This is a genomic window from Paenibacillus vulneris (genome assembly GCF_039543185.1).
In the GTDB taxonomy this organism is placed as follows: domain Bacteria; phylum Bacillota; class Bacilli; order Paenibacillales; family NBRC-103111; genus Paenibacillus_S; species Paenibacillus_S vulneris.
This window is the reverse complement of sequence record NZ_BAABJG010000045.1, coordinates 1-57,671: the sequence shown is the minus strand read 5'-3', so window position 1 is coordinate 57,671 and position 57,671 is coordinate 1. Positions and strand designations below refer to the sequence as shown.

Genomic DNA, 57,671 nt, shown 5'->3' with positions numbered 1-57,671 from the left:
GATTTGATTGTAAAATTCGTGAAACAGGCGCAAAGCATAGAGACTCCCGCCTATGGCACCGGCCAAGGCATAATATACATACTCCTCGACAAGCTTCCAATCAATTCCAAGCGCATGCTTCAAAAGACCGCTTTGCAGCGCAGCCATCATCCAGAAGCTGCCTACGAACCACACGGTTAAATAAACCGCTATGGCCAGCTTGTACAACAGTTCCTTGTTCAGCATCCCCCTCACCACCAATTCCTCGAGTTATTGTATGGTATGAACGAAGGAAGGGGATGGTGCGGGCGAAATTCATGATTTTGGGCGTTAGGGGCAGGTTCCCGCAGGCTATAAAAAAAGAAGACGGAGCGGATTCGCTCCATCTTGATAAGTTATCCCTGGGCCTTACGTTTGGCAGAGTAGCATTTGCGGCATACCGGCAAGTAGCTTTCGTTTCCCCCGATTTGAATCTGTTCCCCGGTAAATACTGGGCGTCCGTCCTCACACCGCATGTTCATAATGGCTTTTTTATCACAGAACCAGCAGACGGTCTTGATCTCCTCAATCTTATCCGCCAAAGCAAGCAGCTGGTAGCTGCCCTCGAACAATTGGCCCATAAAATCGGCTCTCAGACCGTAGGCGATAACGGGTATGTTCAAATCATCCACGATTTCCGTCAACTGCATAATCTGATCCTTACGCAAAAATTGCGCTTCATCAATAATGATGCAATTCGGCTTTTCCTTTGCCGCCAGACTTACCATATCCATATGATCATCGATAATGATCGCTTTCTTCTGCATCCCGATCCTTGAAGCTACCGTACCTACACCGTAACGGTTATCAACAGCCGGAGTGAATAATAGAACCTTCTTACCTTGCTCTTCATAGTTATGAGCGGTTCGCAGTACCTCAATCGATTTGCCGCTGTTCATGGTGCCGTACCGAAAATATAATTTGGCCACGTTGGTTAGACAGTCCTCTCGGTGAAATATGTCATTTTATCATAGCATAGGTTGGGAAGGTTGAGTATAGGTCTTAAGCGGAATGGCTTGTTTTCCCATCGTTGTCCATAAAAATATTTACTCATTAACTTTTTTTAGAAAAACTATAAACTTTTGCAGGATTGATGCCGAATATCTAGTGGGGAATTATCCAATGTAAGGAAAAGACGGCTTGGCAAGGCCGGAACCGGAAAGACCAAAAAAAGATCATATGGGGGAATAACGTACTGTGAGTTACAGATCAGCCAGACCAGCCAGACCAGCCAGACCAGCCAGACCAGCCAGAACATTAACAGCCTTCCTGCTATCCCTATGCTTGTTCATCTCCTCCTTCGGAGTCGCCTTCGGTGCGGAGAACGCATCCGACGTCAAGGGGCATTGGGCCGAGAAGCAAATCACGCGCTGGGTAGCCCAAAATTGGATTCAAGGGTATGAAGACGGCTCCTTCAAGCCGGATCACTCCATCACTAGAGCCGAGTTCATGGCATTGGTAAACCGATCCTTCGATTTGAAGACAACCGCCAGTGCGAGCTTCAAAGATGTAAAATCGGCAGATTGGAGCTATAACGATGTAATGAAGGCGGTCGGCGCCGGCTACATCGAAGGCTATGAGGATCAAGCGATCCGTCCAGAGAACAAAATTAACCGCGAAGAAGCCGTTGTGATGATTTCCCGTCTGCTCAAGCTGGACTCTTCTGCGAATGCATCTGCAGGCTTCAAGGACGACGCCCAAATCTCCTCCTGGAGCCAAGGGGCTGTAAAGGCAGCCGTTGCAAAACATATTGTGGATGGATATGCCGACCATTCGTTCCAGCCTAAAAAAGAAATTACGCGTGCCGAAGCGGTAGTTATGCTGGACCGGGCGCTGCCTGCTGCGAATAGCCAGGTCGTGTACAACCAGGAAGGCACTTACGGTCCCGAGACAGGCTTGGCGACTCAAGCCGGCAATGTCGTGATCGATGCATCGGGAATCAAATTGCAAAATACGGTCATCGAGGGTGATCTCCTGCTGGCAAGCAGCATCAAGGAAGGAGACGCTTATTTATCGAACGTTACCGTAAAAGGTACTACAACGATTAACGGTGGCGGCTCCAACTCGGTTCATATCGCGAATTCCGTGTTGAATAAAGTCATTATTGACAAGAAAAACGGTACTATCCGTGTCGTGCTGGAAGGTACCACCAAGGTACAGGAGGTAACCGTTCAGAGCAAAACCCTATTGGAAACGGCTCCGGGTACCGTGATCAATCACCTGACGGCCAATGATGTTATTGAAGTCAAAGGGCAGGGTACTCTGGATAGCGTAACGCTGAATGATGCGGCTAAAGGGTCGACCTTTGGGAAACAGCCCGGCAAGGTAGACGGCGGGGGAGCTTCCGCTTCGACCGCAGCCGGCGGCGGAGGAGGCTCCTCCCGGGGCAGCGGCTCCTCGTCGTATTCCCAAAGAGGTACCGTAAGCGGTTATGTATATGACTACACATTAAGTCAATCCAATGCAGCCAATAAAGGCATTGCAGGCGTGACCGTATCCGTCTACAGCGGAGCTGCCGTAACAGGTACCGCCGTGACATCCGTGACAACCGATGGGAATGGACAATTTAGCGTAAGCCTTGTGCCAGGGACGTACAGTCTGTCCTATAAGGCAAACGGCTATGTAGCTGCCGGCAGAGTTAACATCACCGTAGCTGCGGGTCAAACGGTTCAGGCTGATACGGTAGAGCTGGCTCATAATACGCTGTTTGTAAGGGCAAGAGACAACACGTCGGGAACCCAGCAGAGAGTATTTGGAGCGATGGTGACCGTTACCGTTAACGGCCAAACGTTTACCGAGGAAAGCAATGTAGACGGAGCCATGCTGTTCGACTTGCCGGAAGGTACGGGAGTAGCACGCGTCACGGCGGAAGGCTATGAGGAGGCCGTATCGGCACCGTTTGAAATCAGATCCGGCGAGAACACAACGGTAACTGTGTTTATGGTTCCTAAAGCGACTACAATCAGCGGCGTAGTCTATGATTATGCAACAGGCGTGAAACAATCGGGAGTGACCGTTGCTGTTTATCAGATGAGCAGTACGAGCGAGAAGCTGGTTACTACGCTGATTACGGATGACAACGGCAGCTACTCGGCAACCCTGAAGCCTTGGATGCATTACAGGCTTCAATTCACCAAGCCGGGATATGCTACGGGAGATACCCCGATCTATGTAAACATTCGTCCGTCCGCTTATACGTACGACAGGGCTATGGCCCATACGGTGATCTACGGTAACGTGACCGGCTCCTCTTCCTCCTCTTTGGCCGGGGTGCGGGTAACGGCCGTAGGACAGGCTACGTATTCGACGGAAACCGATTCGTACGGCAATTACGCATTTTTCAATCTGCCGACTGACAGCTATGTGTTTACGGCTTCCAAAGACGGCTATCTCAGTATTATGACTTCGGTATATAAGCTGAAGGAGGAAGGGACCGTAAGACCGACGATCCGGTTGACACCGGTTCCTGCCAATTAATCATTATCCACGGCTGCCGTTAGAGGCGGCGTGAAGGAGGGAGTCTGCGACAGCAGGCCCCCTTTTTTTATTAGCCCCGGTCATCAGGAGGAATATCTCAGAGCCGCCTGCCCGCAGATGCGAAGGGATCTGGCGGATGCCGGGAACGGATGCGGGATGAGGTACAAGAGCCGACTGTATTTTTTTTCGGGACATCTGCAGCAGGGAACGGCAATGACAAGCTATTTTATGCATAGCATAGAAGTGGAGGGCGGAGGAGTGGATTCGAGCCGTGCGGACCCTCCGTTCGAACGCTGAGGGGTAAGAGGTAGGGAAAGCCCCCTATGAAGCCGGGGTGGCGATGATGCTGGTTCCGTCTGCCTGGTCGTGAAAATATGAACGCGCCTATGGTAGAGCCTTTCATAGATGAAATATAAGGCATCAAGAGCAGCGGATTGGTGTACCTTTCGATGCCGAGGCAAGCATGATTTCGATTTCAAGTCCATGCGGTAGGGAAACACGAACATTCCATGTTAGATATAGGAGCAAAGATTGGATTTTGCAGAAAAAATGCATAGGTTTAAATTGATTAGTCAGTTCTTAGGTGTTAATATAAATCATACCTTTTAAGAGAGGTTCATAGAATTGTCATAGTTTGCAGCGCAAAGAGGCACATCATCTCCATGTTCATCAAGAGAAGCGGGTCCAATAGCAGATCGCAGTTTCCAGAGCAACAGATCGTCGTCGCCTCTTTTTTCCCATTCCTAACTTTATGTATGTAAAGCTTTACTGTACTAAATTATGTTGGTAAGAGCTTGAACAAATAAAGGATAGAAAGGTTGTACAACATGAACAGAAAAGGATTGCCAATGAAGCAAGGCCTGTACGATCCGCAGTTCGAGCATGATGCGTGCGGTATCGGTTTTGTTGCCAACATCAAGGGGAAGCCGAGTCATGAGATTGTCGGTCAAGCGTTGAATGTTCTATGCAATCTGGACCATCGCGGCGGACAGGGCAGTGAGACGAATACGGGAGACGGCGCCGGTATTTTGCTGCAAATTCCGCATCGCTTCTTGAAAGCGGAATGCGGCAAGGAAGGCATAGAGCTGCCGGAGGCCGGACTATACGGCGTCGGTATGCTTTTTTTGCCTCAGGATGCGGCTGAGCGTGCTGCCTGTGAGAAGATTTTGGAGGAGAACGTGGCGGCAGCCGGCCAGCTATTGCTTGGCTGGAGAACAGTTCCTACGGATCATTCCTCCCTGGGCGAGTCCGCCAAATCGGTAGAGCCCTTTATCCGCCAAATTTTTATCGGGGCGAACGGCGTGGAGGAGCTTGCATTCGAACGCAAGCTGTACGTGATCCGCAAAAGGACCGAGAATGCCGTGCGTGCCTTGAACTGTGAACAGCCGCTCTATTTTGCGAGCTTATCAAGCCGAACCATTGTATACAAAGGGATGCTGACGCCCGCTCAGGTTGACCATTTCTATATCGAGCTGAAGGATCCCGCCTTTGAAACTGCGCTGGCGCTCGTTCACTCCCGGTTCAGCACGAATACGTTCCCGAGCTGGGAGCGGGCGCATCCCTACCGCTATATCATTCATAACGGAGAAATTAACACCTTGCGCGGCAATGTCAATTGGATGCATGCGCGTCAGGCCATGTGCGAAACGGAGCTGTTCGGGGAGGATTTCAAGAGCATATTGCCGGTCATCGATACCAGCGGCTCCGATTCGCAAATGTTTGACAATACGCTCGAGTTCCTCATGCTGTCCGGCCGTTCCCTGCCTCACGCGGCGATGATGATGATTCCCGAGCCTTGGTCGAAGCATGAGTCGATGAGCGATGAGAAGAAAGCGTTCTACGAATACCACAGCTGCCTGATGGAGCCGTGGGACGGACCGGCCGCCATCTCGTTTACGGACGGGAAGGTGGTCGGCGCGGTGCTCGACCGCAACGGGCTTCGCCCGGGCCGCTACTATATTACGAAGGACGATCTCATAATCCTGGCTTCCGAAGCCGGCGTGCTGAATATCGCTCCGGAGCGCATTATCCGCAAGGAGCGTCTGCGGCCGGGCCGCATGCTGCTCATAGATACGGCGGAAGGCCGGATCATATCCGATGAGGAGATCAAGCGGAGCATTGTCGCCGAGCATCCGTACCGCGAATGGCTGAATGAGCACCTGGTATCGCTTGAGGAGCTGCCGGAAGCGGCTGAAGTGCCGCAGACCGATCACGATACGGTGCTGCAGCGCCAGCAGGCGTTCGGCTATACCTTCGAGAACCTGCGCAAAATTTTGGAGCCTATGGCTAAAACCGGAGTGGACCCTGTAGGCTCCATGGGCTTCGATGCTCCGCTGGCGGTGCTGTCGGACCGGCCGCAGCTGCTGTACAGCTACTTCAAGCAGCTGTTTGCGCAGGTGACGAACCCGCCGATCGACGCCAACTTCGAGGAGATTATTACGGCGCAGGGCACTACGGTGGGTCCCGAGCGCAGCTTGATCCGGCCGGAGCCGGCAAGCTGCCGTCAAATCCGGCTGGCTACGCCGATCCTGACGAATGCAGAGCTTGCCAAGCTGCGCGGCATTCAGCGTGAAGGCTTCCACACGGTTACACTGCCGATCCTGTTCAATCCGGCTGAGGGCGCGTCCGCGCTGGAACGCGCGATGGATGAGCTGTACGCGGCTGCGGATGAAGCGATTGCCGGCGGCGCAACGCTGATTCTATTATCCGACCGCGGCGTAGATGCCCGCCATGCAGCCATACCTGCGCTGCTTGCGGTCTCGGGCCTGCACCACCACCTGATCCGCGAAGGCACGCGGACGAAGGTAGGCTTGCTGCTGGAGTCGGGCGAGCCGCGTGAGGTGCATCATTTTGCTCTGCTTCTGGGCTACGGGGTCAGCGCGGTCAATCCTTATCTGGCCTTGGAAACGCTGGAGGATATGGTCCGCCATAGCAGGCTGAAGGACATTACGGCGGAAAAGGCGGTTTATAACTACGTGAAAGCCGCTACCAAGGGCGTAGTGAAGGTGCTGGCCAAGATGGGCATCTCCACGATCCAGAGCTACCGCGGAGCGCAGATTTTTGAAGCAATTGGCTTGGACTCCTCCGTTATCGATAAATATTTTACGTGGACTTATACGCCGGTCGGCGGAATGACGATAGAGGGGATTGCCCAGGAAGCGATTCTCCGTCATCAGCGGGCCTTCTCCGAGCAGGAGGGCCGGGATCGTGTGCTGGATACGGGGGGAGAGCTGCAGTGGCGCAAGAACGGCGAGGATCATTTGTATAACCCGGAAACGATCCACGCCCTGCAGACGGCCGTCCGAACAAACAATTACGGCATGTTCAAAAGCTTCGTCAAGCTGATTCATAAAGAAAATGAAAAGTACGCCACGCTGCGTTCCCTGCTCTCCTTTAAGCCGAACCGCAATCCGGTTCCTATTGAAGAAGTCGAGTCTGTAGAATCGATGTTCAAACGGTTCAAGACAGGTGCCATGTCTTACGGCTCCATCTCGAAGGAAGCTCATGAGAGCCTGGCGATCGCTATGAACCGGATCGGCGGTAAATCGAATACAGGCGAGGGAGGGGAGCATCCGGAGCGCTTCGCTCCCGACGCGAACGGAGACCTTCGCCGCAGTGCGATCAAGCAGGTGGCCTCGGGACGCTTCGGCGTAACGAGCCATTATCTCGTTAACGCCGACGAGATACAAATCAAGATGGCGCAGGGCGCCAAACCGGGGGAAGGCGGTCAGCTGCCGGGCACGAAGGTGTACCCCTGGGTCGCCGAGGTCCGCGGCGTAACGCCGGGTGTGGGATTGATCTCGCCTCCGCCGCATCATGATATCTATTCGATCGAGGACTTGGCGGAGCTGATTCACGATCTGAAGAACGCGAACCCGCGGGCTCGAATCAGCGTCAAGCTCGTATCCGAGGTGGGAGTAGGCACAATCGCAGCCGGCGTGGCCAAAGGGAAGGCCGACGTCGTCCTGATCAGCGGCTACGACGGGGGAACCGGAGCCTCGCCGCAAACGAGCATCCGCCATGCCGGCTTGCCGTGGGAGCTGGGGCTTGCCGAAACGCATCAGACGCTGGTGCTGAATAATCTGAGAAGCCGCATCACGGTAGAAACGGACGGCAAGCTGATGACGGGCCGCGATGTCGTTATTGCCGCGCTGCTTGGAGCCGAAGAGTTCGGCTTCGCCACTACACCGCTGATCGCCCTCGGCTGCATTATGATGAGGGTATGTCACTTGGACACCTGTCCGGTTGGCGTGGCTACCCAGAATCCGGATTTGCGCAAAAAATTTTCGGGAGATCCGCAGCACGTGGTCAACTTTATGCATTTCGTCGCGCAGGACGCGCGCGAGCTGATGGCGGAGCTCGGCTTCCGTACGATTGAGGAAATGATCGGACATACCGAGATTCTCGAAACGAAGCAGGCCATCGAGCATTGGAAGGCCAAAGGCATCGACTTGTCCCCTCTTCTACACCAGCCGGAGGTTGGAGAAGAGGTAGGACGATTCTGCTCCGAGACCCAGGACCACGGTCTGGATCGGTCCCTGGACATGACGGAGCTGCTGGAAGCCTGCAAGCCTGCTCTTGAACGGAAAGAGCACGTGCATGTGATTTTGCCGATTCATAACGTCAACCGCGTCGTCGGGACGATCGTCGGCAGCGAGGTCACCCGCCGTTACGGTAGTGAGGGACTGCCTCACGATACGATCCGTCTGCATTTTAACGGCTCCGCAGGGCAGAGCTTCGGCGCCTTCGTGCCGAGGGGCATCACGCTTTCCCTGGAAGGGGATGCGAACGACTATGTCGGCAAAGGCTTATCCGGCGGCAAAATCGCCATCTTCCCTTCCGAGCAGTCGACGTTTGCCGCCGAGGACAACATCATCATCGGCAACGTGGCCTTCTATGGAGCTACGGACGGCGAGGCCTATATCCGGGGAATAGCGGGTGAGCGGTTCTGCGTGCGCAACTCCGGCGTTCGCGCCGTTGTCGAAGGCGTGGGCGACCATGGCTGCGAATACATGACCGGCGGACGCGTAGTCGTCCTTGGCTTGACGGGTCGTAACTTTGCAGCCGGGATGTCAGGCGGCATCGCCTATGTGCTGGATGAAGACGGTACATTCAGCGAACGCTGCAATAAAGAGATGGTGCTGCTCGAGCAGGTCGAGGAAACGTATGAAGCCGAGGAGCTGCGCAATATGATCCAGCGCCACGAGACGTTTACGGGCAGCACCGTAGCCGATCGCGTGTTGAAAAACTGGGGAGAGTATCTCTGGAAATTCATTAAGGTCATTCCGAAGGATTACAAGCGGATGTTCGAGGCAATCGAGCGCGTGAAGCGCTCCGGCTTGAGCCAGCAGGAAGCGATGCTGGTCGCATTCGAAGAGAACATGAGGGACGTCTCCCGCGTAGGCGGCAACTAATATTAATCCCGTGCCGGGCTTGAACGATTCCTTTGGCTGCATTCGAAAGAGGATCGGCCGCTGCCCGGCACGAGCAGGAGGTATACGATGGGGAAACCAACCGGATTTATGGAGTATCAGAGGGAAACTCCCGAAGAGACGGCCCCTCTGCTGCGGATCAGCCATTGGAACGAGTTCAGCGTTCCGATGAGCGAGGAGAAGCTGCAGGTGCAGGGCGCGCGCTGCATGGACTGCGGCATCCCTTTTTGCCATACGGGGAAGCTGATCAGCGGGATGGCGGCAGGCTGTCCGGTCAACAATCTGATCCCGGAATGGAATGACCTTGTCTACCGCGGACTATGGCGGGAGGCGCTGGATCGTCTGCATAAGACGAATAATTTCCCGGAATTTACGGGCCGAGTGTGCCCTGCGCCCTGCGAGGGCTCCTGTACGGTGGGCCTGAAGGACACGCCGGTAACCATTAAAAATATCGAGAAATCGATCATCGATAAAGGCTTCGCCGAAGGCTGGGTTGTTCCCGAGCCACCCCAATCGCGCACCGGCAAGAAGGTGGCGGTCGTCGGATCAGGCCCGTCAGGGCTCGCCTGTGCCGCCCAGCTGAATAAAGCGGGCCATTCGGTGACCGTATACGAACGCGCGGACCGCATCGGAGGGCTGCTCATGTACGGCATTCCGAACATGAAGCTGGATAAAGCCTACGTGCAGCGCCGCATCGATCTGTTGGCGGCCGAGGGCGTCCAGTTCGTTACCGGTACGGAGATCGGCAAAGATATTCCGGCTTCCAGGCTGAAGGAAGAGTTCGATGCCGTCGTCTTGTGCGGTGGCGCGACCAAGGGCCGCGATTTGAATATTGAAGGCCGCGAGCTGAAGGGCATCCACCTGGCTATGGAATTTCTGTCGAAGAATACGAAGAGTCTGCTCGATTCCAAGCATGAAGACGGACAGTTCATTTCCGCTGAAGGCAAGGATGTCATCGTTATCGGCGGCGGCGATACGGGGACGGATTGCGTGGGCACCTCCATCCGCCATCAATGCAAAAGCGTGCTGCAATTCGAGCTGATGCCGAAGGCGCCGGAGACCCGCCAAGCGAACAATCCGTGGCCGGAATGGCCGAAGGTGCTGAAGGTGGATTACGGGCAGCAGGAGGCGGCTGCGCTGCAAGGGGATGACCCCCGGACGTATCAGATCAGCACGAAGAAATTCGTCGGGGACGAACATGGGCATGTGAAGGAGCTCCATACGGTGCTTATCGAGTGGAAGAAGGATGAACAAGGCCGGTTTGTGCCGGTGGAGGTTCCGGGCAGCGAGAAGGTATACCCTGCCCAGCTAGTCTTGCTGGCGATGGGCTTCCTCGGTCCGGAGCATACGGTCCTGGATCAATTGGGTGTAGAGAAGGATGAGCGTTCCAACGCCAAGGCGGATTACGGCAAATTTGCTACGAACGTAGAAGGCGTGTTTGCCGCAGGGGATATGCGCCGCGGGCAAAGCCTCGTCGTGTGGGCGATCAACGAAGGACGGGAGGCCGCCCGTGAATGCGACCGCTATTTGATGGGGTCTACCCAATTACCGTAATGAATAATTAACAGCATAAATCTTCTATAGGGGGCCGGCATCCGGCACCTTATTTTTTTTGCCGATTTGGTGCAGATAGCGGAATATTTCGATTCGGCTGCAACTTCAACGCGAATGGCGCATACATATTGCTAGTGACAATCTATGTTTGGCAGTACAAAGTCCAGGGACGGAGGTGCAGTATGGTTTCGAGTGAAGAAAGAAACTTGGCGCTGCTTTCTCATGTATTATGCATTATTCTTGGTGTGCTCGCACCGCTGATTATTTGGTTGATTAAGAAGGATGAATCCGCTTATATCGCGGAGCATGCGAAAGAATCGCTGAATTTTCAAATATCGATGATCATCTATTCTTTTGTTGCGGGAATTCTCTGCTTCGCGGTAATCGGGTTTGTCCTGCTTCCGCTGCTGGGCATATTCGCGCTTATTGTGATTATTATAGCCTCGGTTCGGGCCTCCAAAGGGCAAATGTATGAATATCCTTTAACGATTCGTTTGATAAAATAACGAACAGGATGGAGCGCCGCAGCTCTCTCCATCTCACTTCAACAGCCTTTATCATCCCGGAGCGGGATGTTGAAGGCTTGTTTGGGCTAGGGCAGGACAAGCCGTATTTGGCTTTCATGTACCAGCCGATACAGCATAATCCAAGTATGGATGGTCGCTCATTTCATTTTTTTCTTTTTTACACGTTCACATCGGCACTTTTTTTGATAAAATATGAAGGAAGAGAAAAAGAAAGAACAGTAGGGGTGCTACCATGATAGGCAGACGAGTGAAACAATTACGGATGGAAAAGGGGCTCACCCTCACGGAACTCGCCGAAAAGGCCGGGGTAGCGAAATCCTATTTAAGTTCCATCGAGAGGGATATCCAATCCAATCCCTCCATTCAATTTCTGGAGAAAATATGCGCGGTTCTCGACGTACCTATAGAATCGTTCCTGCACAATAAAACGACCGAGCATCAGGATCTGGATGAGGAGTGGGTGGGACTCGTTCGGGAGGCCATGTCTTCGGGAGTCAGTAAGGATCAGTTTATGGAGTTTTTGCAGTTCAACAAGTGGCGAAACAACAACAGTCACAAAGAATAAGCTTTCACTCAAAAGCCCACAGCCGCCGATGCGGTCTATGGGCTTTTTTGACATTGCGCAGCTGTATTCAGAGGGGCCTGCTTCTTGCCGCGCGAAGCTTGGGCAGTCCCCCGAACGTGAAGTACCCCCACCAGACCTCCGCCGACGCCGGCAGCGAAGATAACGCCGCCAAATACGGGCTTGTCTTTCACCGGGAGAGTGGTTGCTCCAACGCCTGCTCCTGCGGGCAATCCCCATCCCTCATCCATCTATCTTCCTTAGCTGATAACAACCTTTCAACTATAAGCCTTCCGATAATGTCCCGGAGGGACGCCGACCGCCTTCTTGAACGTCCGGGAGAAGTTCTGCGCATTGCTGTACTGCAAGCGGGAGGCGATTTCCTCGACGCTCATTTCCGTCTCCAGGAGCCATCTTTGCGCCTTTCCAATCCGGCTTTGCAGCAAGAATTCGGAGAAGGTTGTGTCGTGAACCTCCTTTAGCGCCTGCTTGCCGATGGAAGCAGGGAGGTTCAGTGCCTTGCAGCAGCTCTCCAGACGCAGATCCTCTTCATTGTGCTCCTCAATGTAAGCGGCGAGCTGCCGGGCGACGTTCTGCATGTGCTCCATATGCTCATCCGACAACCCGGCAATGAGCCGGTCGATTGCTTGTATTTTCAGCCAGCTGCTCCATTCCTCCAATGTAGCAAGCTCCATAAGCTCGGCCATGACAGGCTCCGCCATAGGCTTGCGGAGGGAGCTTCCGACGGTGCGATGGATAGAGAACACCATTTCGGCCAGCTGGCTTTGAAGCCACTGATAGCTGATGGTGCGAATACCCTGCAGAGAACCGAGTGAGTCCACATACCGGTAAGCCAGCTCGCGGTCCATGGAACGGATGGCATAGATCAAATCGTTCTCCAGTTCACGGAACGAGATCGGGAGAGGCTGCTGCTGTCCATCGGTTCCATCCGGTTGGAATTCGGCAATAGGAATGACCTCGTTCGTACCTGCCACGAGCTTATGCTTCAATGCCTCCTCGGCTTCCTGTGCGGATACGCTCAGGTAGGCAAACTCTTTGCGGACGCGGCTGACGCCGATCGATACGGTAAACGGAAAGTACTGCTTAATAAAATCGCGAACCGTCGATGCCGATCTCAGGATCATGGAATAGGCTTCCTCGGATGCCGGTTCCTCCAGAGTAATCAGAGTGAGAAAGCGCCCGTCGCCATGGGCGGACACGACCCCTTGTCCCTGGGAATCGATTGCCTCCTGAATCACCATGGACAGCCCGTAGCGGAAGTAATATAGATCGGCTTCCGAATAAATCTCCGCCATGCTTTTATATTGGTCGATTTCAACGCAATAGCAGCCATAGTTTCCGGTTAACAGCGGAATGTGATACCGCCGGCACTTCTCCAGATCTTCCTCCGACCGGAGTCCTTTTTGCAGCATATTGCGGATATAAGCTTCCCGGATTTCCGGCGTCAGCTCCCTGACCTGCTCTTTGAGCTCATCGCGGGTTTCCTTGATGCGCTGCATTTTATCATAGATTTGGCGAAATTCGTCCAACGGCGCCGAGGCTTCGGCAGAGAAAGCCTGTTTTCCGGGAAGCGTCTTGTCCGTCAGCCCTTTATCCCCTTTTCCCGGAGTGGAATCCTCCAGCAAGGACACGATGTCGCTCCATCCCCGCCACAGCCGGTTCGTAGAGAAAATAATAACGAAGATGGCCAACCCCAGCAGGATACCCGCCAGTATGAAAATGCCGTTTCGAATACCGTTCATTTTCATAAACAGCTCGGATGCAGGAATGGCGAACCCGAATACCCATCCCTTGTAGGAAGGAGGCAGGTAAGAGATAAAGACCTCCTCGGACCCCGGCATGCCTTTCATAATAATAGGAACGATCTCCCTCTCGAGCCGTTCAGAGCTTAGATCACCACGGTACTGCAATAAGCTCCCATGCTCATCAAGAATGAAGTAAGTGCCCTTGGATTCATTATGAGCTCCAAGGATATGATCGAAAAATTTCTGATTCAAATGAACAATAATGTAAAAAGCTTTGGAGCTTTGAAATATCGGCAGCTTCCGGACATATACGGTTGTCGGTGTCTGTTTGACCGTCATGCTGAAAAAGGCTTGGCTGCTTTCAAGACGCTCGAACCTGTCTATGACCTGAGCATAATCATCCTGAAAGGTGGAAACTTGATGATTGGTGCTGTATAGTCTGTGCGTGCCAAGCCGGTACAGGGCAATATTATCTACATCCTCCAGAGAGGTTTGCATGCGAAGCATCGTTTCAAGCAAGGACAATAGTTCCAGGTTATTTTCTTCCGTCTTGGGGGAAGCGAGTGACTCGAGTGCCGGGAGCTTTTCGAATTGCAGGACGGCTTGGTCAATTTGCTTGAAGTAGCCTTCGACCTGATCCTGCATGCGCAGCAAAGAAACCCGGTAGGCGCTCTGGACCTCCTGAGTCAAAGTATTCGTAGCGATGCGGTATACGGTGAATCCCATGACCGCAATGCTGAGGGAGGTCAACAGCAGCATGAGAATGAGAGTCTGAGCTTTCTTGGAGCGCTGCAGCCGCATGATGTCTCCCCTTTCTATTGCCAGTAAAAGCTGGGCGTCTCAGGATCGGTTCTCATAAAATATACCCGTTTGATTATAGCATGGAAAGTGTCAATTCAGGCAAAAGGCGAATTTGCTCATAATGATAAGTCGCCGCAAAAACCCGCATTCCTGCTGGGTTTTGAAGACGAGACGTTTGGTCAATGTGCGAGAATAGGGCATTTTGCAGCAAATGATCGTTGCTGTGAATCCGTGAAGAAGGATAAAGTAATGACGAGGCAGGCCGGCCGAAAAATGCAAGGTCAAGCATCAATACCATGGGACATCAACGGGAATTGATAAAGAGGAAAAGGGGTACTTCATACATGACGTTAACCAACAGCATTTGGAAAAAGACGGCAAGCATAGTACTGGTAACCGCACTCGCGGCTGTTACGGCAGCTTGCGGCAATAGCGGTGCGAACGGGATGCAAGGCGCTCAGGACGGCTCCAAGGCACCAAGCGGATCTGTAAAATTGAAAGTGGCTTACGATTACGGAAACACGATTCCGAGCACGTCGGCGGAAAGCAATGAAGCTTTGAAATATTTGCAGGATAAGCTCGGCGTTCAATTCGAGTTCAATATCAACGCTTATGAAATATATAAAGAGAAAATCCGCGTGCAAATTGCCTCGGGAGACATTCCGGACGCATTCGCCTGGCGGACGATGGATGATTTTATCGTTGGTATGATTAAGGCTGGAGAAATCGTTCCGCTGGACGAATATATCGACAAGTATCCGAACCTGAAGAAGCAGAAGGACCTTTATATTACGAAGTATCAAAATAAAACATGGGCCATCACGAATGTGCGTAACCCTGTAGCGACTGGTGATGCACCGATGATTCGTCAAGACTGGCTGGATCATTTGGGCTTGCAGGCTCCCAAAACGATGGACGAGCTCTATAACGTAGCCAAAGCGTTCACATTCAATGATCCGGACAATAACGGCAAAAAGGACACCTACGGGATTCAAATCGGCTACGCTAACAATGCCTTCGTCGGGGCAAGCGGTCTGCAGGAGCCGTTCGGCATTCAGGATAAATGGGTGAAGCAGGACGGCAAGTACGTGCCGAATTTCGCGACCCCGGCTTTCAAGGAATACCTTGCCTGGATGAGCAAAGCATTCAAAGACGGCTTGATCGATCCGGATTTTGCGGTAACGGACGGCAGAATGGCGGAATCCAAGCTGGTCAGCAAAGGACAGGCCGGGATCTTCTTCCATTTCCTTTCCCGTATCAACGACTTTGAGGACAATGTCAAGAAAACGAATCCGTCCGCCAAGCTCGTTCCTTTCGAGCCGGTCAAAGGTCCGTCAGGCCAACAAGGCGCTACAGGTCGCGTAAATTACGGCGGGTTGTTCGTATCCAAAAATGCGGCTAAAGATCCTGCCAAAATGCAAAAGCTGATGGAATGGCTGGACTTTGGGGCCAGTCCGGAAGGTCAAAGCTTCAACGTATACGGCGCGGAAGGCATCCACTATACGAAGAAGGACGGCAAGAACGAAGTGAAAAGCGATCTGATCGCGCGCGATATGCCGGGAGCATTCCTGTGGACGCTGCCGCTGCAGCCAACCGAAGAAGTATTTATCAGCAAGAAGAACTCGGAAGAAGCGCAGAAAGCGATAGTCGGCGGCAACAAAATGCTGGAGAAATATTTGAAAATACCTACGCCCCTGGATTTCGCGTTTTCTCCGACCGGAGCGAAATACAGAGCGGAAGCCGACGCGTTTATCAATACCAACACGGTAAAAGTCATCATGGGCAATATCGACGTGAAGGATTGGGACGGTATCGTGAAGCAGTGGTATGACCGTTTTGAAGGAAACAAATGGGTTGAGGAAATTTCCGCAAGCGACAAATAAGTTCAAAATAAAGGAAAGCCAAGCGGGTACGTTTCTGCTCATCGGAACGTACCCGAGCTTTTCATAAGGAGCGTGAACTTCCATTATGGCAATGGGAACGGAAGCCGCGGCGATTCGCGGCAGTAAGCCGGCCGCCGCATCAGGCTCAAAGCGCGGCAAGCTGTGGAGAAAGCTGTGGACGGACCGGTACATGTATTTGCTTGCTCTGCCAGGCATGGCGTTTATTTTGCTTTTCGATTATGTGCCGATGTATGGCATCGTGCTGGCATTTCAGGACTATAACCCGTTTGCGGGAATTTTTCATAGCGATTGGGTGGGGTTTGCTCATTTTGAGAGATTGTTCAAGCATCCGGATTTCTGGATGGTATTGCGCAACACCTTGGTGATCAGCTTGCTGAACCTGGTATTGTTTTTCCCGACACCGATCGTGCTCGCGCTGCTGCTCAATGAAGTGCGGTCCGTCGTATTTCAGAAGGCGGTACAGACGATCATTTATTTGCCCCATTTCGTATCATGGGTCGTTATTTGTTCATTGACGATTACGTTGATGAATTCGGAGGGGATCGTTACCCAAATTGTTCATGCGCTGGGGTTTCCGAAGGTGCAGCTGCTGCTGGATACCCGCTTGTTCTGGGGCATGATTACCCTGCAAAGCATCTGGAAGGAAGCGGGGTGGGGGACGATTATTTTCCTGGCGGCCTTGGCCGGGATTAACCCGGAATTGTATGAAGCTGCGCGTGTAGACGGAGCGAACCGGTGGCATCAGATGAAGGCCATTACGATTCCGGCTCTAATGAACACCGTTGTTGTGCTGCTGCTGCTGCGGATCGGGCACATTATGAGCCTTTCCTTCGACCAGCTGTTTATTATGGGCAACCCGATGGTGAGCAGCGTATCCGAGGTGTTTGATACGTACGTGTTCAAAGCGGGCGTGCTGCAGGGCAATTTCAGCTTCGCGTCGGCGGTAGGGCTTTTTAAATCCGTGGTAGGACTTGTCCTTATTCTCGGTTCCAACTACGTAGCCAAGAAGACGAGCGATAACTATTTATTTTAACCAAAGCGTTCGGAAAGGAGAATCATTCACATGAAAATACAAAAAGGCATTTGGTTCGAGGCGGTCAATTACACGCTGCTCGGCCTGATGGCGCTGTTGATGGTATTTCCGTTCTGGAATGTGTTCGTGCTGTCCTTCTCCACGGCGCATTTGGTATACGAGGGCCAATTGCTGTTCTGGCCGAAGCAGTGGACGAGTATCGCCTACGATACGGTATTTCATAACCGGCAGTTCATCCAGACGTTCTATAATACGGTGTTTGTGACGGTTGCAGGAACCATTCTCAGCATGCTGTTAACCATCTCGCTTGCGTATCCGCTGTCCAAGAAACATGTGAAGGGCACTAGCGTGATGCTGTTCCTCGCTTTTTTTACGATGCTGTTTAACGGAGGCATTATCCCTTCGTACTTGCTGGTGAAAGAGCTGGGGATGCTGAATTCGCTGTGGTCGCTTATTATTCCCAGTGCCCTTAGCGTATTTAATCTGATGATTATGGTCAGCTTCTTCCGCTCCGTTCCGCAAGAGCTGGAGGAATCGGCCAAAATCGACGGAAGCAATGATATGGGAGTGCTGGCGAGAATCGTCATGCCGATTTCTTTGCCGGTTATCGCTACGCTGACTCTGTTCTATGCGGTATCCAAATGGAATATCTTCTTCCAGGCGGTCATGTACAACAGTGATGTCAGCAAAATGACGCTGCAGGTGCTGCTGCGCCAAATTCTCGTGCAAATGACAAGTGAAGCGGTCGATGCCGCCATGTCCGGAGATGCACCGAAAATCGGTGTCACCGTGAAGATGGCGATGATTATTATCGCTACGGTGCCGATTCTGCTTATTTATCCGTTCCTGCAAAAGTATTTCGCCAAGGGAGCGATGATCGGCTCGGTGAAGGGCTAGGCGCGTGGGTCTGCAAGATACACATCAAATATCGTCTGTGTAATGCAGCGAGGAGGAATATAGATGAACAGAGAGAAGCTCCTAGGCAAGGCGGAGCAGGTATACGAGTACATGGTGACCGCGCCCGAGAGCGACTGGCAGCGCAGCATGTACAATTGGGATTGGAAGCCGGGCGTAGGCCTGATCGCGGCGGTCAAATATTATGAGACAACCGGTCTTGAAACGGTGCGGGAATATTTGTGGCGCTGGATGCGGGAGAACCGCCACAAAGCTGCACAGCAGCGCGTGATCAACTCCACCGCGCCGTTCGCGGCGTTAACGGAGCTGCTGCGACAGGAACCGGAAGCGGCGGCGGAGTGGATGCCGCTTGTGCAGGAGCACGGCGACTGGATGATGAATGAGGCGCCCCGCACGAAGGAGGGCGGCTTCGAGCATACGGTGACCGAGGGCGTCGACTTCCCTGAGCAGCTGTGGGCGGATACGCTTGTCGTCGGCGCATTGTTCCTTGCCCGCCTCGCTTCTTTGACAGGAGACGCTGTCATGGCGAAGGAAGCCGTGAAGCAGGTGCTCGTCCATCTCCAACTGTTACAGGATGAGACGATGGGCGTGCTGTTCCATGGCTTTGACGGGGTCAATCGCAACCACATGTCGGCAGCCCGATGGGGCCGTGCTAATGCTTGGGTCGCTTTCGGCGTCCCCGAGATTGTTGCTCATGTCAAGCATTTAGCTGAGATTCCGGCCGAGGTGTACGAGCGTTATACGGCTCTGCTGCGGGGTTTAGTCCGATACCAGACAGCCAACGGCATGTGGCATACCGTCCTTGACCGGCCGGACTTCTATTTGGAAACCTCGGCCGCCGCCGGCATTGCTTATGGCTTCCAGCTGGTAGAAGATTCCGCCCTGCAAGCGGAGCTTCGTCAAGCGGTCGAGAAGGCAGCTGAAGCGGTTATGATCCATGTCGACGTATACGGGGCCGTACATGGCGTCTCCGGCGGAACGCCGGTCATGCCGACGGTGGAGGCGTATAACGAAGTGAAAATAACACCGACGCCTTACGGCCAAGCGCTGGCGCTTATGCTGATCTGTGAGCTGCTGGAAGGAAGGGATCGTGGGTTGGGCTTGAAGCACAGCTCTTCCTCTATTAATGGAATCACCGGAAGGAGTCGATAGAATGATCTCAACGGAATTAACCAGGCAGAAGCTGCTGCAGTGGCTGGAGCACAACGAGGCCAATTATAATCCGGAGCTGCAGCTGCTGAGGCAGCCCTTCAGCAGTCCGGGTTATCATACGACCCTTCGGGATGTGCCGTATGTGCACCCTACGCGCGAATCGCTCTCTTATGCGGTGACGCTGCTAGGCAGCGGCATTCCCCGCTATCAGGAGCGGGGATGCGCCATTGTGGAGAAGGTCCTATCGCTGCAGGATACGGATCCCAGCCGCCCGACCCATGGCATTTGGTCGTGGTTTTACGAGGAGCCCTTGGACCGGATGGCGCCCCCTGATTGGAACTGGGCCGATTTCTGCGGGAAGCAGCTCGTTCTTGCCGCCATGCACTACCAAGATATCATGTCGTCCGGCTTAAAGTCCCGTCTGCGTGATGCGATCTTCCGGGCATGCCAGGCGATCATCGCAAGGAATGTAAGGCCGGGCTACACGAACATTTCCATTATGGGGTCGTTCGTAACGCTGCTAGCCGGCGAGGTATACGATTATCCTCCCTACCGCGACTATGGTCTTCAGCGTCTCACGGAGTTTCATGCCCATACTAAGCGTCTCGGCACCTTCGAGGAGTATAACAGTCCCACCTATACAACGGTTGCGATTGCCGAGCTGTCGAGCCTCTACACACGAACGAAGAATGAAGCCGCCCGGCAGTTGACGGAGGAGCTGCTTGAGGTGGGATGGCGCATGGTAGCGGAGCATTTCCACGTGCCCACGAAGCAGTGGGCGGGTCCGCATAGCCGCAGCTACGATAAGCTGCTGGCGCCGAAGTTTCTAACCTTTTTGCAGCTGGGCTTGGAGGGGGAAGTACGCTTTCTTCCCGATGAGGACTTGATCTTCGAGCCGAACTGGTATGACAGCGGATTGTGCTGTCCCGATAAGCTACGTCGTTACTTTATCGAGCCGCATCATGAGCATTTACGCCAGCGTATTTATGAGAACACGGGTAAGAGAATTCAGAAGCATGCTACGCTGTTCATGAATGAAGCCTATGCATTAGGCACGATAGATAAAGAAATTATGTGGAATCAGCGGCGCAATTTATTAGCTTATATGAAGCATGGCGGGGAAACCGCCTATATGCAGCTGCAATGTCTTCATGATGGCTATGACTATGCGGCGGCAATCATCACCTCCCGGCAAAATGAGGGAGATGTCCTGTATGGAATCGGCTTCAGCACCAATGGAGGGGATACTCACAGCAGCCTGGACCGAATCAAGGGATGGGTCAAAGCGCAGGACCTGCGGATTCGCCTGGAATTCGGGGGATGCCTGGATACGATAGAAGTCAAGGTACAGGAGGAGAGAAGGGTACGGGTTGTGCTTGGGGAGCATACGATTTGCGTGCAGAACCTATTGGCCGAATTTCAGTCAGACTCATCCAAGACGGGCTGGGAATGGCAGATTCAGGACGGACGTCTGCATCTTGATTACATCCTTTACAGCGGACCGGAGCATGTATTCAACTTTACCGACATGGAGCAGGCGGGCCTGCTGTTCGCATTGAGTTTAGGCGACCGTGAGAAATGGCTTCAGGTGGAAGTGACCGAGCAAGAACAGTACTGGACAGCCCGGTGCACCGATGGAAGCCCATCATTGAAACTAGCTATGCGCCGCAAGCCGGCCACCGTCGATGAGCTGCTGTCCCAATAATCGATTGCACAAGCATCCGCCGAAGGGCGGGTGTTTTTTTGCGTCCGAGCCGATCCAGTCGCCTGGGATAAGATCCCTTCTTTCCCGAACTTTATTTTCCGAGTTACAATGGAGGGAACGAAGGTAAGGAGGGAACTGACATTGAACATCCAAATTATCGGCGGTTCGGGTGGTAAAATGAGGAACAGTAACTTTTAATCACGACCTGCGTTTAAATCAACAGAGAGGAGATGACGTTGTGATGAGGCCAAAATGGGTGGGCTATACGATCCTATTTACATTGTGCATGAGCTTGTTGGCGCCTGCGGGGCATAGTCGGGCGGCTGATGCGAGCGTGAGGGTCACGCTGCCGGATTTTACAGTGAATTTGAACGGTCATACGGTGGAAAATCAGTACCGTGAATACCCGCTGCTGGTTTATCGCGATATCACGTATGTGCCGATGACGTGGTATGATTCAAGATTGCTCGGTTTGGAGGCGACTTGGTCGCCGAACGACGGCTTGAACATTAAGCAGAGCCGTGTGGCCTCTTCGTACGCGCCTTATCAGTCCGATCGCCGCAACGCGGCCGCGTATACGGCAGAGGTTCCCGCATCGGCCGTCACGATCAACGGCAAGACGATCGACAATTCCAAAGAGGAATATCCCTTGTTAAGCTTCCGGGATGTGACGTATTTTCCATTGACCTGGCGCTTTGCGCATGACGAATTCGGATGGGATTACCGTTGGGACAACAGAAGCGGCCTTAGCATCTTATCCCATAATCCGCAGCTGCAAACGATCGGCCTTCCTGCCGATGCCGGGGAGAACGATGTTGCCCTTTACAAAGGCTATATTTATTTTGTCGAGACGACAGGCACGACGAATCACATATACCGGGCTCCCTTGCAGCAGCCGTCAGCCAAGGAAGAGCTCTATTCCTATAGCATCCAAACCTCACAAGGACTGCAAAAGCAAGTGTCCTTTCAAATCCGTGACAATGCCCTTTGGCTTACCTACCACCTCGGGGGAGGAATAATGGGTCACGATGAGTTCGTGAAAATCAGTGACGACGGGAAAGCGGAGCTGGTACACCAAGGCTACCTCGATTTCCGCGAGACGCCGTTGGGAACATTAGTCATGAATTTGGGCGCTTCAGCGTTTGAGGGCGGCAATCTCTATTTGTCGCAGCCGGGCGAGGAAAAGACGAGCGGTAAACGTGTAGGTGACGCGGATCTGATGTATGCGGTTATGTCAGACGGTACCTCGTTAGGAGCTCCGCGTGACGCAGCTTCCCTCCTTGCTGTCCATGGAGAGGATGTGTTCGTGCTTGCTTCCCGCAGCAGCTCTGACACCAATAAACTCTATAAAATCAACTTGAAGACGAATAAGACTGAGAAGATCATCGACTTCGGTGTCAGCCGATTCTGGATCATCGATAACAAGCTGTACTATGTAAAAGACGAGGACGGCAGGCTATACTCATCGGCGCTGGATGGTACGGGCGAGACGAGCCTGTCAGACCATGCGGTGTCGTGGTTTGACAGCATCGGCGGCAACGTCTTCTATACAATCAAGAAGGACGCGAACCGCTTCGAGCTGTACCAGGCTGATCCGAACGGGGAAGACCCGCGCGTATGGACGACGCCAGTTGCTGGTGTTCAAGTGCTGAATGATCGACTCGTTTGCAGGTTTGGCGAACAGGAGGACTACGGCATCGTACTGCTGGACAGCTCAGGCCGTTTGCTGCTGAGCGTGGCAGATCCGATCTCTCGTGTACTCACGTCCGACGAGGGGATTTTGCTCCAGGATTCAAGGGATTCCTCGATAGAACTCATTCGTTGAAAGGGAAACGGATGTCTCAGCAAAAGGGCTGCCGAATGGCAGCCCTAGTTTGCTAGGACTGCCTCTCTAGCGCAAAGGACCAAAGATCGCTATTTAAGCGTTCCATATGGGTGATGTAGAGTCCATGAGGACCGTTCTCATATACGATAAAGCGATTATGGGGCAGAAGCTGCGCAGCTATCATCCCGGATATCTCTACGGGAAAAGAGCGGTCGCTATCCCCGTGAATGATGAGGGAGGGCAGCGATATTTCCCGTAACTCAGCGCGAAAATCCGTCTCGATGAGCGCTTGATTGCAATCGAGAATCGCTTTGTGCGATGTTCGGAACATATCCGATTTCGTCCAATCAGTCAATTCGGGAGAAACCGAGCAGCCCGGCAGCCCTTCGCCGAAGTAGGGAGCTGCATTCTCTTGCACCCACCGGGGGAAGTCCCTTCTCCATTCGGATCGAGTCATCTCCACCGTGGTTCTATCGAATCCCATTGGGTTATCCTCTGTCTTCAACGGGCAGGGCAATGCGGTTCCTATAAATACGCAGCGGCTAACACGTTCGCTTCCGTAGCGTGTCAAATACCGAACCAGCTCTCCACCGCCCATAGAGTGGGCAACAAGCATCACATCGTGAAGATCCAAGTGTTCTAGGAGTGAAGATAGATCATCAGCGAGGGTATCGTAGATATAGCCCTGCCCCGGATCGTCCGATCGCCCATGCCCCCGTCTGTCATACGCAATGCATCGAAGGCCCTGAGTGCTTAAATCTATCATCTGATAGTTCCACATTTCGGAGCTGAGCCCCATCCGCTAATAAACACGACAGGCTTGCCGGAACCCCAATCCTTGTAATAAAGCCGCGTCGAATCTTTAGTTTCCACATATGGCATAACGAAAACCTCCCAAGCATTAATGGGTGAAATGATGAACTTGCAAGTTTCCAACGGACAACGGTTGAAACCATGTAAGCTGGCTCGATGGTGTTGTTTGTTATATCCAAAGTGTACCTTTCCCGCCATGAAGCAACAATCACGAGATTCCGATGCAATCGATCGGTTTGAGTAATGATCTTAATAGGCTGCAATCAAGGTAGAACAAAAGCGGCCGAAAGATCGACTGCTTGTACATGAAAAATGATAAGTTTTGATGTAAGAATGGAGCAGCTAACGGTTTGATGAAGCTCCCCTGTTAAAAGTCAAGATAAGCATCATAGCCATGATCCATTGAAACCAGCCAAAGGAATCTTTCAACCAAAAGACGGTTGTTACTACAGCTGCTAGTGGCTCTAAGCTTCCCAAAAGAGCGGATTCATCTGCATTTTGCCGAGAGGATAAGTTTAGAGGAGATGGCGAGGGCCGAACAATTGAGCAGGTCCGAATGCTGCCGGTATTTCAAACGGTTTCTAAAGACGGCGCTTTTGAATTATGTGATGGAATACTGCATTCAAAAAAGCCTGATTTTACTGCAGCAGCCCGAGAACAATATCACGGATGCTGCTTACCAGGTAGGATTCAATAGTACAAGCTACTTCATCCATCAATTCAGAAAATCAATGCACATGACACCGTTAGCATATAAAAAGCAGAAAAGTACAAATTGATTTCAGAAATCGATAAGTGGGGGGCGCAGCACGAATCAGCAAAGTGAAACCAGACCGGTTTTTAGGCCGGTTTCACTGTGTGATGTGTGATCTCACCAGATCCTTTAATGCCGTCTCGTCCATTCTATTCACTGACAGCCTCTAGCTCGAGCATACGCAGCAGCTCTCGAATAGCAGGAGCAAGCTGATCATTACTGTTCATTATGGCGATGAAAACGGGGGCTGCCTCTTTCAGCAATACATAACTGAAATAATAATAGCTGAAAAAGGGCTTTTTCTCATATCCCGGCGGCTCCTCTTCCTCCCAACTTAATTCGTCTTCTTCATCATTCTCCGGCCATAAGTATTTTTCGTCCAGCAGTTCGTTCATCGTCTCAACCGTATCTTGTGAGCTCATGTGATCCACGGTAATAGCTGAAGCAACAGCCAAGTAGAGCTCTATTTCCTCCGGTGAGACCTTCTCCGGATCCTGTTTTACCAGCTCCTGTAGAAGCATAAGCAATACCCAGGGCGTCGTCTGCCATAAGGTGCTTTGATGCTCGATCAAATTGGCCAGTTCCTCATATTGCCTGGTTTCCAGGAGCTGTGGTATGTCCGTTCCTCTTCCATAGGCGGTCGTCAGGCGATGCCATGGAATGCTGCTAACCGTTCGAACTAAAGAATTCATCTCCGTTTCCTCCTTCTGCCTAATGTATGTGCGCCTATATCATTCGTGCTCTATGCGGCAGCTTCCTACTTGACAAGGAGAGCTTCCAGTCTACTGTGATCTTGTCCTTTGAAGGAAACGGCGGCACACCCAAAAACGCACTGCTGCTCTTGCTGACAATGCGTTTTGGTGTACTCTTGATTGAATCATACCTTCGTTCCGATTCACATTACCCGATCTGCCTCTTGATCCCTCTCGTTCGTCTTGTTCCGTAGAGATGCGCCATGCTCTTGGGTCCACGTCCACATCGCTTCAAAAATCGGCTGCAGCGCCTTACCGCTCTCGGTAAGGTCATATTCGACGTGCAGCGGGACGCCTGGATAAAGGGTGCGCGTGACGATTCCTTTTTCCTCCAGCAGCCGCAAGCGATCGGTCAAGGTTTTAGGACTAATCGGCTGCAGTTTACGGCGCAGCTCACCAAATCGCTGATTCCCGTTGAACAGCTCAAATAGGAGAAGAAGCATCCATTTGCTATCCAAGATTTCCAGGATAGGTTCTACCGTACCAGGACAGGATCGATCCATCATTATGATCACTCCGTAGTTTATTTTTTGAAACTATTGCACTTAAATGTAACTACTTTTCAAATGTAGCATAGATCCATTAAGATGTGAAGGAAGGACGGAACAACATGAAGTTCATCAAAAACGTTTGGAACGGGTGGCAGCAGCTATCCTAGCAATATCGCAACGCGAATATGAGGAGGAATAAAAATATGAAAAACATTGTATGGGCAACGTTAACCGCCAATGGCAATTATGCTCAATCCGGTCCCGAAAATCCGCCGAAAAAAGAATCGCTGGACGACTTCTTTGCACATGCCAAAGCTGCAGGGAATTTCATTGTCGGTCGCCGAACCTTCGAAGGAATGCGCGGTAACGGCGGACCGGGGCCCTTTGCCGATATCGATATCGTGGTAGTTTCTAAAAGCGCCGCGGAAATTCCGGGGGTAAAGGTTGTAAGATCGCCGGAGGAAGCCTTGGACTACCTGGGGGAGAGAGGCCATCAGACCGCTCTTATTAGCGGAGGCGCAGATATTCACAATTCATTCCTGGGTCTGGGACTTGTAGACGAAGTGATTTTCAACGTGGCACCTGTATTGGAAGGTAGAGGACTAAATCTCTTGATTGACAAAGATAACTATTGTTTTAAGCCTGTGCAGCTGCTGGACTGCAAGCCCCTAGGCAGCGGCGTCGTTCAACTGCGCTATGCGATCGATAGAACTGTGTCCTAGAAGTTTATGCCGATTCTCTTTCCCTTTCGCCATGACCCCTTTTTGAGGGGTCATTATTTCTCAAAAGAGTGGAATTCCGAAGGAAGTAGATGCTTCTTTCAGCCTTTTTTTCAGTCTTTTCCTCAAATTCATCATCCAGTCAGGCTCATGATCCCACTTCTCTTCAGCAGCTCTTAAAATCCTTGCATAGCCGTATAAATTAGCAAATCGTCTGCATGCTGGTAAAAGCTCATCTAAATGATATGGGATAGCATATTCTGTCAAGTAACCGTCTATAAAGCATTGTTTCTTCTGTTCCATTAGTTCATAGGAGATGTGCTCCTGCAAATGATTGAGCGCCTGCTCAATATCCATCGCATACCAGTGGTACATAGCATCATCAAAATCTATTGCATTACATGAATCGGTTTCTTCATCGTAAAATATATTATCACATTCAAAATCATAATGAATGAGCCCAAAATTGCTGCTGGATTTCGGGATCGTATCAAAAAAATCTCGAAGTAACTTCACCTCATGTAAGGCTTCCGTCTCTTCCGGAAATTCCATGAGCACATTCTGAATCCAGCTCAGAACATCCATATAGGACCATCTTTCGTATCGGCCGGGTACATATTGACTTGAAAGGCGGTGGAGCCTTCCTAGAGCTTTTCCATAGCTGAATAGGATCCCGTCACTCATATCGGTATTACTAAGCTGAACACCGGAAACACGCTTAAATACGGAGGAATAGTATTCCCCCCAAGGAGTTCGTACCTCCACAAGCTTTTCGCCATGCTTTGATGCAACCGATTCTAAAACTCCATACTGCTTGCTACGCAAATACGAAATAAAATCAAGTTCCGCCTGTATGTTCGATTTTACCTTTTCCGATTTGGGTGCAAAACGTAATAGATGGGTCTTACCCTCCGATTTAAACGGATAAATGGCGTTTGACGATATGCGATAATGCTTAAACATCCCTATCGAATCCTCATCGTAGTGCCAATTTTTTAAAACCATTTCCGCCAAGTCTGCATTATTGAAAAGATACCTCAATTTCAGCATTAGCTGCATCGCCCCTTATGAAAAATAGTTTATTTAACAATTCCTCCATTTCATTACAGCTTATCATAAGCATGCAGAACCTTTCTGGGAGAAAAAAGCTAAAATCAAACTTCCCTGACCGTTAGCGCATCCATCGATCCTCGATAATGCTTTTTATCCTAAGTCGCGAAAAATAAAAGAATCTACATATTAGGCGTGCTTAATATGTAAATCCCGTATTTAAAAGAGCCGACTTGTACTTTCATGTTCTTTATTTACTCCCTGGAATTCGAACCCTGCTTTTACCGGCACATACTTCAATGCAATACGATTTTGTACTTGATTAATTGATCATTAAATAAAAGCTCCAAATGCGGCTGCCGGGAGAACAATTCCAACCGGACACCAAACCAGCGGATCAGCTGACAAGTAATGCACCTCGAAATAGCAGCTCTTCAAATCAAACAGACTTAAAACTCCACCAACTAGCGGCGAAAAGCCAGACCATTGATAGCCGAAGTTTACTTCCCAGCCCGCTGAAGTAACCACAGACTTTGTCCATTTTGAAACAGACACAGCGGCAGTCTAAGGCTGAAAAATAAAGTCCTAGACTGCCGCTGTTTGATTGAACTAACATACCCGTTTAGCTGAAACGTAATGGTTCAAAGTGATTAAAGTTATTTTTGGTCGATTAACTTTTTTATCGCTTTTCTACTTTAGGGAGACAAGATAATCAGCAAGTTGATCGAAAGTGCCCTCAAGACCTTGTTGAAGCATTGGTGCCATACCGTTGTAGGCTTCTTGTTCCTCAGCGGATGCGTTCACAGGGCCACCTTTCAGTTTTAATACAGTTTTACCTTCGTCATCTTCTAGCGTGATGATATTCATAACTTCAAGAGGCCAGTTCGCACTAAAAGGCGCTCGGATCGTATTGCCTTGCTCATCGGAAAAGGATTGGATAAAAGCCACTTTCTCAGGTTCGACTACCTCTTGGTATGCAAATTTTCCCCACATGACGTGATTTCCGTCGGGAGACGTCTGAAAGCCTAAAAACTCGCCACCTGATCGGGCGTCCATTTTAACGACTTCGAGGGTGAAACCCTTTGGTCCCCACCATTTCGCGAAATGCCCGATCTCTGTCCATGCTTTAAATACAAGTTCGCGAGGGGTATCGAATACACGCGTAATAACAATTTCAAACGATTGTTTCAGATCGTTATCCATGACAATCCTCCTTTAATTTTGAAGGGAAACTATGCCCAATGATAAATGTGAAAGCTTGCTACAGAGTGCTTGAAGCCTGAACCAGCAGATTGGCCAGGAGACCGTAATCGGGTGTATCTTCTTTACGGATTTTTAGCCATTTCCTCTCGTCGGGCCCTTCAAATCCTTTCGGAAACGTAAGGCCGGAAGCATTCATGATCATAAATGCAATGGCATCTTTCGATGGTGATATAACCGCTGCATAATGTCCGTGTTTCAGGAAATGGGGCTTTTTGTATTGAATGCGTTCTTCGGCTTCCGGTATAACCTGGTGTACCATCTGGCGTAGTTGGTTGCTGACCTCGATTTTCCATGGTTGATCAAGGTTCTCGATAAATGCGGAAACTTCCTGATTCATCATTTCTTTTACAGCTCCTTTTCATAGTTTGTTTTGGAAAGAGTTAGAGAACTGACGAAGATTTTCACGTTCTCTTGTATGAACTGATCGAGACTGATACCAGGATAATTGTTACCAGCTTCCAAATCGTTAATGAACGCGCCATATTGAGCCATCATGAATGTAAACGCCTGCATAGTGGGGTTCGAACAAGTTATTTTTCCTTTCTCGCTCATCGTAATGAAGTAATCTGTCAGAAACGTCAACAGTTGGCGGGGATGCTGCAGTCGGCGTTCTTTAAAGCCGGGGATATGGACCTCATCTTTTAAGGCGATCAGAATCAGCTTTCGGTCTCGGTTCATGATGTCATGATATTTTTTGCTGATGCTTAGAAGGTCGGCTTCTAACTCCCATACAATCTGCTCATTGAAGAGTGCTCGCATCTCTTCGGCATAATGAAATCGTTCAAGGGCGGCTTCCAGCAAATTTTGCTTGCTACCGAAATGTCGAAAAAGCGTCTTTTCGCTTAAATCGGCAGATGAGGCGATTTCCTCTGTCGTGACGCTGTGGTAGCCTTTCTCTGAAATTAGGTCGATCGCAGCCCGTAACAATTTCTCCGCGCTCTCTTGCTTAGTTTGACGCATGATCATCTCCCTTTCTGCAGATTACAAAATGTCTGTCAGTGGTGACTGACATTATTTTATTCCAAATTTAACCTATCGTCAAGAGGCCTGCACCTCGTTTGTAATGAAAAAACCTCCCGTAAGTCGTAAAACTGTATAGTAATGGCCCATGTATGCAAGATTTATCGAAGCACTTGCTGAGCAGGCTTCCTGTTGATGACTTTTTTCGCCGCCTTATTGTTTCCCGTTAGACTATTCCGCGTTGTAGCTATCCTGCCCGTTGTTTTGAGAAAAGTAAAGTATTAGACTGTGCCCGAAAATAGAAACAGCGACAGCCACCGTATTTCCATCCTCTGTTCGGATGTTGATCTTATATTACACTAGTGATATATTACATATGTGGAATAAAATGATCTGAGGAGTCCCGCATGCATTTATCGAACGTAGAATTTATACTGCTGCAATTGGTCGCTGAGTGCCGTCATGTTTCGGGGTACGATATTATGAAGATGGTCAATCATCGAGGTTATCGGGAATGGGCAAATATCGGCACGACATCAATTTATACAGGACTGAAGAAATTGAGCACCAAAGGATGGATCGTTTCCGATGGACCCGACAGTAAGTTCGGCAAAGGACCCGTTCCGACCCAGTTTGCTCTAACCGAAAGCGGTATGAACAGATTAAAAAACGAAATTGTTGACAGTCTATCGTCATCACGGGAGCGCGACATCCGCTTCGATCTCGGACTGGCTGCTTTGCCTCTAATCGGAAAAGACGAGGCCATCGCCGCTCTTCGGGCTAGGTTGGATTTTCTCAGAGCTGCTGAAACCAAAATACGGCAGAAGTACGAAGCGCAAGGCTGCGACCATTTGCCGCTGAACGTAAGGGCGCTGTTCCTGCATCCGATCATCTTGATCGACAGTGAACGCAAATTCGTTTCCAATCTAATTAACGAATTAATGGGGGAGTCAGGGGAATATGGGAAGCATTGTTGAAGGATTCGTCCCTTATCAAGGAGATCATTGTGAGACAACTGCCTTAGGCAATTTACTGCAATTTGCGGAAGTCCGGCTATCGGAACCGATGCTTTTTGGACTAGGGCAGGGGCTAGGATTCATTTATTGGGATTCGAAAGGAATGGATGTTCCTTTCATCGGAGGAAGGGTAAAACCAGATATATTGACGGCCAACCTTGCTATTAGGCTGGGTTTGACCGTCAACAATCAAGAAACGTCATCCGTCGACAAAGCCTGGAATAACGTACGGCATTGCATCGATCGCGGAATACCAGTCGGGCTGAAATTGGATTCCTATTACTTGGACTATTTCACGAACAAGGTCCACTTTGCCGGTCACTATGCGGTCCTATACGGCTACAATGATGAATATGCCTACATGGCCGACACCAGACAGCAAGGCGGTCTGGTAGAGACGCGTTTGACAAGCCTGGGTTCGGCCAGAAATGCTAAGGGGCCCATGAGTTCGCGGAATCGTTCTTTTACGATCGAGCCCATCGGCGCTTTGCCCCCGCTTATTCCAGCTATACGTGCTGCCTTAGCCAACAATGCGTCTGACTACTTAAATCCGCCTATTCGCAATATCGGAAATAAAGGCATCGTCAGGATGAGCAGCGAAATTCTGAAATGGCCTTCTCGTGTCAAAAATCCCGAACAGGATCTATCCCTGATCGCAATGCTGATGGAACGAGCGGGAACAGGTGGAGCTTTGTTTCGGAATTTGTACCGGGATTTCTTGAAAGAATGCGCCGATCGGCTGGAGGACCCGAAGATCGAACAAGCCTGCCGTTTGTTTACGGAAATCGCCCCATTATGGGTCGATGTCTCTGCTTCGATCGACCATGCGGGAAGAAAAGGGAGCCTTCAGGATCTGCAGCATGCATCAAAGCTGTTGCTCGAGATAGCGGAAAAAGAACGCACAGCCATGGAGTTATTGTTATAACCGATTGGAATTACCGTCACTAAAGGCGAAACTACGACAGATTCTTGGCGAAGCTTGTTTTGAACATTCGGTTCACATTCAAAAACGGCACAGAGATTCAGGCATGAATCCTATAAACAACAGGCACCGGGCCACTGATCAACTCAGTGGCTCGGTGCCTTGCTGCTACAAATTAATTATGAAAGAACTGCGTTGTAATCCCAACAACCTTGTTCATATTTTCAATCCTTCATTTCGCAATATTAAACAACTTTATTCCCAGACAGCATCATTCATCATCACCGGGACTGCTCTTTATATCTATTCAACCGTCACGCTTTTAGCCAAATTCCTCGGCTTGTCTACATCATTGCCCCGGGTCAAGGCAGCGTAATACGCAAGCAGCTGCAGCGGGATGACCGACAATGCCGGTGTCAGCAGGGCATGGGTACGCGGAATATAGAGGACCTCATCGGCAGCCTTGACGATCTCCGTGTTTCCTTCCATCGCGACAGCGATGACATAGGCTCCGCGGGCTTTGACTTCCTTCATGTTGCTGATCGTTTTTTCCAGCAGCGCTTCCTGGGTAGCGATCGCAATCACCGGCGTGCCTTCTTCGATTAAGGCAAGCGATCCGTGCTTGAGCTCGCCGGCGGGATAGGCCTCTGAATGGATGTAGGAAATCTCCTTCAGCTTAAGCGACGCTTCCTGTGCCACCATGGCGTCGAGGCCGCGCCCGATAAAATAAAGGTCGTCATAGGCCGCGATTTGCTTGGCCGTTTGAACGATAGGCTCGATTTGCTTCAGCATGGACTCGACTTGTCCAGGCAGCTGCTTCAGCCCCTCCAGAAGCTCAATACGCTCATGAGCATTAGAAGTATCCAGGCTCTGCGAAATATAGAGCGTCAGCAGATAGAAGGCAATGAGCTGCGAAGTATAGGCTTTCGTCGAAGCTACGGCGATTTCCGGGCCTGCCCAGGTGAAGATCACATGATCGGCTTCTCTCGCGACGGAGCTGCCGACGACGTTGGTTATAGCCAGTACCTGGGCTCCGCACTGCTTCGCTTCGCGCATGGCGGCCAGGGTATCCGCGGTTTCGCCCGATTGGCTGACGACGATCACCAGCGTATTATCGCGAATGACCGGCTGACGGTAACGATATTCGGATGCGACATCGACCTCCACAGGAATGCGGGTTAGCCGTTCAATGACGGCCTTGCCGACAAGGCCTGCATGGTAGGCGGTTCCGCAAGCTACGATATGGATGTGACTGACCTCCCGCAGCGATTCCGGAGCGATCTTCACTTCAGGAAGAACGACTTGTTGGTTGTCTTCTTCTACCCGGCTTCTCATCGTATCCAGATAAGCGCGAGGCTGCTCGTAAATTTCCTTGAGCATGAAATGATCGTAGCCGCCTTTTTCCGCCATCATAATGTCCCAGTCGATACGGAACAGCTGCTTGGCGATAAAATTCCCTTCAAGCGTCATCAGCTCCACCGTATCACGGGAGATGACCGCCATCTCTCCATCGCCCAGAATGTAGACGTCCCGCGTATATTCGAGAATGGCGGGAATATCCGACCCGATGAAATTCTCACCGTTGCCGACGCCGATAATTAACGGGCTCGCCCAGCGAACCGCGATCAGCTTATCCGGCTCATGCTCGGACAGAACGACGATGGCATAGGCTCCGCGAATGCGGCTGACCGCCTGTTGAACGGCTTGAACCAGGTTCCCGTTATAATAATGGGCGATGAGATGGCTGATCACCTCGGTGTCCGTTTCCGACAAGAACTGATGCCCTAGCTGCTCCAGCTCTTCTTTCAACTGCTGATGATTTTCAATGATTCCGTTATGTACAACCGATATTTTCATGCTGTTATCGGCATGGGGGTGCGAATTCTCATCCGACGGCTTGCCGTGCGTAGCCCAACGGGTATGCCCGATGCCTGCAAAGCCGACAAGCGGCTGGTGCTCGAGTCTCGATTCCAGCTCCTGAATTCTTCCTTTCGACTTGGCGATATGAAGCCCCTCGGACGTGTGCACTGCTAATCCGGCAGAGTCATACCCCCGGTACTCCAATTTTTTTAACCCCTCCAGCAAAATGGGCTGCGAATCTCGGCTTCCGATATACCCGACAATACCACACATGGCTTGGCTTCCTCCCTGTTCTTATTTAGGCTGTGCCCATGAAATTGCACATTCGTTCTCTATAACGAATATTTATCTCAAGTATACCTGATTATTCTGCAAAATCAACTACTCACTTAGGACAAACTTCGTTTTAAAGAACAAATGTAACAAAAATTCAACATATTCCTCTACGTCAGCTCAGTTTCATTGTTCTTTGTAGAGGAATTCCGGCGAGGCCCTGTGCGGGAGCAGAGGGAGGATCCCACGTTCTGCCGAGGCGGGCTTGATTACGGCTTATACCATATATTTTTGAACTGCACCCAGTCCAGAGAATCGAGAGATATTCCTTTGACAGAGGAATGGTAGATCGTCTTGAGCCGTTTGAAATACAGCCATTGCAGCACATGATCGTCACGAAGCCGTCTTTCGATGCTTTGCAGCAGTCCGGCCCGTCCTTCCCGATGAGACTCTCGCAGCGCTGCTGCGATGAATTGCTCGACGGCGGCCTTGCATGCCGGCTCCAGGTGATGCTGCATGCTTTTGTACAGATCGATGAGTCTCAGCTCCGTATCGTTATCGAGCATGATCGAGAAGAGCAGCATGTCCGCCTGCAGCCTGCGTTCGCCCTTGAATTCCTCCACGGGCAGCAGAGACAGCTCCACGGCCAGCCCCGCCTCCCGCAGGAGGGTTTGGACTAGCAGAGCATCCCGTTCGTAATGCGTTATCGTGCATAAAGTGATGCGTTCGCCTGCATAGCCCGACTGCTTGATAAGACTGCGCACCTGAGCAAGATCGGATTCGGGCGGGTTGATCGCAGTGTGCCGAATAAAGCTGTCGGCAGCGTAGAGAGCATCGCCGTCCAGCAGCTCCAGCAGCTTGCGCTGGTCTAGGGCGGCGTACACCGCCTCGCGAATCGCCGGGTCCTTGAGCGGCCCCTGCTTGAGCAGGTTGAACGTGACGAACTTGCAGGTCGTGCCCTGCTGCTGAACTTGATGCCAGGGGCTTTCCGCTTCATCCGGCAGCCGGTAGTTATGAATGATCTGAAAGCTTTCCAGCGTCCGGTAGCGGTCCTGCTGCTGCATATCCGGAACATGCCACAGCTCGACGCGGTCCAGATGGGCCCGTCCTTGAAAATAAGTCGGGAACGCATCCAGCACGCACATCGAATCGTCCAGATAGGTGAGCTTGAAGGGACCGGTGCCGATGGGAGCGCGCGCGAACGCTTCTTTCCCTTCCTTTTCGGTGCTGAACCCGGCATAGGCGTCCTTTGGAATGATGGAAGCGCGGTTCGTGCTCATAAATTGCAGGAACAGCTCATTGGGCTCCGTCAAATAGACAGTCAGCGTTAACGGGTCGATGATATCGACACGCTCGATTTGCCGGTACACCCACCGGTATAAGGAACGGGCCTCTGACTGCTTGAGGCGCTCCAGAGTAAAGCGAATGTCCTCGGCCACCAGCTCCTTTCCGTGATGGAACATCACGCCCTTGCGCAGATAGAAGGTCCATGCCGAGCGATCGGCGCTGGATTCCCAGGCATGGGCCAAGTGAGGCTCAATCGTTTGGGTCAGCCGGTTGTAACGGACCAGGCTGTCGAACAGTTGATTGACCAGATGCCCCTCCGTGGAGAAATTCGTAAATGCGGGGTCCAGCGATTGGATAGGCTGGGTCAACGGAAAGCGAAGCGTATCGAACCGCTTGCTGTCGCGAACCTCGCTGCTGTACCCGAAGTGCCCGTTCAGCCAGCTGTGAAAATGGTCCTTCAGAGAGTCCGGAATCGAAGACACGTTCATCTGCTCCAGCGCCCCGTGAAGATCCTTCCGTTCCACAAGCTCCTTGGCAAGCAGCAAAATTATATCTTCCGTCGGCGTCAGGAACAAGAGAGAGGAGCGATTGCCCCTTCCTCGCTTGGGGAGCCACTGGAGCCAGCCCTCGCTGTTCATTTTTTTCAGAATCATAGCCGCATTGCGATGGGTGCAGTCCAGAATAGCCGCAATATCGTCTAATAGAATGTCTTGCTCCTGATGCTCGCCGACATGCGGCAGCTTTTCACGCAATCTTATATAATGGCTGGCTAGTTTCATCGTTTCACCTCAATGATTTCATATATTAAAAGAATAACCGTTTATTGGAATCAAAAATAGGAAATTTCCATTTACAAACTTGCGCTTTTTATTCCTATTTTACAGCCTACAATAAAAAAAGAAAGCCGTAGTCACACCAAACCGCTTTCTTAAGGAGGTTACCAAGTGAATACGTGGAGTGTTTTGGCGGATAGCCGCCTGCTGCAAATGCATTGGACTGAACAGTTTATTAAGGAATCCCAACTGGCTATAGAGCGGGAGACGATAGCGGAGACGGCGCAGACCGTCCTGTTTTATGCAAGCTTATATCTGGAGTTAGAGGAGCAAAAGGAAACTGACTTGCGAGCAAGGGGCCAGTCGTCATGGCTTTCCTCCGAGCAGGAGATTGTGGCCAAAGCGCTGGAGCTCGTACCCGCATCGTACCACGGGCTGCTGCAAATGTGTTCCCTGATCTCTTCCTTAACCGTAGATCTGGAACTGCAGGATAATGAATTGAAGGCTCTTCGGCTAAAGGCTTCTTCCTTTATCGACTATGTCGGGGAGAGAGCGCAGCTGGAGCATTGGTTTCATTAAAATACGAAATCGAATGTTAGGGAGGTTAACCGGAACATGATTACGGAGAACCAATCGGTGCGCAAACAGGAAATGATAGTTTTGGCGGGAGCGCTGGTTTGCGCATGGATTCATTACCTGCTTTTTTCCAACAAGGAATGGGGACTTTCGTATCCGTTGTTTACGCTGGGCTTTTACCTTTATTTTTATTGGTCTATCAAGGCTGTACCGGAGAGGGGAGTCCGCAGCTGGCTGCTTCTGCTGCCAATCGGCCTGCTTTCGTTCACGTATGCGGCATTTACCAATGCTTTGTTCACCGTGCTTAATGCGTTGCTGATCCCCTGCCTTATTGTCTTACATACGACATGGCTAGTGCGCAGGAAGGATTCGCGCCGATTGGACATAAGCCTTATAGTGGCTGCGCTTGACCAGATTTTCGTTCAAAGTATTCGGTATGTTCCAATGCCTGTACGATCGGTCGCCCGCATCCTGTCAGGGACTATGAAATGGAGGGGGTCTCAGCAGCTGTGGAAGGTGATGGCCGGCATAGTCGTATCGCTTCCTATTTTGCTGCTGGTCGGGTCCTTGCTGGCCTCCGCCGATACGATGTTCGACCGCTCGCTGTCCAGGCTGCCTGCGCTGTTAGCCGAGATCCGCATCGGTTATTTACTGCGGAATGCCGGCTGGGTTGTCTTTATGACCGTTGCGTTGTTCGCATATGTATGGGGATTGATGCATCCGAGGCCTAAGCTTACAGACATCCAGCGCATGCCTCCGTTAGCGCAGGAAGGGAGTGGGGAAGGCTGGGATCCGGGCCTTCCGGTACCGTATTCCAGACCTATACGAATCGACGGCACTATTATGGCGACCGTCCTGATCATGCTGAATGCGGTGTACATCCTGTTTGCCGTTGTCCAGTTCTCCTATTTCTTTGCCGGGGGCTCGGCCGTGCTTCCGGATGGGGTCACCTATGCGGAATATGCGCGGCGGGGCTTTGCGGAGCTGGTCATTGTAACCGTGATGAATTTGACGCTGCTGATGATAACCCTTCATGCCGTCGATCGAACCATCCGTGCGCTGGACCGGCTGCTCCGCACGCTTCTGGCCATGCTGGTAGGCTGTACGGCCGTAATGCTGTGCTCCGCCTTCTTCCGGCTATCGATGTACGAGATGGCTTACGGCTATACGGTCACCAGAGTGCTTGTTCATGCCTTTATGCTCTTCCTTGCCGTATTATTCGCTATTGCTCTATACAAGCTGTGGAACGACAGCTTTCGGCTGCTGCAGCCGTATGCCATTGCTGCCATTACAGCTTATACGGTGTTGAATTACATCCAGGTCGATGCGGTTGTAGCTTCGAGCAATCTGCAGCGGTTTGAAGCCACAGGAAAAATCGATGTTTCTTATTTGGGCTCGCTAAGCTATGAGGCGGTTCCTTATTTGCTGGAGTTGCAGCGCAGCTATCCGGATATGGAGCAGACGGCCGATGCGCTGGAGGCCATGAAGGAACGATTGCGAAGAGGGGAGCGGAGCTCCTGGGTGGAATTCAACTTCTCCCAACGAAGGGCTGCCGAAGCATTGGCAAGCTGGGAGAAGCCATCGGAGAGGTGATGTCTGACGATCCCGCACGAAACCGGACGAAGCGGAAGCTGACGTCCGGTCCCGGGGCGAATCAGCCGGTCGCTGCGTTTTCCGTATAGCGGCGGATCGCATCCGGGATTTCCGCGAGGGACGACAAGGTCAGGAACGCTCCCTGCGGTTCTGTATCGACCTGCACGTTATTGTAGGCCCATTCTTGAAGTGCAGGCATAAAGATCGCATGAATGCCGTTTTTGAGCGCAGGGGTAATGTCCGTGCGTAGCGAATTGCCGATCATCCAGGTGGCTTTGCGGTCAAGCCGGTTGTTGCGGATAATCGAATCCAGATACTCGGTCGTTTTATGCCTGGTGATGTGAATGCGGTCGGCAAAAAAACGCTCCAGTCCGGCTTCCGTCACCTTGCGCATCTGTACCTGCGGCACCCCGCCGGTGTACAAGTGAAGCTCATGCCCTTCTTCGGTTAACTGCGTTAATGTTTCATACATGAAAGGATAGGGCTCAATGTCATGCCCATATACGGACCGTCCGAGCTCCAGCAGCTGCCGCTGCTCCTGCTCGCTCTTGAGTCTTCCTGTCATATCGGAGAAAAACTCGTATGCATCCATAAATGATTGGGGGAAATGATCGGGTGCGAAGCCGGATTGCTCTACGCGCTGCAGATCGATTTCCGCCTGCTTTTGTTTGATTTCCGCGATAGGAATTTGGTAGGTGTGGAACCACATCTCCATCAAGTCGGCAAATTGGTCGACCACCATATCGAAAAATTTGTTGCAGTACAGCAGTGTATCGTCCATATCGAAAAGGATCGTTTGTTTGTTCATAGAAGGGTCTCCGTTTTCCGTGTCAGTGAGTAGGTCAATTCAGGCTCAAGCAATGGGGCATTGAGCCGTACAGCGTTTCGGCCGAAAGATGCCTAAGCTGTCACAGTTTGCCCCATTATACCACGGCACAAGGGAAAATCCTATCTTCCGCTCCGTCGCTCATTTGGCTTGTGCCCTGGAAGACAGCCCCTTTTTCAATGATCAGAGAGCCGGCCTGGACCGTGCCGATCAGCTTGCCCGTCGAGGTAATTCGGACGACCCCCTCTGCCTTTACCGTCCCTTCGAGTCTGCCGGCTATCGTGACGTCCTTCGCGGTAATGTCCGAGCGGACGACGCCTTTTTCCCCGATAACGACTTCACCGGAAATGCGCAGATCGCCTATGACTTCGCCTTCAATTCGAATATCGGCTTCCGACGTGCAGCTTCCTTCCCATAACGTTCCTTCCCCGATTAACGTATCGGTTCCCGCAGCACGGCGCTGCGGCTTTGCTTTGTTTAACATGGCCATCAGTAAGACTCCTCCTTAGGATTCATCCTGGATTATAGTCCAGGCAAGTATGGCTTGGGATCGGTGCTTTTCCCGTTATGAAGTATTTCGTAATGCAGATGGGGGCCGGTACTTCGGCCGGTAGAGCCGAGCTTGCCGATCTGCTGCCCGCGCTCTACGGCATCTCCCTGACGCACCAGCGCTTCGTTCAAATGCATGTACCAGGTGCGCAGTCCGCCGCCATGCTCCAGCACGACATGGTGTCCGTGGAACTTGTCATATCCGACGGTTATGGCAGTTCCCTTCGCGGCAGCGAGGACAGGATCGTTCATTTTACCGGCGATATCGATGCCGCGATGAAAGCTCAGCTTGCTTGTAATCGGATCCTTGCGATAGCCGAAAGGAGAGGTGACGGTGCGCGAGACCGTCGGCCATAATCCGGGCGTTCGCAGGGCAAGCTCCCTTTTTTCCAGCAGCGTCTCCTTCGATTGCTTCCAATGCTGCTCCAGCTCGGTCATATCCTGCTGCAGCACGGCGTAGCTCTCGCGGGTTTGCTTTGCGAGTGCCTTCATCTGCTGCGCCGTTACAGGATGGGCCGGCCCGCCCATACCGCCTTGGGCAGCCAAAGCTGCGGCCGCCTTAACAGGGCCTGTGGATACGGGAGCGCCGGAGGGAGCCAGCTTCCTGAGCTCGGTCTCGAGCTGTTTCATTTCCTCCACTTTGGTGCGTACTTCCGATGCCTGTCTGGAAAGCTGAAAAATTTCATTCTGCAGCTGCTCGATCGTTTTGTTCTTATTCGTTAAATCCTGCTCCAACCGGCTGTTATGCGCCTGCTGCCTGGATTCCGTCACTTGGGTTGCAGCCATGGAATGGAAATGAATCACATACACATACGATGCGGTACCCACAAACAGCATGACGGCAAGCAAGACGGAGCATAGGACCGCTCGGGATAGTTTGATTCGCTTGACGCTTTCATTCGCCTCCGGAATGATGACGAAGGTCAGCTTGTTTTGAAACCACTTGAACCTCATGATAACTCCTTTCGGTATGTTGCGAATCCCTATGGCATATATTGGTAGAAACTATGCATCCATGGAGGAGGAATTCGCTTGTCCTGGTTGAAAACGAGCCGCATGAATCTCATGGACCGTCTTACCATGCATTTGAAAGCCGAGGTAGCCCTTCAAGCGGAGGGGTTCTCCGGAGAACCGGCACTTATTCGCACAACCTATGCAGGAAGCTTTCAGGCAAGACTGGTCCGCAACGGAACAGACTTTATCGAGATTATCGTCTTCAGGGATGGGGAAGAGGAGGACCTTACCCTGCTCATTCCCTTGAATAAAATCATTAGCATCGAAGCGACATAATCACTCACTTCCCCCTCAAATTCTTTGCTGTCTCGCCTGCGTAAGCTCCATATAGGAGCTGATGGCGGCCAGAGTCATTGTGAGCCCATAGATGATGCCGCAAACAACCCCGATCGCCGCGAAATATTCGCTTCCCCAAAGCCCGGCGACAACAGAAACAATACTGGTCGTTAGCAGGATGTTGCTCAAGCGGGACCAAAGATGATAGGAAGGGCCATGCGCGCTCAAAGGAGAAGACCCCGGCCGCCTGTTCTGATTCGTCCCCTTCTGGTTGTCGTCCGCACCGGTATGGTTTGCAGAATCCGAGTCTCCATTGTCCTGTCTGGCAGGAGAGGGCTGATTCGAGCCGCTGTTTTGGCTGGTCTTCGGGACCGGGAACCTGCGGGACAATAGCAGCAGGAGAAGCAAAGCCAACGGCTGATAGCTTAGAACGATCACGGTGGAGCTGTAGTTCCCGAAGCTGAACACCTCGGTCGTGTTCTTAAAGGCAAGCAGCGACGTTAACAAGATAAAGTAACCGATCGGTGTATTGATGGTGCTGTAGTCCCTTTGTTTGACGAGACTGGCTAACCCTGTGAGCAAGGCGAGATAAATCAAAATATCCTTGGAGAATAAGATGGGTGCCCAGATGCTCAAAATCAATAGATCCATCCGGTCCAAAAAGTCGGTAATATGAATTTGCTGCACCAGATTATAATTAGGGTAAATCAGATTTCCGCTAATGATTGGACCGAACACCAGCACCTCCATCAGCAGGAAAATGCCGAGAAACAGAGAGGACAAGATGGCGCCGTGCCGAATGGCGGAACGTACCTGCTTGATTTGGCTGATCGCATGAAGGAATGCACCCGCAATGAAAATGTCTCCATACCAGCCAAGAGAGAGCATATTGCCGTAAAAGACATTAAAGAAATCTCCCGCAAGGATCGGCTCGATCAAGGATTTGTCCAATTCATTGGTCAGCATGAGCGGCATCAATAAAATCGTTAAAGCAAATAAAGGGAAGAAAATATCATTGACCCGGCCAATGACTTCAATGCTCGTCCTGCCGAAATACATAATGAGAAGGATCATAATGAACAAGACGACTTCTTCAGGTGTAGTGGGCAGCAGAATCGTGCCCATAAATTTGCTGAACGAACGTACGTCCCGAATCAGCATCAGCCAGAAGTGGACAATGAGAATCAGATTAAAGATTAACCCGACGGCTTTTCCCATCACGATTTTATTGATCTCAAACAGATTTCTGCCCGGAAATCGCTGCGCCAGCTTGCAAAAGGCATAGGCTACCAGCACGATGTAGAGGGTTGGCAGGATATAAGTGAACCAGGCATCCATTCGCGCTACCCTTACGAGATCATGCTGTATGCTGACAAGCCCCCCTCCTGTCAGGAGGGAAGCGATAAGCCAGGACATCTGCCTATAATTGATGATTTGCTTGGAATCCATACCTTCACCTGCTTTGTTATCATAGGTTGCTTCATCGCGGTATTATCGAATATACCCATGGCGATACTTTGTGAATAAAAAAACTGGTCGGCATGGGCAGCGCCACTCCCAGCAGGGTGCATAGGTAGACGGCGGCGGTTACGGCAAAGCTGCAGTGGTAAAACCAGCGAATGGATTTTTTTTGCTTTTTCAACTTGCGAAGATCAAATAAAAAGGTAATCACCATGATCAAGAGAAGGGAACACATAAAAATGTTATTCATTTGGAACGGCTCTCCTTCGTGACGTTTTGGTAGATTAAGCCGGTTTCGATCAGCTTGCTGTTGATGGTAATGTCGAACTCGGCGTCCTTCATAGGCTTTGGCCAGTCCTTTGCATAATGGTTTTTCCATTCGTCAGGGAAGCTCCTCCATACGTAAGTGCCGAATTGAACGGAATCCACACCGTTCTTTATGCATTTTTGGATGACCTTCTCCATCGCCTTTTTCATATAGTCATTCAGCATTCTTTCGACCTTCTCGGCATTGCGCGTCTGACTGAGGTCCATCTGCAATTCGTCCTCCAGCAGAACCGCCTTGGCTTGGGTTTGAATACTGAAGCGAAGCCGCTGACCCTGGGTGGAAGGCCGGATTTTCGTTTTGATTTCATACATACGTAAACCGATCCCCCCTTTTTGTTGGGGCGTCGGCGTTAGCGTTACCGTAGTCTTGATGGATTCATTCCTCAGCCACGAGAAGCCCTGCGATTCTTCGCCCTCGATCGTATCGATCATTTTGTCGTCCTTGAATTGGGCATATCCCTTCACTTCGATCTCTTTGGATTTTTTGTCGCTCTTCTCGGATTCCTTCGTCACCATATAGACCATGACCGGATCGCTTCCGGGAGCATTCAGGGCAACGCCAACATCCTTCATGTTCATATCGATGACATTGCCCGCCTTGGCAAGCTCCCGGATGACTTCGGAAGGAAACCGCTCGAATTTGGGATGGGCCCTTAGCAGATCATAAGCCTTGCCTTTGGTAGCCACGAGGTAGGACGACATCCGGTTCTCCGAATTGCGCGGGGAGGAATCGAACAGGTCTCGGATGCCTTTTCTGGCGACGTCTTCGCCTATGATCAGCGTTCGGCGGTGGCCGAAGAACATGCGGCGGGACATCCGCTCCTGCAGTCTTGCCTGGGCTTCCCGGAACGTATTGCCGGACTCGGAGTCGAGGTAATAGCTCTTTTCTCCGCCTGTTCCGCCGCCTCCCCCTGTAGCTCCACCCATTTGGCCCGTAAGCGGGACCATAACGGTAATTCGAATTTTGCCGTCCGGCTCCAGGTCCACAGCGGAGGATAAGACAAAGGCAACGTCGTTGATCTCCGTTCGGTCCCAGCAGCCGGGCAGGAGGAGAAGGGAGAGGGCTAGAAGAAAGCAGCGGGCATAGCGCCGTCTCATTATTGAACGTCTCCTTTGTTTTTGTCTTTGTGCTCAATGCTCATACCCCGTTGTCCGCCCTGCTCTTTGATCTCATTGGCAGCATCGTCTCCCTGCCTGATGGAATCCTTCACGGATAAAAAGGCCGGCCTGTTTTTCATAGTCCACCAAGGGGCGCGGATCATATTATCCTTCAAGTCGTTAGACGAGAGAGGACCATAGGGGGAAAGGTATGGAATCCCGAAAGTCCGCAAATTAGCCATATGACCCAGAATGAGCATGACGCAGACCAGAATGCCGAACAGACCGAAGGTGGCTGCTGCGAACATGATGGGAAAGCGCAGAATCCGAATCGCTATCGCTGCGTTAAAGCGGGGAATGGTAAAGGACGCAATCCCTGTCAAGGATACGACGATAACCATCGGAGCGGATACGATACCCGCCTGAACCGCAGCTTGCCCGATGACCAGCGCTCCCAGGATACTGACAGCGGAGCCGATCGTTTTGGGCAGGCGAATACCGGCTTCCCTGAGCGCCTCGAACACGGCCTCCATAATGAACGCTTCAACCACGGCCGGAAACGGAATAGCTTCCCTTGACGCAGCGACAGACAGAAGAAGCGACGTCGGCAGCAGATCCTGATGGAAGGTGGTGAAGGCCACATATAAGCCTGGGGTCAGCAGTGACAGAATAAGCAGGGAATACCGCAGCCAGCGGATCAGGGTCATGATCTGGAACCGCTCGTAATAATCCTCCGTCGCATGCAGCGCCTCCGCAAATACGAAAGGGACAAGCAGCACGAAGGGGGTTCCGTCGACGATAATGCCTATCCGTCCTTGAAGCAGAGCCGAGGCGACCATATCCGGACGTTCCGTGTACTGCACTTGGGGAAAAGGGGAATAGGCGGAATCCTGAATGAATTCCTCCAGATATCCCGTTTCCAGTACCGCATCGATATCGATCTTCTCCAGCCGGGCTAAGACCTCATCAACCAAATTCGGATCGGCCAGATCCTCCATGTACGTAATAACAATGCTCGTATTGCTCTCGCGACCCAGTGTCATCGGCTTCATTTTTAGTCTTGGCGTTTTGAGCTTCCTGCGGACCATGGAAGTATTCGTGCGCAAATTTTCAACGAAGCCCTCACGGGGTCCGCGAATGACGGATTCCGTCTCCGGCTCCTGGATAGAGCGCTTTTCCATTCCGCGAATCCCCATCATCAGCGCTTCCTTGTTCCCGTCGACGATGAGACCCGCATCCCCGCCCAATACGGATGTCAGGAGGGTTTTGTATTCGCAGGATTTCTGTACTTGTGTCACCGGCAGAGTTGTTTCTATAATTCGGTCGATTTGCCGTTCCTCGCCCTCCAGTATCATGAGAGCTTTCATGGCCTCGTTCGCAAATTCCGTATTGACCATGCCATCTATAAAAAACAAGAGTGCTTTCGCGCTATGCTCAATGTCGAATTCCCTGATAACGAAATCCGAGCAGTCATCAAAGAGATTGTTCAAAAAGGCTTTGTTTTCTTCTAATGAAAGAAATACCGGTACCGATTTAAGCTCGTCGATAAACTGATAATCGAAATTTTGCTGCTTTTGACCTTCGGTCTTATCGGCTTTTTTAGTTTTGCTTCTCGATCCCAGCATGACGGCCTCCTTCTTAAGTCTTACAGGCATCTTTCGTTTATTTTTCTCAAAAAAGGAATTTTTATTAATGGATTAGGAAAGTTTGCCTTCATTTCTGAATAGCCCCAAAAGGAACGGATTACAATAGTATCGTATTGGATCGTTATGGCTGGCTAACCTAGAGGAGGGAGGGACGGTAACCGTGATATGGTTAGTTGCCGCGCTGCTGCTGTTTATTTTTCAGATCATTACGATTTTGTTCCATGAGTTCCGATATCCGTCCAAGACCGTAGCGTGGCTCGTCATTTTATTTATATTTCCAATTATTGGATTTGTTATGTACTACTTTTTGGCCAAGGAGTATACTCATCGCAAAAAAGCCCGCCGCCGAGGGCTGCGATACATGATGGAACCCCGTCATGAAGGGAGAAGGTATGCATCCGTACAATCCTCAGAGGAAGTGCCTCAGCCGGAAGGGCTATGCAGAGAGCCAAGGCTTCATGCTTTGTTGAATAATATTCCGAGCTCTTCGGTGACCCGTCAAAACGAGGTTCGGGTGCTGACCAACGCGGATATGGCCTATGAAGCGATACTACATGCGATCGAACAAGCGCGTTTGTATGTTCATTTCGAATTTTATACGATTCGTCACGATGAAACCGGGAGAACATTTCAGCAGCTTCTCATTCGCAAAGCGCAGGAGGGTGTGAAGGTCCGGTGCATCTTTGACGGGATCGGCAGCTATCAGCTCGAGAACCGGTTTTTGAACGAGCTGCGCAGCGCGGGGGTGGAAGCCTACATTTTCTTGCCGCCGCTCATCGCGTTCTTCGATAAAAGAATGAATTATCGCAATCATCGCAAAATTGTCGTCGTTGACGGGATTAAAGGGTATCTTGGAGGCATTAACATAGGGAATGAATATTTGGGAGGAAATCCGGATCTCGGTTTTTGGAGAGATACTCACCTGGAGCTGATAGGGGACGCAGTGTATTCGCTGCAGTATACCTTTTTGAACGATTGGCAGTTTGTCAGCGGCAAGCAGCTGACGGATTCGATCCTGTTTCCCGAGCACGATAACACCGGCACGAAGCAGGTACAGATTATCAGCAGCGGTCCGGATGCGCATTGGGATGCCATCTTGGAGATGTACTTTGGAGCCATCACAACGGCCAAGAAACGCATCTTCATTACAACCCCTTATTTTGTTCCCGACCCGAGCATCAGCATGGGACTGAAAACCGCGGCTATAAGCGGCGTGGATGTCAAGATCATTTATCCGTCGCGTCCGGACTCCAAGGTCGTCAACTATGCTTCGCTCTCGTACTTTGAAGAGCTGATGCAGGCCGGGGTCCGCTTCTATTCCTATGAGAAGGGCTTCATGCATGCCAAAGTCATCATTATCGATGATATTTTGGCCTCCGTAGGGACCGCGAATATGGATATGCGCAGCTTCTTCAGCAATTTTGAAATGAACGCGGTGCTGTTCGATAAGGAATCGATTCAGCGTCTCGAGTCGGATTTTCTCCAGGATTTGAAGGACAGCAAAGAGCTGAAGCTCGAGGTATTCGAGAAGCGGCCGCGGATGCAAAAGGGAAAGGAATTGATTGCGAGACTGCTGTCTCCGCTGTTTTGACGGCTACTTGGATTGGATAAAGGACAGCACTTGATCCAAATTTTGCGGTGGTACCCGCTGGATAAGGTCGCCTTGCTCCTGAAGGCGCTGCTCGATCGTAAGCAAGGTGAACTCGCGGGGATCGCAGCGCCGGGCAACCTCTTCCCAATGAAGCGGGGTGGAGACAGTAGCGTCTCTTCTTGCCCGAGGGGTGTAGGGAGCGGAGAGCGTCTTGCCATACCAGTGCTGCAAATAATCAAAGTAGATCAAGGTGCCGCGATCCTTCTTCAATCGTTCGATCGTAAATAAACGGGGATGCTTTTGGACGGCAAACGAAGCGACAAAGAGGCCGATTTTGCGCAGCTGCTCGAAGGTGTATTTGCGCTCAATGGGCACATAGATCTGGACTCCGGTCGCACCGGAGGTTTTGGGAATGGAACGAATATTCATCTTGTCCAGTGTCTCGCCAACCACTTCTGCCGCCTCCATAATGCGAGGCTCAGGGTCCAAGGTAGGATCGATATCGATCAGCCATTCCTCAGGCATCTGCTCGCCGATTCGGTGAAACGAAGGATGGAATTCCAGACAGGCCAGGTTGCCAAGCCACAGCAGGGTTGGAACGGAGTCGAGATGCACGTAGTTAATGCCGTCGAGTTCCGCCGTTTTGACAAAATGGGGGATGGGCTCGGGGGCGTTTTTTTGATAAAACGATTTATCGGCATAACCGTTCGGATAACGAATCGTCGTCAAATACCGGTTGCGCGTATACTCCAGCAAATAGGGAGCAAGCTTCAGCAGCTTCTCCAGGTACATAATTTTGGTGATACCCATCTCCGGCCACAGCAGCTTATTCGGATTCGTAATCGTGATTTCTTCTCCTTCAATGATAACGGTCCCTTTATTCTTGGATGCGGTTGCCATTGGATTTCCCCCTCATAAAGGTATATATAGAGTCTTTAGCTTCGTCAGGAATCAAGGTTTAACCCTATTATGGTCGTCGGGAGACGAATCCAAACATAAGGGAGGAGGAGGCCCGGCCATGATAAAAAGACCGGGGATCGCTGCGCGGCAATCCATCCGGTCTACGGGTTTACCATCCAATGCTGAGCCCGTCGCTGCGGGGATCGGCGCCTCCATGGAGGAAGCCATGCTCGTCGATGCGTATGGCATGGGCATGTCCCATGGCGGGATCATAATCACGCACTCTGCGGACCTCATGCCCAGCCTTCCCCAGACGCATAGCGACCCCGGAATCGATCCGGCTTTCGAGCTTCAGCTCCTGCGTCGCATGGCCCCAGGTGCGCCCCCATACGAAGCGCGGTGCGCTGACGGCTTCCTGCGGGCTCATTCCGTAGTCGATCATCCGGGTTATGATGGCCGTCTGGGTCTGCGGCTGGCCTTCCCCGCCTTGGGTTCCGTACAGAATGGCCGGCTTTCCGTTCCTGCAGGCCATTGCGGGCATGAGAGTATGGAAGGACCGCTTGTTGGGCTGCAGGGAGTTGATATGCCCCGGGTCCAGCGAGAAGAACGAGCCGCGGTTTTGCAGTAATATGCCTGTATTCCCGGCTACGACTGCCGACCCGAATTCAAAGTACAGGCTTTGGATAAAGGAGACGGCATTTCCTTCCTCGTCCACGACGGCGGCATAGGCCGTATCGCTCCCCATAGGCCGGGCTTCTTCGGGAATCATTGCCTGATCCATTGAAATGGCGTCGTACAATCTCTTGGCATAGGCCGGGTCCAGCAGCTCATCAAGCGGGATGTGGCTGAAATCGGGATCGGTCAACACGGCGTTTCGGTCTACGAAGCTTCTTTTCAAGGCTTCAACCAGCAGGTGGTAATATTCGTAGGAGCCGTGCTCAATCGTTTGCAAATCGCAATGCTCCAGAATGTTCAGGGCCATCAGGCCGACGAAGCCCTGCGAATTCGGCGGAACCTGGTACATGGTGTACCCTCTGTACGTACTTGAGATCGGGGTCACCCAGTTGCCGCGGTGAGCCGCCAAATCCTCCAGAGTCAGCATCCCGCCTTCCCTGGCAAGGAAATCCGCGATAGCATGAGCCAGCTTTCCCGTATAAAATGCATCCCTTCCGCGGTCCGCAATTTCACGCAGGCTGTCGGCCAGACGGCTTTGAACAAAGCGTTCTCCCGGCAAAGGGACTCGCTGGTTAGGAGTATAAATATCGGACGTATAAGGCATTCCTGCGAGCAGCTCAAAATGGTTCAGAGTATGCTTGTACTGGTCCTTCGTCATCGGAAAGCCTTCAGCGGCATAGGTGATAGCAGGCTCAAGCACCTCCGATAGGGGTAGCCTTCCGTGTTCGCGGAGGATTGCATCCCAGCTGTCCACCATGCCGGGGACCGTGATAGCGCTGCGAATGCCCCGATAAGGAATGCTCGTCTCGCCCGCATAAGACGACAGGCTGACGTTAAAGCCCGAGCGGCCGCTGCCATTATAGGCTTTTACCATTTGCTCCCGGCTGTTGTAGCATAACCAGAAGGAATCGCCGCCGATTCCTGTCATATGAGGGTAGACTACAGCCAGGCATGCGCTAACGGCGACCGCGGCGTCATAGGCGTTGCCTCCCTGCTGAAGCATACGGCTGCCAGCCATAGATGCTAAATAATGGGGGCTTACCACCATGGTTTTGGTTCCAACGACAGATGGGTTCATAAGGTCAATCTCCTTTACAGTAGAATGAGTGCTGTTTGATGCAAGAGGAAAGGACTATGTATTTAACGGTTTAGCAAGCCGTAATAAGTTATGTTAAACATTAACATAATTCATATTTAACGGACAACAAGATTTTTTCGTTTTGAAGGTTATTTTGTTTACAGTACATCGTATGATAGATATAATTGGATTTATTCTTGCGTTTCGTTATTGAATTTGTTTGTTTATATTTCGAAATGAAAGTGGTGAATGATAGTGGATCAGCAGGACGCTCCTATTCCATCCGTCGTTGAACTGGACGAATATGACCGCAAAATATTAGAAGCGCTTCACGATAACGGAAGAATATCTTATACCGATTTGGGTCGGGACATCGGTCTTTCCCGGGTTGCCGTGCAAGCGAGGATCAGCTCGCTAATGGAGCAGGGAGTGATTGAGAAGTTTACGGCCGTGATCAACCCCGGAAGAATCGGTATGAGTGTATCCGCCTTCTTTAATGTGGATATTGAGCCTCAGCATTTACAGGAGGTCGCCGAGAAGCTGTCCCAGGAGACGGAGGTCACGAGCTTGTACCATATGACCGGACCGAGCAAGCTGCATATGCACGGGCTATTTAAGGATTTTCAGCAGATGGAGTCTTTCCTTGTGGAGAAGCTGTATACGATGCCGGGGATCATGAGCGTAGACTGCCAAATGCTGATCAAACGGTATAAAAGCCGGATGGGAATGAAGCTTTAAGCTATTGGGGAAAGAGGAGAAACAAAGCTATGTGGACAACATTATGGAACCTGTTTATCGCCTTCGGAAGAGCGACGATGCTCGGTTACGGCGGAGGACCGTCGATTATTCCGTTGTATCAGAATGAAGTAGTACGAATGGGGTGGATGAGTCCGGAGGAATTCGGGAATGCCTTGGCTTTCGGCAACGCCTTGCCCGGACCGATCGCTACGAAGCTCGCAGCCTATATCGGATATAAAATAGCAGGCTGGCTGGGCGCATTCGTGGCGCTCTCCGCCGTTGTCATGCCGACGGCACTGCTGATGGTGGCGTTAGTAGGCGTGATGATGAAGCTGCAAAATAACCCCATCATACGGGGCATGATCAAAGGAGTGCAGCCGGTCATTTTCGTCATGATGGCGATGCTTGCCTTCGATTTTGCCAAATATGTATTCAAGCCTAGTGAGGATGTCATCAGCTTCCTGCCTTTCCTGCTGGGTGCAGGCTACTTTATCATGGTTCAATATTTGAACATCAATGCGGCTTGGGGAATCGTGGCCTCCTTGGTTATAGGGGCTATCTTTTTCAGGGGCTAGGCTACAGGAGCAAGGATCGAGCCGATAACGGAATGATCCGGATAAGGTTTGCCCATACTTGGAATAACCAGTTTATCCGGAGGTAGCTATGCGACTAGAACCGATTATTCCTTTCGAGCCGATCACAACTGATAAGCTCCCAACGGGAGATGAATGGATCGCCCAGGTCAAATGGGACGGTGTCCGCATGCTCGCTTATTATGACGGAGCCGAGACGAAATTGGTCAATCGCAGGCTTCATGAAAGGACCATGCAGTACCCCGAGCTTCTTGACCTAAAGGCATACTGCTCGGCGGAATCGGTCATACTGGACGGGGAGATCGTAGCTCTGGAAGGAATGAAGCCATCGTTTCACCAGGTCATGAAGCGTGACGGCCTGCGCAGCGAGCAGAAGGTCCGTATGGTGCAGCCCCATATTCCGATTGTGTATATGATATTTGATATTTTGTTCGTGAACGGGGAATGGGTGACCGGGCAAAGCCTGCACCAGCGCCAGCGGCTGTTGGAGCAGTACGTACATCCTGTACCTCAAGTACAACTAGTGCCGAGCTATAAGGAAATCAGCGGACTGTATGAGGTCGTCAAACAGCATCAGCTTGAGGGCATTGTATGTAAGGATTTGAACAGCAATTATGCCATCCGCGGGAAAGACAAGCGCTGGGTGAAGAAGAAGCTGTTCCAGGATACGATTGCCGTTGTTGGCGGAGTCACTTATAGAGCCGGCACAGTGAATGCACTTCTGCTCGGGCTATACGATAAGGAAGGAAGGCTCTGGTACATCGGCCATGCAGGCGCTGGCAAAATGACGGTGCAGGATTGGAGAGATGTAACGGAGAAAGCGGAGAAGCTCCGTGTTCCAAGCAAGACGTTCGTGAATAATCCGGAACGAAGCAAGGATGCCGTCTGGATGGAACCGGTGCTTACCGTGAAGGTGCATTTTATGGAATGGACCCATAACGGGACGCTGCGGCAGCCAAGCATACAATCGTTTGTTGATGTGTCCCCTAAGGACTGCAAGCTGGAGGAATAGAACAAAGCCGACATTCGGTGCAACTGCGGAGTGTCGGCTTTTTGCTGCTCAGTGAGCCATAATATTCACGCTCTAGAATCAGGAGATAGCATATCTTAATCGTTTGATTAAGAAACCGTCTCTTCCTTTACCTTCTTCTTTGCTTTCGGCTTTTTTTCCTTTGCCGCAGGGGGAGCGTCCGTCTCAGGCACCGGCTTCATAGCATCCAGGCTGGCCTGCAGCGCCGACATCAGATCAATAACATTTGTTTTATGAGGCTCTGGAGCCACGCTGACCTGCTGGCCGTTGACTTTTTGCTCGATAGCGCGAAGAACGGCTTCACGGTAATCGTCTTTGTACTTCTCCGGTTCAAAAGGAGTCGACAGCTGTTCGATCAGCATTTTGGCCATTTGCAGCTCTTTGTCGTTCACATTGATTTGTTCGGGCAGGTTCGGAACCTGATCGATCGACCGGATTTCATCAGGGAAAAAGATCGTCTCCATAGCGATACAGTTATCGATCACACGTATAGCGGCCAGGCTGCTTTTCGAACGGATGGATACTTTGGCGATGCCGATTTTGCCGCTCTGTCTCATCGCTTCCAGCAGAAGGTTATAAGCGTTGCCGCCGGTTTCGTTCGGGGCCAGGTAGTACGTTTTTTGAAAATAAATCGGATCGATATCGGTCAGCTGAACAAAATCAAGAATCTTGATTTCCTTGGTCACCTCGCCGTTCAGCTTCTCCAGCTCGTCCTTCTCGAATAAGACGAAGGCTCCCGGCTCGTACTCGTAGCCTCTCGCGATTTCCTCCCATTGCACCTCGCGCTCGCAGGTCATGCATTTCCTTACAAAGTTGAGCGGCGTCGTACACTCCTTATGAATGTAGCGCATGGAGATATCCTTGTCCTCCGTTGCAGAAAACATTTTGACCGGGACGTGCACCAGGCCGAAGCTGATAGCTCCTTTCCATACCGTATGCATCTTTTTCCCTCCTTAAAATGATAGGCTATACCAAATAAACTGGTTGCAAATTCCAATCCGTGTCCTCTAATTGACAGTATCCCCAAATTGGCAATTTTATATGAATGAACGGGGCAATTGTAGGGACATGCTACAAATAAGCCGAAATGGCAAACATCACTGCCGACAAAGGAGGAGCCCATTTATGGAGAATAACAAGAGCCCGTTAGCGGGAGATGCCGCTCAGGAGCAAGGTGCGACCGCGTCCAACGAACCGGAAGGTTCGAGCGCAACCGATGCGCTTCACCAAGGCCGGGATGATTATTTTATGGATATTGACCGGATGGTCAATGAAGGCTTGGGCGGCGGCTACGTCAGCTTAAAAAACGGCTTGATCGAAGAATCCACTACCGATACGATGGATCACCCGGAGTCGGTGCTGCACGAGGAATAATTGGAGTCGTTGCGGAAGGAAGATCCGCTTTAAGCTCCATCTCTGCCGACAAATGAATATAGACCCGAGGGGGTGTAATTCTGGATGAAACTGTATCGTGCTCAAGAAATATTAAAGTCCGAAGAAAAAATCGATGTCGAGCTGAACGGAATCTCCGTCTGGATTGACAGTGTAGACCCTGAAAAGGAAACGGCCAAGGTTCATGTAGAGCTCCAACCTGCGGATTCCCGTGTTGTTCCGGTTGATCAGCTTCAAGAAGTTCAATAAAGGTAGTCCCTGCCTCCAAGTGCTCTTGTGCTTGGGGGTTGTTTTTTTTGATGGGGTACATGCAAAGATATATTCGTCAAAAATGGATTCCCTTCATTCGATCTACCTGCCAAGAAGAGGCGATACGTTGAATTCCTATGTTCGGGGTATGCATAGAGGCCTATATTGCTACGTATAGGGGAGAGGGCTATAATAGGGAGAATACGGTACGGAGGCGGTCTTGGATTGAGTTCTTTGGACGAATTTGCACTAATTCACAGATTGACGCAGGGCAAGCAGTCACCTGCCTTTCAACAGGCCGGCGGCGTAGAGATCGGGATTGGGGACGACGCGGCGGTAGCCCATCTAACTCCCGGATGCCAGCTTGTTATGACCTGCGATACGATGACGGAGGAAATCCACTTTAAGCAGATTACCATGCGCAATCAGGATATCGGTTATAAGGCGATGGCTGCAGCCGTAAGCGATATTGCCGCGATGGGCTCGATGCCCCGGTATGCTTTGGTCGCGGTAAGCTTTCCTAAGGAGACGTCGCAAGCTCGCATAGAGGAGATCTATGAAGGATTGTACGAATGTGCGAATCGTTGGAGTGTCGTCATCGTGGGAGGAGATACTACGTCCTCTATTGGAGGGATTACCGTGTCGGTAACCGTACTGGGCGAGGTAGAGACCGGCAAAGCCTTGCTGCGATCCTCGGCGAAGCCCGGGGATGTGCTCTTCATTACAGGAGAGCTGGGGCGGTCAGCGGCGGGGCTGGATTTTCTGCTCACGCAAAGCATTCCCGCGAAGCAGTGGGAGGAAAGACTGGATTGGAGGAACCGGCAATCGCTTATCCAGGCTCATTGCAGACCGGATCCCCAGATAGAAGCGGGGCGGCTGCTGCAGCAATCCGGCGTGTGCCATGCGTTGAATGATGTCAGCGACGGCTTGGCCAGCGAAGCGTGGGAAATTGCCGAAGCTTCCAATGCAGGGATCGATCTTATCGAAGATCGGATTCCAATAAACGGCGAGCTTATGGACTATGCTCTTCAGGCGGGCAAGGATCCTCTAGACTTCATCCTGTTCGGAGGCGAGGATTACCAGCTTGTAGGGACCATGCCGGCGGAGCATGCCGCGGCGATGCAGATGAAATTTAAAGAGGCGGGTCTCGAGCTTTTTATTATTGGTTATGTGAACGGCGAAACGAAGGGAGTCCGTCTTGTGCAAAGCAGCGGGTCCGTTCTGCCTATTGAGAAAAAAGGGTATAATCATTTTTGAAGGGGTGGAATCCAGTGACCGAATCGGCCTCCTACATATTTCATGCGGATAATTTGGACCGGACCGCGCACCTTGCGGTGAGCCTTGCCCGCTATTTTGAGCCGGGCACCGTCATTACGCTGGACGGAGACCTCGGTGCTGGGAAAACGGCGTTTTCCCAGGCGGTGGCCAGAGCAATAGGAGTTCAGCATGTAGTGAATAGTCCTACATTTACTATTATTAAAGAATATGAAGGGAATCATCTCCCTTTTTATCATATGGATGTGTACCGCTTATCTCAGGAGGAGGCGGATGAGCTCGGCTTGGACGAGTACTTTTACGGGGAGGGCGTCACTTTAGTGGAGTGGTCTTCGCTTATTGTTGATTTGCTGCCCCCGGATAGACTCTCCATATCGATTGAGCATGCCGGAGAGACGGAACGGGTGTTCCGGTTAATCCCCCATGGGCAGCCTTATGTACGGTGGTGCACAGAATTAAAGGAGAACGGAACGTTGCTATGACGAATACAATGAATGCTTTACAAGGCACCTTGCTTGCCATTGATACGTCAACCAGCTCGATGTCGCTTGCTCTTGTACGCGGGAATGAGCTGCTTGGCGAAATCAATTCCAAGGCGGAGCGGAATCACTCCATACATTTGCTCCCGCAAATTCAGCAGCTCTTGACTTCAGCAGGCTTGTCGGCCAAAGAGCTGGATGCATTCGGAGTCGGCGTTGGTCCGGGTTCTTATACCGGCGTGAGGATCGGCGTGACAGCGGCCAAAACTTTTGCCTGGACGCACGGAATGGCGCTGCTGGCGGTTTCCAGCCTGGAGACCATGGCGCTGGGCGCGGCAGAAGCTTATTTAACTGGCGGTATCGCCGATGCGGATGGTAATGAGCCTATTCTCAGCGCTCTGGAAACAGTCAGGAATCAGGGGAAAACGGTATGGGTTGTTCCTATGATTGAGGCGCGGCGCGGACAAGCTTTTACAGGCTTGTACCAGGCATCGGGACAAGGATGGAGCTGCCTCGAATCCGACAGCATCCGTTTAATGTCCGCATGGACGGAACAGCTGCTTGAGAGAGCGCTATCCAGTCAGGAAATCAAACCGGATTGTATTGTTTTTGCCGGGGAGACGAAGCTGCACGAGGAAACGCTGCAGCGTTTTTTTGCCGGATGGCAGGGAGAGTCGGCCGAGCTTCCACATGAGATCCGAGCGCGGCATCTAGCGGAGCTGGCAAGGGCACGCTGGGCGGAAGGACGCACAGAGGCGCCGCATGGGCTTGTACCCAACTATACGCAGCTGCCTGAAGCAGAAGTCAAATTAATGGCTCAAAAATCGTAAGGGAGGCTTCACGGATTGGATCGACAAGAGCACAGAGATGAAGCCACGAATCATTTGGAGTTCCGCTCCATGCAAATGGATGATATTCCAGCCATATGCGAAATAGAGCAGGAGGCGTTCACGACGCCCTGGACGGCGGGAGCATTTCAGAATGAGCTGACAAACAATCAGTTTGCCCGTTACATGGTTATGGAATGCGACGGCGAGATTGCAGGCTATGGCGGGATGTGGCTTATTATGGAGGAAGCCCATGTAACGAACGTAGCGGTCAGGAAAAAATACCGCGGCCAAAAGCTCGGAGAACGGCTGATGCGCGAGCTGCAAAAAACCGCCAGCTTCTTCGGCGCTGTCCGCATGACATTGGAGGTGCGCCCTTCGAATCAGGTCGCTATCAACCTGTATGAAAAGCTGGGCTTTTATTCTGTAGGCTTAAGGCGAGGCTATTATACGGATAATAGGGAAGATGCGATGATTATGTGGGCCGATCTGCCGAAATATCATCATAATTTGAATGAATTAACAGGGGATTTGTCATGAAAATAAATGATTCGTTGGAGCAGGGCGAACAACTCTCCCAACAGAAACCGACTTATATATTGGCGATTGAAACCAGCTGCGACGAGACCTCGGTGGCTATCGTTCAGGACGGGACTGCCATTTTGTCCAACGTAGTATCCAGTCAGATCGAAACGCATAAGCGATTCGGAGGGGTTGTTCCTGAGGTCGCGTCCAGACAGCATGTCGAGAACATCACCTGGATCATAGAGCAGGCGTTCGAGGAGGCGAAGCTTCGACCGTCCGATTTGTCAGCGATTGCCGTCACCCAAGGACCGGGCATGGTCGGCGCCCTGCTGGTCGGGCTCGTGGCCGCCAAGTCCTTGGCCTGCGCCTTGGAGCTTCCTTTGATCGGCGTTCATCATATCGCCGGACATATTTATGCCAACCAGCTCGTTCATGAGCTGCAGTATCCGTTCGTTACTCTTGTTGTATCCGGCGGGCATACGGAGCTGGTATACGTAGAATCCGAGGGCCGCTTTCGCATTATCGGCCAAACCCGGGACGATGCCGCCGGCGAAGCTTACGACAAGGTAGCGCGCGCTCTTAAGCTGCCCTACCCTGGCGGGCCTCATATCGACCGGCTGGCCCATGAAGGGGAAGAGGCGGTGCCTCTTCCGCGCGCCTGGCTGGAGCCGGATTCGTACGATTTCAGCTTCAGCGGGCTGAAATCGGCTGTGTTGGCCGTGCTGAACCAGGCCAACATGAAGGGCCAGCAGCTTGCGCCGCAAGCTGTAGCGAAGGGCTTTCAGGACTCGGTTATCGATGTCCTGGTGGAGAAATCGATCCGCGCCGTCCAGGCCTACGGCGCGAAGCAGCTGCTGTTGGCGGGCGGGGTCGCCGCCAACAAGGGACTCCGGCAGCGCCTCGCCGAGCGCTGCGCAGAGATAGGCGTGCCGCTGCTGGCGCCTCCTATGAGTCTCTGCACCGACAACGCCGCGATGATCGCGGCCGCCGCTTTCCTGAAGTGGCGGCGGGGACAATTCTCGGCCTTGGATATTACGGCCGATCCTATGCTTAAGCTGGAGGAATGGTCTGTATAGAATGCATCCGCCGAGTCTGGTTGACTTGGCGGATGCATTTGTTTGTATCCAAAACTCACAGCTGGGATAAATTTCAAAACAAATTAAGCTTGCAATTGCCGCCGGAATTTGATACATTACTACTTGTCGCTTTTGAGACAAGCACTTTTGAAGAATTAACTAAATAAATTCCAAAAAAAGTACTTGCAATGAAGTAGACGAATGTGATATATTAATCAGGTCGCTTTTGACGGATGTCGAAAACGAACGAAGATTGTCCTTTGAAAACTGAAC

At 51.5% G+C, this 57,671-nt stretch carries 53 protein-coding genes and 2 pseudogenes (1 of these 55 running past the window's edge); 30 read left to right on the top strand and 25 right to left on the bottom strand.

Features of this window, described 5'->3' with window-relative positions; genetic code table 11:
• On the bottom strand, positions 1-225 hold the 5' portion of the coding sequence (locus ABEA66_RS30290; RefSeq protein WP_345593484.1) for a hypothetical protein. It extends 291 nt beyond the left edge of the window; only the first 225 of its 516 coding nucleotides appear in the window; it begins with the start codon at positions 223-225; its stop codon lies off the left edge, out of view.
• Between the two features lie 149 nt (positions 226-374).
• Positions 375-947 (bottom strand): thymidine kinase, encoded by a 573-nt coding sequence (locus tag ABEA66_RS30285; protein WP_079914535.1) that lies wholly within the window; start codon positions 945-947, stop codon positions 375-377.
• A 268-nt stretch (positions 948-1,215) separates the two neighbouring features.
• Here ABEA66_RS30285 and ABEA66_RS30280 point away from each other — a divergent pair, with 268 nt between their 5' ends.
• From ABEA66_RS30280 to ABEA66_RS30255, 6 genes are all read left to right on the top strand, one after another.
• Positions 1,216-3,495 (top strand): carboxypeptidase regulatory-like domain-containing protein, encoded by a 2,280-nt coding sequence (locus ABEA66_RS30280; RefSeq protein WP_345593482.1) that lies wholly within the window; start codon positions 1,216-1,218, stop codon positions 3,493-3,495.
• A 30-nt stretch (positions 3,496-3,525) separates the two neighbouring features.
• Complete coding sequence (locus tag ABEA66_RS30275) at positions 3,526-3,792, top strand: hypothetical protein (RefSeq protein WP_144028084.1); 267 nt, start codon at positions 3,526-3,528, stop codon at positions 3,790-3,792.
• Positions 3,793-4,322: 530 nt separating this feature from the next.
• On the top strand, positions 4,323-8,909 hold the full coding sequence (gltB, locus tag ABEA66_RS30270; RefSeq protein WP_345593479.1) for a glutamate synthase large subunit: 4,587 nt from the start codon (positions 4,323-4,325) through the stop codon (positions 8,907-8,909).
• Positions 8,910-8,996: 87 nt separating this feature from the next.
• Entirely contained in the window at positions 8,997-10,481 is a 1,485-nt protein-coding gene (locus ABEA66_RS30265; RefSeq protein WP_345593477.1) for a glutamate synthase subunit beta, read from the top strand.
• 182 nt (positions 10,482-10,663) lie between these two features.
• The gene (locus ABEA66_RS30260) at positions 10,664-10,987 is read left to right on the top strand and encodes a DUF4870 domain-containing protein (protein ID WP_079914530.1); all 324 of its coding nucleotides are present in this window, start codon (positions 10,664-10,666) and stop codon (positions 10,985-10,987) included.
• A gap of 253 nt (positions 10,988-11,240) precedes the next feature.
• The gene (locus tag ABEA66_RS30255; RefSeq protein ID WP_079914529.1) at positions 11,241-11,573 is read left to right on the top strand and encodes a helix-turn-helix domain-containing protein; all 333 of its coding nucleotides are present in this window, start codon (positions 11,241-11,243) and stop codon (positions 11,571-11,573) included.
• Positions 11,574-11,608: 35 nt separating this feature from the next.
• Here ABEA66_RS30255 and ABEA66_RS30250 read toward each other — a convergent pair whose 3' ends face one another.
• Together ABEA66_RS30250 and ABEA66_RS30245 are read right to left on the bottom strand one after the other, a co-directional pair.
• A complete protein-coding gene (locus ABEA66_RS30250) occupies positions 11,609-11,821 on the bottom strand; it encodes a hypothetical protein (protein ID WP_345593474.1) in 213 nt (70 codons plus the stop codon).
• A gap of 27 nt (positions 11,822-11,848) precedes the next feature.
• Positions 11,849-14,137 (bottom strand): helix-turn-helix domain-containing protein, encoded by a 2,289-nt coding sequence (locus ABEA66_RS30245; RefSeq protein ID WP_345593472.1) that lies wholly within the window; start codon positions 14,135-14,137, stop codon positions 11,849-11,851.
• 344 nt (positions 14,138-14,481) lie between these two features.
• Between ABEA66_RS30245 and ABEA66_RS30240 the strand changes: the two genes are divergently transcribed.
• From ABEA66_RS30240 to ABEA66_RS30215, 6 genes are all read left to right on the top strand, one after another.
• Positions 14,482-16,020 carry an extracellular solute-binding protein gene (locus tag ABEA66_RS30240; protein ID WP_345593469.1) on the top strand — a complete coding sequence of 513 codons (1,539 nt, stop codon included), beginning with the start codon at positions 14,482-14,484 and terminating at the stop codon, positions 16,018-16,020.
• 85 nt (positions 16,021-16,105) lie between these two features.
• Positions 16,106-17,074 carry an ABC transporter permease gene (locus ABEA66_RS30235; protein ID WP_345593467.1) on the top strand — a complete coding sequence of 323 codons (969 nt, stop codon included), beginning with the start codon at positions 16,106-16,108 and terminating at the stop codon, positions 17,072-17,074.
• Between the two features lie 30 nt (positions 17,075-17,104).
• Positions 17,105-17,971, top strand: a complete 867-nt coding sequence (locus tag ABEA66_RS30230) for a carbohydrate ABC transporter permease (RefSeq protein ID WP_345593465.1) — start codon at positions 17,105-17,107, stop codon at positions 17,969-17,971.
• Between the two features lie 63 nt (positions 17,972-18,034).
• A complete protein-coding gene (locus ABEA66_RS30225; RefSeq protein WP_345593463.1) occupies positions 18,035-19,141 on the top strand; it encodes a glycoside hydrolase family 88 protein in 1,107 nt (368 codons plus the stop codon).
• 1 nt (position 19,142) lies between these two features.
• Entirely contained in the window at positions 19,143-20,846 is a 1,704-nt protein-coding gene (locus ABEA66_RS30220) for a hypothetical protein (RefSeq protein WP_345593461.1), read from the top strand.
• 241 nt (positions 20,847-21,087) lie between these two features.
• Positions 21,088-22,671 (top strand): DUF5050 domain-containing protein, encoded by a 1,584-nt coding sequence (locus ABEA66_RS30215; RefSeq protein WP_345593459.1) that lies wholly within the window; start codon positions 21,088-21,090, stop codon positions 22,669-22,671.
• 52 nt (positions 22,672-22,723) lie between these two features.
• Here ABEA66_RS30215 and ABEA66_RS30210 read toward each other — a convergent pair whose 3' ends face one another.
• The 3 genes and pseudogenes from ABEA66_RS30210 to ABEA66_RS30205 form a co-directional block, all read right to left on the bottom strand.
• The gene (locus ABEA66_RS30210; protein WP_345593457.1) at positions 22,724-23,437 is read right to left on the bottom strand and encodes an alpha/beta fold hydrolase; all 714 of its coding nucleotides are present in this window, start codon (positions 23,435-23,437) and stop codon (positions 22,724-22,726) included.
• Positions 23,434-23,553: an alpha/beta fold hydrolase gene (locus ABEA66_RS36450; RefSeq protein ID WP_377740837.1), complete on the bottom strand. Its 120-nt coding sequence runs from the start codon at positions 23,551-23,553 to the stop codon at positions 23,434-23,436. Before ABEA66_RS36450 ends, ABEA66_RS30210 begins: the two co-directional genes overlap by 4 nt.
• Positions 23,554-23,826: 273 nt before the next feature.
• Positions 23,827-23,973, bottom strand: a pseudogene (locus ABEA66_RS30205) (EamA family transporter); the annotation flags it as partial.
• Here ABEA66_RS30205 and ABEA66_RS30200 point away from each other — a divergent pair.
• Positions 23,970-24,263: pseudogene (locus ABEA66_RS30200) on the top strand (helix-turn-helix transcriptional regulator); the annotation flags it as partial. The pseudogenes ABEA66_RS30205 and ABEA66_RS30200 overlap by 4 nt on opposite strands.
• Positions 24,264-24,387: 124 nt before the next feature.
• On the opposite strand, the gene ABEA66_RS30195 reads toward ABEA66_RS30200, so the two are convergent.
• Entirely contained in the window at positions 24,388-24,930 is a 543-nt protein-coding gene (locus ABEA66_RS30195) for a hypothetical protein (protein ID WP_345593456.1), read from the bottom strand.
• Between the two features lie 203 nt (positions 24,931-25,133).
• Positions 25,134-25,496 (bottom strand): winged helix-turn-helix transcriptional regulator, encoded by a 363-nt coding sequence (locus ABEA66_RS30190; protein ID WP_079914518.1) that lies wholly within the window; start codon positions 25,494-25,496, stop codon positions 25,134-25,136.
• Positions 25,497-25,684: 188 nt separating this feature from the next.
• Between ABEA66_RS30190 and ABEA66_RS30185 the strand changes: the two genes are divergently transcribed.
• Entirely contained in the window at positions 25,685-26,203 is a 519-nt protein-coding gene (locus ABEA66_RS30185) for a dihydrofolate reductase family protein (protein WP_079914517.1), read from the top strand.
• Positions 26,204-26,263: 60 nt separating this feature from the next.
• On the opposite strand, the gene ABEA66_RS30180 is transcribed toward ABEA66_RS30185, so the two are convergent.
• From ABEA66_RS30180 to ABEA66_RS30165, 4 genes are all read right to left on the bottom strand, one after another.
• Positions 26,264-27,250, bottom strand: a complete 987-nt coding sequence (locus ABEA66_RS30180; protein ID WP_345593452.1) for a phosphotransferase enzyme family protein — start codon at positions 27,248-27,250, stop codon at positions 26,264-26,266.
• 690 nt (positions 27,251-27,940) lie between these two features.
• Complete coding sequence (locus ABEA66_RS30175) at positions 27,941-28,453, bottom strand: SRPBCC family protein (RefSeq protein WP_345593450.1); 513 nt, start codon at positions 28,451-28,453, stop codon at positions 27,941-27,943.
• A gap of 58 nt (positions 28,454-28,511) precedes the next feature.
• The gene (locus ABEA66_RS30170) at positions 28,512-28,850 is read right to left on the bottom strand and encodes a DUF1801 domain-containing protein (RefSeq protein ID WP_192705933.1); all 339 of its coding nucleotides are present in this window, start codon (positions 28,848-28,850) and stop codon (positions 28,512-28,514) included.
• A gap of 8 nt (positions 28,851-28,858) precedes the next feature.
• Positions 28,859-29,473 carry a TetR/AcrR family transcriptional regulator gene (locus ABEA66_RS30165; protein ID WP_377740858.1) on the bottom strand — a complete coding sequence of 205 codons (615 nt, stop codon included), beginning with the start codon at positions 29,471-29,473 and terminating at the stop codon, positions 28,859-28,861.
• A gap of 407 nt (positions 29,474-29,880) precedes the next feature.
• On the opposite strand from ABEA66_RS30165, the gene ABEA66_RS30160 reads away from it, so the two are divergent.
• Together ABEA66_RS30160 and ABEA66_RS30155 are read left to right on the top strand one after the other, a co-directional pair.
• On the top strand, positions 29,881-30,450 hold the full coding sequence (locus ABEA66_RS30160; RefSeq protein WP_079914513.1) for a PadR family transcriptional regulator: 570 nt from the start codon (positions 29,881-29,883) through the stop codon (positions 30,448-30,450).
• Positions 30,434-31,414 (top strand): BtrH N-terminal domain-containing protein, encoded by a 981-nt coding sequence (locus tag ABEA66_RS30155; RefSeq protein ID WP_345593446.1) that lies wholly within the window; start codon positions 30,434-30,436, stop codon positions 31,412-31,414. The genes ABEA66_RS30160 and ABEA66_RS30155 overlap by 17 nt, the downstream gene beginning before the upstream one ends.
• A gap of 300 nt (positions 31,415-31,714) precedes the next feature.
• Here ABEA66_RS30155 and glmS read toward each other — a convergent pair whose 3' ends face one another.
• Positions 31,715-33,544, bottom strand: coding sequence for a glutamine--fructose-6-phosphate transaminase (isomerizing) (gene glmS, locus ABEA66_RS30150; RefSeq protein WP_192705918.1), 1,830 nt, complete (start codon positions 33,542-33,544; stop codon positions 31,715-31,717).
• A 269-nt stretch (positions 33,545-33,813) separates the two neighbouring features.
• Positions 33,814-35,610: an ABC transporter substrate-binding protein gene (locus ABEA66_RS30145; protein ID WP_345593444.1), complete on the bottom strand. Its 1,797-nt coding sequence runs from the start codon at positions 35,608-35,610 to the stop codon at positions 33,814-33,816.
• A gap of 165 nt (positions 35,611-35,775) precedes the next feature.
• Between ABEA66_RS30145 and ABEA66_RS30140 the strand changes: the two genes are divergently transcribed.
• A complete protein-coding gene (locus ABEA66_RS30140; protein WP_345593443.1) occupies positions 35,776-36,183 on the top strand; it encodes a hypothetical protein in 408 nt (135 codons plus the stop codon).
• Positions 36,184-36,219: 36 nt separating this feature from the next.
• Complete coding sequence (locus ABEA66_RS30135) at positions 36,220-37,773, top strand: DUF4153 domain-containing protein (RefSeq protein ID WP_345593441.1); 1,554 nt, start codon at positions 36,220-36,222, stop codon at positions 37,771-37,773.
• Positions 37,774-37,834: 61 nt separating this feature from the next.
• Here ABEA66_RS30135 and ABEA66_RS30130 read toward each other — a convergent pair whose 3' ends face one another.
• From ABEA66_RS30130 to ABEA66_RS30120, 3 genes are all read right to left on the bottom strand, one after another.
• On the bottom strand, positions 37,835-38,581 hold the full coding sequence (locus ABEA66_RS30130; RefSeq protein WP_345593440.1) for an HAD family hydrolase: 747 nt from the start codon (positions 38,579-38,581) through the stop codon (positions 37,835-37,837).
• A 115-nt stretch (positions 38,582-38,696) separates the two neighbouring features.
• Positions 38,697-39,089 carry a bactofilin family protein gene (locus tag ABEA66_RS30125; protein WP_345593439.1) on the bottom strand — a complete coding sequence of 131 codons (393 nt, stop codon included), beginning with the start codon at positions 39,087-39,089 and terminating at the stop codon, positions 38,697-38,699.
• A gap of 32 nt (positions 39,090-39,121) precedes the next feature.
• Entirely contained in the window at positions 39,122-40,102 is a 981-nt protein-coding gene (locus ABEA66_RS30120) for a M23 family metallopeptidase (protein ID WP_345593437.1), read from the bottom strand.
• A 78-nt stretch (positions 40,103-40,180) separates the two neighbouring features.
• Between ABEA66_RS30120 and ABEA66_RS30115 the strand changes: the two genes are divergently transcribed.
• Complete coding sequence (locus ABEA66_RS30115; RefSeq protein WP_345593435.1) at positions 40,181-40,438, top strand: hypothetical protein; 258 nt, start codon at positions 40,181-40,183, stop codon at positions 40,436-40,438.
• A 15-nt stretch (positions 40,439-40,453) separates the two neighbouring features.
• Here the strand turns inward: ABEA66_RS30115 and ABEA66_RS30110 are convergent, their stop codons facing one another.
• Genes ABEA66_RS30110 through ABEA66_RS30095 form a run of 4 tightly spaced genes read right to left on the bottom strand, consistent with a single transcriptional unit; the run spans position 40,454 to position 44,949 of the window.
• Positions 40,454-41,887, bottom strand: coding sequence for a GerAB/ArcD/ProY family transporter (locus ABEA66_RS30110; protein WP_345593433.1), 1,434 nt, complete (start codon positions 41,885-41,887; stop codon positions 40,454-40,456).
• A 31-nt stretch (positions 41,888-41,918) separates the two neighbouring features.
• Positions 41,919-42,149, bottom strand: a complete 231-nt coding sequence (locus ABEA66_RS30105; protein WP_079914502.1) for a hypothetical protein — start codon at positions 42,147-42,149, stop codon at positions 41,919-41,921.
• Positions 42,146-43,324 (bottom strand): Ger(x)C family spore germination protein, encoded by a 1,179-nt coding sequence (locus tag ABEA66_RS30100; protein WP_345593431.1) that lies wholly within the window; start codon positions 43,322-43,324, stop codon positions 42,146-42,148. The genes ABEA66_RS30105 and ABEA66_RS30100 overlap by 4 nt, the downstream gene beginning before the upstream one ends.
• Complete coding sequence (locus ABEA66_RS30095) at positions 43,324-44,949, bottom strand: spore germination protein (RefSeq protein ID WP_345593429.1); 1,626 nt, start codon at positions 44,947-44,949, stop codon at positions 43,324-43,326. Before ABEA66_RS30095 ends, ABEA66_RS30100 begins: the two co-directional genes overlap by 1 nt.
• A 181-nt stretch (positions 44,950-45,130) precedes the next feature.
• Between ABEA66_RS30095 and cls the strand changes: the two genes are divergently transcribed.
• Complete coding sequence (gene cls, locus ABEA66_RS30090; RefSeq protein WP_079914499.1) at positions 45,131-46,561, top strand: cardiolipin synthase; 1,431 nt, start codon at positions 45,131-45,133, stop codon at positions 46,559-46,561.
• 3 nt (positions 46,562-46,564) lie between these two features.
• Here cls and ligD read toward each other — a convergent pair whose 3' ends face one another.
• Together ligD and ggt are read right to left on the bottom strand one after the other, a co-directional pair.
• Positions 46,565-47,461, bottom strand: coding sequence for a non-homologous end-joining DNA ligase (gene ligD, locus ABEA66_RS30085; protein ID WP_345593426.1), 897 nt, complete (start codon positions 47,459-47,461; stop codon positions 46,565-46,567).
• Positions 47,462-47,630: 169 nt separating this feature from the next.
• Entirely contained in the window at positions 47,631-49,214 is a 1,584-nt protein-coding gene (gene ggt, locus ABEA66_RS30080; protein ID WP_345593424.1) for a gamma-glutamyltransferase, read from the bottom strand.
• 249 nt (positions 49,215-49,463) lie between these two features.
• On the opposite strand from ggt, the gene chrS reads away from it, so the two are divergent.
• The 3 genes from chrS (at position 49,464) to ABEA66_RS30065 (ending at position 51,557) form a co-directional block, all read left to right on the top strand.
• Positions 49,464-49,952, top strand: a complete 489-nt coding sequence (gene chrS, locus ABEA66_RS30075) for a chromate efflux transcriptional regulator ChrS (protein WP_377740848.1) — start codon at positions 49,464-49,466, stop codon at positions 49,950-49,952.
• A gap of 29 nt (positions 49,953-49,981) precedes the next feature.
• A complete protein-coding gene (locus tag ABEA66_RS30070; RefSeq protein ID WP_079914495.1) occupies positions 49,982-50,527 on the top strand; it encodes a chromate transporter in 546 nt (181 codons plus the stop codon).
• An 88-nt stretch (positions 50,528-50,615) separates the two neighbouring features.
• Positions 50,616-51,557, top strand: a complete 942-nt coding sequence (locus tag ABEA66_RS30065) for an ATP-dependent DNA ligase (RefSeq protein ID WP_345593418.1) — start codon at positions 50,616-50,618, stop codon at positions 51,555-51,557.
• Positions 51,558-51,664: 107 nt separating this feature from the next.
• On the opposite strand, the gene ku is transcribed toward ABEA66_RS30065, so the two are convergent.
• A complete protein-coding gene (ku, locus tag ABEA66_RS30060; RefSeq protein WP_079914493.1) occupies positions 51,665-52,516 on the bottom strand; it encodes a non-homologous end joining protein Ku in 852 nt (283 codons plus the stop codon).
• A 184-nt stretch (positions 52,517-52,700) separates the two neighbouring features.
• On the opposite strand from ku, the gene ABEA66_RS30055 reads away from it, so the two are divergent.
• From ABEA66_RS30055 to tsaD, 7 genes are all read left to right on the top strand, one after another.
• Positions 52,701-52,949, top strand: a complete 249-nt coding sequence (locus ABEA66_RS30055; protein ID WP_345593553.1) for a hypothetical protein — start codon at positions 52,701-52,703, stop codon at positions 52,947-52,949.
• 84 nt (positions 52,950-53,033) lie between these two features.
• Positions 53,034-53,216, top strand: coding sequence for an H-type small acid-soluble spore protein (locus ABEA66_RS30050; RefSeq protein ID WP_079914491.1), 183 nt, complete (start codon positions 53,034-53,036; stop codon positions 53,214-53,216).
• Positions 53,217-53,441: 225 nt separating this feature from the next.
• A complete protein-coding gene (thiL, locus tag ABEA66_RS30045) occupies positions 53,442-54,473 on the top strand; it encodes a thiamine-phosphate kinase (RefSeq protein WP_345593415.1) in 1,032 nt (343 codons plus the stop codon).
• Between the two features lie 14 nt (positions 54,474-54,487).
• On the top strand, positions 54,488-54,973 hold the full coding sequence (gene tsaE / locus ABEA66_RS30040; protein WP_377740852.1) for a tRNA (adenosine(37)-N6)-threonylcarbamoyltransferase complex ATPase subunit type 1 TsaE: 486 nt from the start codon (positions 54,488-54,490) through the stop codon (positions 54,971-54,973).
• The gene (tsaB, locus tag ABEA66_RS30035) at positions 54,970-55,800 is read left to right on the top strand and encodes a tRNA (adenosine(37)-N6)-threonylcarbamoyltransferase complex dimerization subunit type 1 TsaB (RefSeq protein ID WP_345593413.1); all 831 of its coding nucleotides are present in this window, start codon (positions 54,970-54,972) and stop codon (positions 55,798-55,800) included. Before tsaE ends, tsaB begins: the two co-directional genes overlap by 4 nt.
• A 15-nt stretch (positions 55,801-55,815) precedes the next feature.
• Positions 55,816-56,337 (top strand): ribosomal protein S18-alanine N-acetyltransferase, encoded by a 522-nt coding sequence (rimI, locus tag ABEA66_RS30030; RefSeq protein WP_377740855.1) that lies wholly within the window; start codon positions 55,816-55,818, stop codon positions 56,335-56,337.
• Positions 56,334-57,398 (top strand): tRNA (adenosine(37)-N6)-threonylcarbamoyltransferase complex transferase subunit TsaD, encoded by a 1,065-nt coding sequence (gene tsaD, locus ABEA66_RS30025; RefSeq protein ID WP_345593411.1) that lies wholly within the window; start codon positions 56,334-56,336, stop codon positions 57,396-57,398. The genes rimI and tsaD overlap by 4 nt, the downstream gene beginning before the upstream one ends.
• Positions 57,399-57,671 lie beyond the last annotated feature (273 nt).

What these genes read in the sequence shown, in the direction of transcription:
- ABEA66_RS30170 (WP_192705933.1), bottom strand. Translation starts at nt 28,850, where the DNA reads ATGAATCAGGAAGTTTCCGCATTTATCGAGAACCTTGATCAACCATGG.
- ABEA66_RS30265 (WP_345593477.1), top strand. Translation starts at nt 8,997, where the DNA reads ATGGGGAAACCAACCGGATTTATGGAGTATCAGAGGGAAACTCCCGAA.
- ABEA66_RS30155 (WP_345593446.1), top strand. Translation starts at nt 30,434, where the DNA reads ATGGGAAGCATTGTTGAAGGATTCGTCCCTTATCAAGGAGATCATTGT.
- tsaD (WP_345593411.1), top strand. Translation starts at nt 56,334, where the DNA reads ATGAAAATAAATGATTCGTTGGAGCAGGGCGAACAACTCTCCCAACAG.
- chrS (WP_377740848.1), top strand. Translation starts at nt 49,464, where the DNA reads ATGATAGTGGATCAGCAGGACGCTCCTATTCCATCCGTCGTTGAACTG.
- ABEA66_RS30225 (WP_345593463.1), top strand. Translation starts at nt 18,035, where the DNA reads ATGAACAGAGAGAAGCTCCTAGGCAAGGCGGAGCAGGTATACGAGTAC.
- ABEA66_RS30135 (WP_345593441.1), top strand. Translation starts at nt 36,220, where the DNA reads ATGATTACGGAGAACCAATCGGTGCGCAAACAGGAAATGATAGTTTTG.
- ABEA66_RS30165 (WP_377740858.1), bottom strand. Translation starts at nt 29,473, where the DNA reads ATGCGTCAAACTAAGCAAGAGAGCGCGGAGAAATTGTTACGGGCTGCG.
- ABEA66_RS36450 (WP_377740837.1), bottom strand. Translation starts at nt 23,553, where the DNA reads ATGCCATATGTGGAAACTAAAGATTCGACGCGGCTTTATTACAAGGAT.
- ABEA66_RS30175 (WP_345593450.1), bottom strand. Translation starts at nt 28,453, where the DNA reads ATGGATAACGATCTGAAACAATCGTTTGAAATTGTTATTACGCGTGTA.
- ABEA66_RS30145 (WP_345593444.1), bottom strand. Translation starts at nt 35,610, where the DNA reads ATGAAACTAGCCAGCCATTATATAAGATTGCGTGAAAAGCTGCCGCAT.
- ABEA66_RS30070 (WP_079914495.1), top strand. Translation starts at nt 49,982, where the DNA reads ATGTGGACAACATTATGGAACCTGTTTATCGCCTTCGGAAGAGCGACG.
- tsaB (WP_345593413.1), top strand. Translation starts at nt 54,970, where the DNA reads ATGACGAATACAATGAATGCTTTACAAGGCACCTTGCTTGCCATTGAT.
- ABEA66_RS30195 (WP_345593456.1), bottom strand. Translation starts at nt 24,930, where the DNA reads ATGAATTCTTTAGTTCGAACGGTTAGCAGCATTCCATGGCATCGCCTG.
- ABEA66_RS30160 (WP_079914513.1), top strand. Translation starts at nt 29,881, where the DNA reads ATGCATTTATCGAACGTAGAATTTATACTGCTGCAATTGGTCGCTGAG.
- ABEA66_RS30105 (WP_079914502.1), bottom strand. Translation starts at nt 42,149, where the DNA reads ATGAATAACATTTTTATGTGTTCCCTTCTCTTGATCATGGTGATTACC.
- ku (WP_079914493.1), bottom strand. Translation starts at nt 52,516, where the DNA reads ATGCATACGGTATGGAAAGGAGCTATCAGCTTCGGCCTGGTGCACGTC.
- ABEA66_RS30235 (WP_345593467.1), top strand. Translation starts at nt 16,106, where the DNA reads ATGGCAATGGGAACGGAAGCCGCGGCGATTCGCGGCAGTAAGCCGGCC.
- ABEA66_RS30180 (WP_345593452.1), bottom strand. Translation starts at nt 27,250, where the DNA reads ATGCTGAAATTGAGGTATCTTTTCAATAATGCAGACTTGGCGGAAATG.
- ABEA66_RS30050 (WP_079914491.1), top strand. Translation starts at nt 53,034, where the DNA reads ATGAAACTGTATCGTGCTCAAGAAATATTAAAGTCCGAAGAAAAAATC.
- ABEA66_RS30245 (WP_345593472.1), bottom strand. Translation starts at nt 14,137, where the DNA reads ATGCGGCTGCAGCGCTCCAAGAAAGCTCAGACTCTCATTCTCATGCTG.
- ABEA66_RS30055 (WP_345593553.1), top strand. Translation starts at nt 52,701, where the DNA reads ATGGAGAATAACAAGAGCCCGTTAGCGGGAGATGCCGCTCAGGAGCAA.
- ABEA66_RS30185 (WP_079914517.1), top strand. Translation starts at nt 25,685, where the DNA reads ATGAAAAACATTGTATGGGCAACGTTAACCGCCAATGGCAATTATGCT.
- ABEA66_RS30130 (WP_345593440.1), bottom strand. Translation starts at nt 38,581, where the DNA reads ATGAACAAACAAACGATCCTTTTCGATATGGACGATACACTGCTGTAC.
- ABEA66_RS30260 (WP_079914530.1), top strand. Translation starts at nt 10,664, where the DNA reads ATGGTTTCGAGTGAAGAAAGAAACTTGGCGCTGCTTTCTCATGTATTA.
- ABEA66_RS30125 (WP_345593439.1), bottom strand. Translation starts at nt 39,089, where the DNA reads ATGGCCATGTTAAACAAAGCAAAGCCGCAGCGCCGTGCTGCGGGAACC.
- ABEA66_RS30210 (WP_345593457.1), bottom strand. Translation starts at nt 23,437, where the DNA reads ATGATAGATTTAAGCACTCAGGGCCTTCGATGCATTGCGTATGACAGA.
- ABEA66_RS30065 (WP_345593418.1), top strand. Translation starts at nt 50,616, where the DNA reads ATGCGACTAGAACCGATTATTCCTTTCGAGCCGATCACAACTGATAAG.
- ggt (WP_345593424.1), bottom strand. Translation starts at nt 49,214, where the DNA reads ATGAACCCATCTGTCGTTGGAACCAAAACCATGGTGGTAAGCCCCCAT.
- ABEA66_RS30095 (WP_345593429.1), bottom strand. Translation starts at nt 44,949, where the DNA reads ATGCTGGGATCGAGAAGCAAAACTAAAAAAGCCGATAAGACCGAAGGT.
- gltB (WP_345593479.1), top strand. Translation starts at nt 4,323, where the DNA reads ATGAACAGAAAAGGATTGCCAATGAAGCAAGGCCTGTACGATCCGCAG.
- ABEA66_RS30230 (WP_345593465.1), top strand. Translation starts at nt 17,105, where the DNA reads ATGAAAATACAAAAAGGCATTTGGTTCGAGGCGGTCAATTACACGCTG.
- ABEA66_RS30220 (WP_345593461.1), top strand. Translation starts at nt 19,143, where the DNA reads ATGATCTCAACGGAATTAACCAGGCAGAAGCTGCTGCAGTGGCTGGAG.
- ABEA66_RS30110 (WP_345593433.1), bottom strand. Translation starts at nt 41,887, where the DNA reads ATGGATTCCAAGCAAATCATCAATTATAGGCAGATGTCCTGGCTTATC.
- ABEA66_RS30255 (WP_079914529.1), top strand. Translation starts at nt 11,241, where the DNA reads ATGATAGGCAGACGAGTGAAACAATTACGGATGGAAAAGGGGCTCACC.
- ABEA66_RS30240 (WP_345593469.1), top strand. Translation starts at nt 14,482, where the DNA reads ATGACGTTAACCAACAGCATTTGGAAAAAGACGGCAAGCATAGTACTG.
- ligD (WP_345593426.1), bottom strand. Translation starts at nt 47,461, where the DNA reads ATGGCAACCGCATCCAAGAATAAAGGGACCGTTATCATTGAAGGAGAA.
- ABEA66_RS30215 (WP_345593459.1), top strand. Translation starts at nt 21,088, where the DNA reads ATGAGGCCAAAATGGGTGGGCTATACGATCCTATTTACATTGTGCATG.
- ABEA66_RS30120 (WP_345593437.1), bottom strand. Translation starts at nt 40,102, where the DNA reads ATGAGGTTCAAGTGGTTTCAAAACAAGCTGACCTTCGTCATCATTCCG.
- ABEA66_RS30100 (WP_345593431.1), bottom strand. Translation starts at nt 43,324, where the DNA reads ATGAGACGGCGCTATGCCCGCTGCTTTCTTCTAGCCCTCTCCCTTCTC.
- glmS (WP_192705918.1), bottom strand. Translation starts at nt 33,544, where the DNA reads ATGTGTGGTATTGTCGGGTATATCGGAAGCCGAGATTCGCAGCCCATT.
- ABEA66_RS30190 (WP_079914518.1), bottom strand. Translation starts at nt 25,496, where the DNA reads ATGATGGATCGATCCTGTCCTGGTACGGTAGAACCTATCCTGGAAATC.
- ABEA66_RS30250 (WP_345593474.1), bottom strand. Translation starts at nt 11,821, where the DNA reads ATGGATGAGGGATGGGGATTGCCCGCAGGAGCAGGCGTTGGAGCAACC.